Below are 57,671 nucleotides of genomic sequence, written 5' to 3'. Positions count from 1 at the left end.
TTATTATCGATTTCGTCGTAAGTGATGCTAGCCATTATCACGTGCCCTTATTGTTAAGCGCACACGGCTACAGCACCTATCGCGGCTCGTAAGAGCGCAATTGGTTAATAAATACACTAAGTACATTACAAGGATAGCCGCGGCATGGGTGCATATTTACTAGATTGGTTTCAATTATTTTTCAGATGGTTCCACGTCATTGCCGGCGTAGCTTGGATTGGTGCCTCTTTTTACTTTGTTTGGTTGGACTTGAGCTTACAGAAGCCACCCGACTGGAAACAGAAAAAAGGCATTTCAGGCGACCTATGGGCGGTCCACGGGGGTGGTTTTTACGAGATTGCCAAGTATAAGCTCGAGCCTGAAGAGATGCCGACGACGCTGCATTGGTTTAAATGGGAGGCCTATACCACTTGGCTAACCGGTATGGCGATGATGTCTTTCGTCTACTATTTCAATGCCAGTGCTTACTTGATTGATCCTAGCAAGGTAGCCTTTAGCTCTAGCACGGTAGCGGTCGCCACCAGCTTATTATTCCTGTTCGGCAACTACTTTATCTACGAAGCTATTGTGCGTAGCCGTCTGGGTAAAAACGCTTTTATTTTTAGCGTATTAATCTTTATCTTAATGGTAGTAGACACTTGGCTGGCATACCAGTTATTCAGTGATCGTGCCTCGTATATCCATGTCGGTGCTATCCTCGGTACTATCATGGCCGGTAACGTATTCTTCGGTATCATGCCCGCCCAGCGCGCCTTGGTAGACTGTGTGCGTAAAGGAGTCAAGCCGGGCAAAGAAGTGGCTGAATTGGCATTAATGGCCAAAAACCGCTCGCTCATGAACAACTACTTTACCTTGCCATTGATCTTTATCATGATCAGCAACCACTATCCTATGACCTACTCGCATGAGCACGGTTGGTTAGTATTGGTGTTCATCGGTATTATCACGGCGACCGTACGCCACTACTTTAACCTGAAGCATCGCGGCTTTACCAAGCCTCGTTACTTAGTCATTCCAGCTATCTTGACGTTACTATTGATTATTTGGATGCGCCCAGAGCCTATCAAAGAAGCCCCTGTGTCTATGTTGGATACGCCAGTAGCGGCGCAAACCGATACTGCACCAACTACACCACCAGCGGCCACTACTGAAGCTACAGCGACGGATAGTTCAGCGACTTCAGCAGGTGCGGTGGCAACAGCCGGAGCAGCAACTGCAGCCGCTACCCCTGTTAGCGCCTCAGGTGATGATGAAGTTATGGAAGTCGTGCATACCCGTTGCTCAGTTTGCCATGCTGAAAAACCGACCCAAGCTGGCTTTAACGCACCGCCTTTAGGCATTATCTTGAACTCTCCTGCAGATTTGGCCACCCATAAAGCTAAGGTGCTCACGGCAGTACAAAGCAAATATATGCCGCTCGGTAACTTGACCAACATCACTGAAGAAGAGCGCTCGCAACTGCTATCTTACGTTTCTGGTTTATAGACTGACACAGTAAGCCTGTTCACAATAAGATGCACAGTAGACTTGTAGAAAACTTAGCTTAAGCATTTGATAGCGTTATCGTATAAGTCGCAATACCACTAGAAAATAGTCAAGGTTGCGGCTTATTTTATGAGCTAGTATTTAGTATTGCCCTTTATTAATGGTCAAGTTTGAGACAGGATTATTGATAAATGCTATGAGCTCGTAGCGCCTTAACTGAACGCCCGCAATACTTTACCTGTTGTTGCTTTACCCCTTTAGCGTTACATGGTTTTATAGGATGATTGCTATTACCTTAAGACCCTCTTAATAAATTTAGACCCATTATAAGGACCGCCATAATGCCCGATCAAAAATTTAAACATATCAACAGCACCTTTGATCCTGCTAGCTATCCGCGTGACCTTAAAGGCTACGGCGGCAACCCACCTAAGGCTAAATGGCCCGGTGGCGCTAAGATTGCGGTACAGTTTGTTTTGAATATTGAAGAAGGCGCTGAAAATAGTGTCATCCATGGCGATGGTCATTCTGAGCGTTTTTTATCTGATATTTTAGGCACGCCCGAGTTTAATAATCGTCACCAATCGATCGAGTCTGCCTTTGAGTATGGCAGTCGTGTGGGCGTTTGGCGTGTGCTGGATGTGTTTAAAGAATATGGTCTACCGCTTACGACTTTTACTTGTGCTGCTGCCGCGGAAAGAACGCCGCATATCATCGATCGCGTGCTAGAAGACGGCCACGAAATTGCCAGTCATGGTCTACGTTGGATTACTTATCAAGACATGTACCGTGAGACGGAGCGTGAGCATATTCGCCGTGCTACTGAAATTTTTGAGGCGATGTTAGGCAAACAACCTAAAGGCTGGTATACCGGTCGCGATAGCCCGAATACCCGTGAGTTGGTCGTCGAGCAAGGTGGCTATACTTATGACTCAGACTCTTATGGCGATGAGCTACCGTACTGGTTGAACGTAAAGACTTTTCAGTCAGACAGTAACGGCGAGCAAATTGTGCGTAAGCCGCATTTGGTCATTCCTTATTCTTTAGAAACTAATGACATGCGCTTTGCCTCTAGCCCTGGCTTTACCCATGCTGAGCCTTTTTATCAGTATCTTAAAGACAGCTTTGACACCCTTTACGAAGAAGGGGCCACTACCCCAAAAATGCTATCTATCGGCTTGCATTGCCGCATGATTGGTCGCGCTGGTCGTATCAAAGCCTTGAAGCAATTCTTACAATATATCAGTGAAAAGCCTGATGTCTGGGTATGTCGTCGTGATGAGATTGCTCGTCATTGGTACGAGAACCACCCTGCTACCGAAAACAATACGGCCAACTGGCTATAAGACTGCAAAACCGTTAACTTTTTGCGCCGTATTCTGTAAACCGCTTTAGCCCCTCTCAACCGACGTTGATATTAATAGGCAAACCTTGTCACTTTACGTGGCTTGGGAGGGGTCTGTACGTCCAATAGTGCCCGTGATGCTACGCGCTCTCGGTCTATTGCAACCCCCTACTGGATGAGACATTGAGGTCTTTTTCAGTACTTTTCTCCATAATACTAACTTAACAAATAAGGAAATTGTATGAGCCATTCAGCTGGACAACCAGGTCAAGTCATTCTACCGGACAACCTTCCTGAGACTCTGCCAGAATTTGTGAAAAAAACTAACGTTGCCGATAGCCGTCTTGGTGCCAAAGCGCTATTTTCTACTGATGACTTCTTTGCGCCAAAAGATCGCCTATTAAAGCCTGAACTGCCCGTCTTCATCGTTGCTGAATTCGACGACAATGGTAAATGGATGGACGGTTGGGAAACGCGTCGTAAGCGTCATCTAGGCTATGACTATACTGTCATTCAATTGGCACGCCCTACCAAAATTAAAGGTATCGATATTGATACCAGTCACTTTACGGGCAACTACCCGCCCTCTGCTAGCATCGATGCCCTATATGCGCCAGAGCTGATGCAAAAGAGTGATGCTGAACTGGGTAGCGTGAGCCAGGAAGAGTGGGATAAGCAAGCTTGGCAGCCATTAGTAGGCATGACGCCACTACAAGGTAACTCACACGAATTTGTGGAAACTGATGGCGAGCAAACCGTGACTCACGTGCGCCTAAACATCTATCCAGATGGTGGTGTCGCTCGTTTACGCGTCTATGGTGATATCCAATTAGACAGCAGCAATGCTGGTGATGAGACTATCGACTTAGTCGGTGCCCTAAACGGTGGCCGTGCTATCGCTTCAAACGACGCGCATTTCGGTGGCGTAGAAAACTTATTGCTACCAACCAAAGCGCCAAATATGGGTGAAGGTTGGGAGACTCGTCGTCGCCGTGAGCCTGGTAACGACTGGTGTATTATTGCACTAGGTCAGCCTGGTATCGTTGAGTCTATCGAAATTGATACAGCTTACTTTAAAGGTAACTTCCCAGACCAAGTGTCTATCCAAGCTGTCTATGCACCAGAGACGCCTGAAGCGACGCTAATCACGCAAAGTATGTTCTGGGATACTATGCTAGAGCCACAAGCGGTCACAGCGCATAACGTGCATACTTTTGACAATCTAGTGAGCGACAAACCAATTACCCACATTCGCGTCAATATCTTCCCAGATGGTGGTATTAGCCGTGTGCGTGTCTATGGTAAAGTAGCTAAATAAGCTTTAGTTTAACGACTTTAGCGAATCGCTATATCAATACAGCTAGATAAAGAGCGACTCCACCAGTCGCTCTTTCCAGATTTATACCGTACCTTTTTTAGCCTTCTAAAATAGATAGCTATAGACCCCTTATGTAATGACTGAGGGAGATTGAAGGTAAGGTTCCTATTAAGGATAAACAATGAGTATTATTCTAAAGCCGCAGCCATTAACCAAAGAGAATTTTGCTCCTTTTGGTACGGTGATTGAGCCCTATGATGAGGCCCAACAGACCGATAAAAATTGCTACGTGATTAATAATGGCTATGCTACGCGCCATCATGCTATTGCCACGGCTGCCCTTGACGGTGGTGAAGTCGGTATGAGCATCTTTATGGCCAAGCCGCGTACCTTCCCTATCTCTTTATGCATTATGGAATACCATCCGCTAGGCGCACAGGCCTTCTTTTCGATGGCCGGTGAAGACTACATCATCGTGGTCGCGCCCAAAGGTGAAGCGCCTAAATCTGCCGATGATTTAACCGTGTTTTATGCCAAGTCTACCCAAGGTATTCAGTATGACGCCGGCGTTTGGCATCACCCTTTAATGGCGCTGAATTCTGAAAGCCCGTTTTTAGTAGTTGACCGTGTCAATGGCGAAGGCAATAACTGTATCGAGCTAGATATCACCGATTGGCAAGTATTGATCGAACTGGATTCGTAATAGCCTTGACCCTGTTAGCCTAAATCATCTACCCTATAGACCTTATTGTTATTTGATTTTATGACTTAAAAGACCGCGGTTTTATTCCTTGTGAATGAAGCCGCGTTTTAACGTTTGCTAGAGCCTATTGCCTTAAATGAGATATGACCGATGACGCAACCCACTGCTACCAATGCTGCAATGACCGCTAACCCGAAAAGCTGGATCGGTACTGTACAGATTATTACCGCGGCCGTCTGTTGGGGCACCCTGGGTATCTTCTCGACTTTTTTATACGAGTCTGGCTTTAATGGGCTGCAGATTGCCATCTTACGTATTGTGACCGCGGCTGTATTAATACTGGTCATGTTGCCTAAGTTATGGCCGCAACTGGTTAAGCTCCCCGCTGGGCAATGGCTAGGCCTCGGTCTGCAGTCTTTGATTGGCGTGCTCGGCATGACGGTGTGCTATGTCTTTGCGGTGATTTACGTGGGCGCTGGCACTGCGGTGGCATTACTCTATACTGCACCTGTATTTAGCCTCGTATTTTCTCATTTTTTACTCAAAGAACATATTACTAAGCAGTCTGCCCTACTGGCTTTATTGGCCGTCATTGGGGTGGGACTCACGACAGCAGGCTCTAGCAACTCCGCTAATTTTGGTATTGTATTAGGTCTGCTCTCTGGGGTTTGTTATTCGCTCTATGGGGTATTGGGCAAGCGCGCCATGCACTATTCTCATGCGGCGCCACTGGTCTTTTTTACTTCTATCATCTCTAGTGCCGTGGTACTACTATTCGTGCCAGCAACTTATGAAACTTATGCCAAACTAATTCAGCTGCCGACCATTACTTGGTGGTATGCGTTGGGATTATCCTTAGTCGGGACGGTCGCGCCCTTCTTACTTTATATGAAAGCTTTAGAAAAGCTGCCGGCCACTCGCGCATCAGTCTTTACTATTTTTGAACCTTTAACCGCCCTATTCTTAGCTATGCTATTGCTGCAGCAAGCTTTAGCCCCTATCCAGTATCTTGGCGTTGTGTTAATCCTCCTAGCCGCTCTACTCAATGCCTTATTAAATTCAACGACCACTCGCGTACCCAGATGGCTGTCGCGACGTCGCCGTGCCTAATGGGTCATCTCTATTATTAAGCAAAGTACTTAGCCTCTGCTTACATTATTAAGCATCGCTAACCTTACAGATTTCCTACTGGAATTTATGGACGCTAGAGTGTTTATTTTCTAATTAATAACATTCATTTAAAATGAATCTTATGATATTATTTGCCTGTAATATTGTTTCTCTTGCCCTGCTTGGAGAATAGTGCGGCACTGGTTGGGCGTTACTCTTCATGAAGCGTCCACTAGCGCCCTATTGCATCGCTACCTAAAGCGCTCTTTTTTTCATCCTGATACACCGTATTGGTGTTCATTAAAAATAAAAGGCAGCATTAGGTTTTTAAACATTCATTTTAAATGTATCTTTTAGATACTCCCCTTTCTAGCTATAGGAGCAGAATATGGGTGACTATAAAAAACATTGGTTCGGCCTAGCCGCCGTCCTTATTATCACCTTTATATTTTTGGGGTGGGGCGGGGTCGAAATATATCGTACCGCTCCCCCAATCCCCGACCAGTATGTGGACAGCAGTGGTCAGGTTATCCTAACCAAAGACGATATTTTAGATGGCCAATCTGCTTGGCAAACTACCGGTGGCCAGCAGCTCGGCTCAGTACTCGGTCATGGCGCTTATCAAGCCCCGGATTGGACGGCCGATTGGCTGCATCGTGAGCTGGTCGCTTGGCTTAATATCAGCGCGCAAAACACGTATGGTGCAGACTTCGACTCTCTAGACGTGGGTCAGCAAGCCTCGCTACAAGCGCAGCTCAAAGATGAGTATCGCAAAAGTGCGGTGGATGAAAATGGCACCGTAGTGCTGTCAGATACCCGTATCGCAGCGATGAATGAGATCGCCCCCTACTACATCAATTTATATGGCAATGATCCCTCATTACAGAAATCGCGTGAAAGCTTTGCGATGAAAAATAATACTTTGCCTGATATCACCGCCAGAGAAAAGTTAACGAATTTCTTTTTCTGGACCACCTGGATGGCCTCTGCTGAACGCCCAGGTACTACGGCTACTTATACCAATAACTGGCCGCACGAACCCTTAATCGATAACGTCCCCACTACTGAAAATATCATTTGGTCTATCGCTAGCGTGGTGTTCTTAATCGCGGGAGTGGGCTTTTTAGTTTGGGGTTGGGCTTTCCTACGCCGTGAAGAGGATATTAAAACCATCACTCCCGATGCTGATCCACTAACGAGAATAGCCTTAACCCCTTCACAAAAAGCGCTCGCCAAGTATGGCTTCTTAGTGATGTCACTATTTGTAGTGCAGGTCTTTTTAGGGGGCTTTGTCGCTCACTACACGGTTGAAGGCCAAAACTTCTATGGCATCCCTGTCGCAGATTACTTCCCTTATGCGCTGGTGCGGACTTGGCATATTCAAGCGGCATTGTTTTGGATTGCCACAGCCTTTTTGATGGCAGGGCTATTCTTAACCCCTATTATCAATGGTGGCAAAGATCCTAAGTATCAAAAGCTTGGCGTCGACATTCTTTGGGTCGCCTTAATTATCGTGGTCATCGGCTCTTTCGCCGGTCAATACTTTGCGCTAGCCCACATCATGCCTGCAGAATTTAACTTCTGGTTTGGTCATCAAGGCTATGAATTCGTAGACTTAGGCCGTTTTTGGCAGATTCTAAAATGGGTCGGTATCTTATTCTGGTTGGTGTTAATGGCCCGCGGTTGGGTCAATGGCTTTAAAGCGCATGGCGATAAAAACCTACTAGCCATCTTTGTTGCTTCAGTGATTTGTGTGGGTTTATTCTACGGTACTGGTCTGTTTTATGGCGAGCGTACCCACCTCACTATTATGGAATACTGGCGCTGGTGGGTCGTACACTTATGGGTAGAAGGCTTCTTTGAAGTATTCGCAACCGTTTCTTTAGCCTTCATCTTCTTTAACTTAGGCTTGGTCAGTAAACGTATTGCAACGGCGTCTTCTATCGCCTCAGCGGCGCTCTTCCTACTCGGCGGCGTTCCTGGTACTTTTCACCACTTATATTTCTCAGGCACCACCACGCCAATTATGGCTATCGGGGCGTCATTCAGCGCCTTAGAAGTTGTACCACTTGTGGTCTTAGGCTACGAAGGCTACGAGCACTGGGCAATGCAGCGTCAAGCTACCTGGATGGAAAAACTCAAGTGGCCCATCATGTGTTTTGTCGCTGTAGCTTTTTGGAACATGCTCGGCGCCGGGGTGTTTGGCTTTATGATTAACCCTCCGGTTTCACTATTTTATTTGCAAGGGCTCAACACTACGGCGGTTCACGCTCATGCTGCCCTGTTTGGGGTATATGGCTTCCTAGCGATTGGCTTCGTCATGCTGGTGCTGCGCTATATCCGTCCCGATTACGTGTTTAATGACAAGCTTATGAAAACTGGTTTTTGGGCATTAAACTTAGGGTTGGTATTAATGATTGCCACCAGTTTACTGCCTATCGGTATTTATCAGGCCCACGCCTCAATTACCGAAGGGCTATGGTTAGCGCGTAGCGAAGACTTTATGCAGCAGGACTTTTTGCAAACGCTACGTTGGGTCCGTACCATTGGTGACGTCGTGCTTATCATTGGGGCTATCTGTATGGCACTACAGATGTTGAAATTGGTATTTGCTAAACCGTCTCATGCCAATTATCAACCTAGCAAAAAATAGGCTAGCCCCTCTTTAGGACAACAAACGTCTTTAGAAAAACAAAGGACTTTAGCGCAATGAAAGCTCTGCTCCGGCAGGGCTTTTTTATTTAGGCTTGGTTTATTGTTGAGCGCTTCATCCTCTTTTTCTAACCCTACTTTAATAAAATCCTTGTAGATTTGGTACTAGTGTACTAGAATACTGAAACAAATTACTCCAACTCATTTTTTTTAGCCACACTCGCATTTACTAAGCCTCCTCTATGACTACTGATACTTACCAAAGCTTAATTACGCATCTGGCGCAATGTAACGACGTTACTGCAATAGAAGCCTTATTAACCGCCTTATTAACGGATAAAGAGCAACAGGATATTGCCAATCGTATTCGCATCTTTGACCTGTTAGAAAAGGGCGTCACGCAACGTGAGATTGCCGAGCAACTTGGTGTGGGTATTGCCACCGTCTCTCGAGGGGCGAAAGCTAGACAACAACACGATGTTAGCGCCTTGTTAGCCACCCATCGTCGCGGCCGTTAATACCGCCCGACATTGACCAACCGCCTTATTCTCTGACGCTTACATTGATAAATTTTAATAAAATTTTGGACCCTGTTATGACTGCTATTTCTCAGCAAACGCCCCTCACTACTAAACCGAATCCTATTGCTATTCCGAGTAAACCACAGCGCATCAAGCTGACGCAAGATATCGATTTTTTTGCCCTATTTAAACGTATCGAAGCCGCCTTTGATACTTGTTACATGCTCGAATCATTAGGCGAAGAAAGCCATATCTCCCGCCACCATGCGATTGGTTTTGCACCAGTTATGACCATTACCGCGATCAATCGTAATACCTTAGCGATTACGCAAAATAATGCCGATGGGACAGCCGGTGAGACAAAGCAATACGGTACGGACAACCCTTATCAATTGCTGCGTGATATTACTCCACAGCACGTCATTGCGCGCAATCAAACTGGTGGCCTTGTTGGCTATCTAGGCTATGACAGTGTCAATTTCTTTGAGCCAAGCTTAGAGGCCAAAGCTAGCGAAGACTTCGAACCGTTTAAATTTGGCGTGTATTTAGATGGGTTAACCTTAGATAAAATGACCGGCGAAATCTTCTATTTCTACTACCCTACCGAGACTCAAGGTAACCGTGTTGAGGAAATTAAAGCTCTGCTCAATGCGCCAATCCCGACTTACGAAGCGCCGTATGTAGAATTTTTGGGTGATGGCATGAGTCGTGAAGACCATGAAGCGGCAGTTATGCAGGTAAAAGAAGACATTATCGCTGGGCGTATCTTTCAGTGTGAAGTCGGCTTTAAGTCACGCTATTGCATCAAAGGCGACCACATGCCAATTTATGAGAAACTGCGCGAGGTCAACCCTTCCCCGCATATGTACTTTATGAAGTTTGGTCAGCAGCGCATTATCGGCGCGTCTCCTGAGCTATTATTCCGCCTTCGCCAAGGCGAAATGGAGACTTATCCATTAGCGGGTACCGCCAGACGTGGAGTGGATGAGACTGAGGACCGCAAACTAGCGCGTGCCCTACTTAATGATGCTAAGGAAATTGCTGAGCATAATATGCTGGTCGACTTACATCGTAATGATATCGGCCGCGTCGCGCGTTTTGGTACGGTCAAAGTGCGTAGCCTGATGGACATTAAGCGTTATTCTCACGTGCAGCATATCTCCTCGGAAATCGTTGGTATCCTGCATCCTGACCACGATATGTTTAGTGCGCTTGCCAGTAACTTTCCCGCCGGCACGCTCTCCGGCGCGCCTAAAATCGAAGCAATTAAGATTATCAATGAATTAGAGCCGGATGGTCGCGGCGCTTATGGTGGGGCGCTAGGCTCATTTAACTTTAATGGCGACTGTATCTTTGCTATCCCGATTCGTACCCTATTTATCAATGGTGAATCCGCTTATGCACAAACTTGTGGCGGCAATGTCTATGACTCTAATCCTGCCGATGAGTACTTAGAGATTCAACGCAAACTGTCGGCTATGAAAGTGGTACTGGATAGCTTTATGACGGACTGAATGACGGACGCTTAGACTTACTTATGCTCTTAGGCAAGTGCTTTAGCCTATCAATAACCTATATTTTAATAACAAATAAGCCAATATTTAGAAGGCAAGACCATGAAAGTATTAATTATCGACAACTATGACTCATTTACCTTTAATCTCTACCAATATGTAGGCGAGATTTTACAGACAATAAGTGGCTCTGAGAGTGCCGATGTGATCGTCAAACGCAATGACGAAATTAGCTTGGCTGATGTGCAGGCCATGAATCTAGACCGCATTATCATCTCTCCCGGCCCCGGTTCCCCTGATGATCCCGCTTATTTTGGCGTCTGTGCGGAAGTGATTGAGACTATGGGCAAGACCGTTCCCTTACTAGGCGTCTGTCTAGGGATGCAAGGAATTGCGCATGTGTTTGGCGGCAAAGTTATCCGTGCTGGTGTGCCCATGCATGGCAAGACTTCGCCGATTCGTCATGATAATCAAGGGGTCTATCATGGCTTGCCGCAAGATGTCGACATTATGCGCTACCACTCATTGATGGTTCAGGCGGACGATTTACCCGATTGCCTAACGGTGACAGCTGCAGTGACCAGTGAAGATCAAGCTGAGCTTGGTTTGAACGAATTGATGGCTAAGGGCGAGGAAATTATGGGACTGCGCCATAAAGACTACCCTATCCAAGGGGTGCAATTTCACCCTGAGTCTTTTGCTACTGAAGGGGCTAAGCGTTTACTGAGTAACTTTCTATTGCAAGCCTAGCCCTTAGCTAGCTCATACTCTAAGAGTTCTATTTATGATTAAAACGCTTAAAATCATGCGAAATTTTAGGCATATATCTAAAGAACAAAAAATCTGGCTAATCCTTTTTTGGCTATTCACCCTACCTATAATCAGTTTGCCACTATTAGAGTGGCAAGGCTCTGATATTCCTTCGAAGTCTGATTTACAATATAGCGTAGGTATGTTGGACTACTCTAAGACTCGAGAGGGCGATGTCACGCTAGCGTTAAGGACTCTTGATAGGTTGAGTGAAATCACTTACTACGGTTGCAGCCACTCAACAGGTGCAGAGTCTAGCTGCATAAGAATGGAGAAAATTGAGCCTTATATCGGCAAGACCGCCAAAATTGGCTGGTATTCGTTACAGGATGGTTGGGTCTATAAAAACAATGCTAGGCAGGCCTTATCTTTAGAAGTCGAGGACCAACAGCTTCTGACTTATGAGGAAGAAAAGCATCAAGCCACTAAACAAAATAAGGTAGGAGTAATATTCTTTATTGTGTCTCTATTGTTCTTTACTTTTATGTTTGAAAAACTGATTTATCCTCCTGACTGATACTTTTTAATTGAATAAGCAGCCCTATCACTAATTAAGGTAAGCACAGCCTTTCTCATGGCCGTTATCACAGGCTTTAGCGTACCACTCTAAAGCCTTAGCCTTATCTTCGCGCACCCCTTTGCCGTGTTCATACATTACGCCAAGATTATATTGCGCTTGTACATAGTCTTGTTCGGCAGCTTTTCGATACCACTTAATAGCTTTATTCATGTCTTTGGCTACCCCTGTGCCATGCTCAAACATAAAGCCCAAGTCATTTTGCGCATCCGCCAATCCCTGCTCGGCAGCCTTGGTATACCATAGCACCGCCATAGCATCATTTTCGGCGATACCCTCACCGTTGTCATACATTAATGCCAGATTATATTGCGCTTCGGGTTGGCCTTGTTTGGCAGCTTTTAAATACCAAGCCATCGCTTTGCTGTAACTTTGGCGCACGCCAGTACCTGAATAATAGAGCCATCCTAAGCGAAATTGGCTGATAGCGTTGCCTTGAACAGCGGCTCGCTGATACCATTCGGCCGCTTGCACTGCATCTTGCTGAACTCCCAAAATGCCATGCTCATAAAGGTGACCCAGTTTATTTTGTGCAGCAGAGCTACCTTTGGCAGCGGCTTTTCGATACCACTCAACCGCTTTATCTAAATCTTGCTCAATCTCATTACCTTGATCATACATCACATCCAGTTCATATTGCGCCGCTGCATTCCCTTGCCTTGCCAATTGTTTGGTAGTCGCTATATCCGTCGCTAATGCTGATACTGAGCCACCGAGCAATAAGGATAAAGTAAGGACTTTAAGAAGAGGGAGTCGCAATATTTGAAATATCATCTTGTTTTCCATAACAATAGCAGGTCTTTCTTAACAGCTTTCTCGCTTAGTTTAGAATACTTTAGACCATTCCACTAGCCTAGTCAGTGTAAGAATATAAACGATGACTGCTGAATAAGTTGAATCTCAGGCAATTAATTAAAGATTAGTAAAATACCTTAGCGACGCAGCATACCCTTGTCTTCAATAAATTCAATGACATCGTCAAGACCATCACCCGATTTCATATTACTAAAGACAAACGGCTTATCGCCACGCATCATCTTGGCATCGCGATCCATCACCTCAAGCGATGCGCCTACCAGTGGCGCCAGGTCGGTCTTATTAATAATGAGCAAATCAGATTTAGTGATACCAGGGCCACCTTTACGTGGGATTTTATCCCCTGCTGAGACGTCAATGACGTACAAGGTTAAATCAGACAGCTCAGGGCTAAAAGTCGCTGCTAAGTTATCACCGCCGGACTCAATAATTATCAGTTCTAATCCTGAAAATTTGGCGTTCAGTTCATCGATAGCGGTCAGGTTAATTGAGGCATCTTCACGAATGGCGGTATGTGGGCAACCGCCCGTCTCCACCCCAACGATACGTTCAGCTGGCATAGCGTCGTTACGCGTTAAGAACTCTGAATCCTCACGGGTATAGATATCATTGGTGACGACTGCCATGTTATAAGTATCTCGCAAACGCTGACACAGCTTGAGCGTCAAGGCAGTCTTACCCGAGCCGACAGGACCACCGATACCCAATCGTAATGGGGATAATGCAGGTGTTGCGGAATGATCGGCAGTATTGGGTTTAGCTGTAAATTGGCTCATTGAGTTTCCTTTTTTAAATTATTGGTACTAAATCAAACTAAACTTTATTGGTTTTAATAGCGTTTACAAGACTCTCTTCTTACGAAGTAGTGCTTCGCACCTACTTTAAAAGAGCGTTCCCTCCCTTTTATAAAGGGAGGGTTAGGGAGGGATTTTATCTCCAAAACTATCATTTAATAGCGTTTGCATCGTCAGAATAGTTCCAACAACTGTTATCGAAACTAGCCATTACGACCGAAACAATCGGCTATATTGCTGCTCGTGCCTGCAAGACAGTATCGCGAGATTGGGTAGATTGCCCGCGCTAGTTAACCTAGCTATCAATATTGAGATTTCTAGCTTTTGAACTGGGTTTTCTAGTTCATTCTGTGACATAGTTTGGGATTCGTTCAGCCATGACCCCACTGTTTGCTTCACTTCAGCAATAAGCGCAGGTAGCTCACGCTGAAGCTTAGCTTGCAGTTGCCACAGGATACGCTGACCTGCCATTTGTCCAAGCGGAACGGTTTTGACAGCGGCGAGTACCATGTTTTCCAACTGACCAAAGCCGTAGGCCATGGCAATAGCATCATGGCTCATTTTATTGTGCTGACAGATATGCGCGAACAACGGCAAGAACCCTTGCTGACGGATGGACTCCGGCACGGTCAAATCTAATACCGCCTCGACCCAAGCACCCAGTGCGTGCGCCAATTGGCTAGCCTCCAACACAAATTCATGGCTCTCGCGGCTTGCCATATAATACGCGGCAACCTCGTTGGCAAGCTCAGTCTCAGCCCGCGCTAATAGCTCAGCTAACGCTACAATCAATGGCACCTCAAACCCCATTAATGCTAATGCTTGATAGTCCTGCATCCACGCCAGCATTGAGACCTCGTCAAAAATTAGTCCTGCTTCAATAGCCGCTTCTACCCCTTGCGAATAGGTATAGCTGCCAATGGGCAAATTACTTGAGGCAAACATGAGTAGCGCACCAAGCTGATTGCTATTGTTCTCAATGCTTGAAAGTTCAACTGCTTGTGAACTGCTAGAAGGTTGGCTCATTAAATAGGGTCTTTTTATTTGGGTTGTGGTAAATAATCTATAAATAATTTAGATTAAGTCTGTATCTTGTAGGGTGCGTTCCACGCACCATTTAATATCGCTCGCTATGTATCGGTGCGTATAACGCACCCTACGGTTACTTAATGGCTATGTGAATGGTCGTCATGGCTGTGCGAATGACTGTGACTATTTGAATGACTGTGACTGTGGCCGCCATGCGACTGACCGCCTTGCGCATGAGCCGATTGATAAGCTCCGGTCTCCGGCTCAAATGGTGCATCAACGTCTTCTACCGTAACACCCAAACGAACTAACATATCGCTTAGGACATGGTCCGGCTCAAAGAAGAGCGCCGACGGCGTAATCATTAATGGCACATGACGGTTGCCCAAATGGTAGGCGGCTTTCATTAGTAGGAACCCATCGCCTGAGGTCGTTACTTGGGTCAAGGTTTGGTCAGCAGCGAAGACTTGCACAAGGTTGCTATTGGCGTCCGCAAGCACGCAGCCGCTCTTTAAGGTTTCGGTACGGGGTAAGTCCACGCCGACGGTAGTGCCTGATTGGGTATCGGCTTTAAAACGGGAGCGCTGACGGGTGTCAAAGTCGAGGCTGAGGTAGTTGCCTGCTTCCTTTTGAACTTTAAGTTGCTGGCGCTGCTGATCGTTTAATTGCTCGGCGTCTAGGCGCTGGGTAAAGACTGGCATGATGGCATCTTGGGTCATTGGGATATTCCGTTGTTTGCTGTACTGCTATTGGTATGGTGATGTTAAGTTAATTTATCCGTGGGTTTCACTTCGTTGCACCCACGCTACGGTTCTCGAATTATCACCTCAAACACTTCATTTAAAAACGTAATTCAAAAAAATAATCAAAGCTTAACTTACATAGTGTCGTTTAGCCGTGATGGCAGCGCTATCCTGACGGGCTGGGCGGTGCTGCTGACTTAGGTCAGGCGAGGTGTCGAGGCAACAGCAAATCGACTGACCTATAGGAAGCACAACGCCCAGACTGGCAGATATAAGCGGACAGCGCGATTGGCTCCCCTCTATCTATATCCATATCTAAAAATATTTCATGCGTTTGCTTGTACTTGGCGTTTCACTAATATTAGAACGCTTATAGATAACATACTGTTTTAGAATGCGTTCTATCGCGAAAGACGAGTGCAAGTACTACAATCCGTAGACTAAGCGAGTCTGACAATGATAGAGCGCATTGTAAATGGTATTAAAATAAAAAGTAGCGCTGCGCCATCGGCAACACACTCGCAGGCTCACAAGTCAGCAACTGACCATCGGCGCGAACCTCATAAGTCTCAGGATTGATGTCCATGTCAGGGCAATAGCTATTTAGGCGCATGTCACTTTTACGGATTTGACGAATGCTATGCACGGGTTTGACGATTTTATTTAGACCTAGCTCATTTGCTATCCCATTCTCATGGGCAACCTTCGAGACAAAGGTGATGCAGGTCTCATGCACGGGCTTGGCAAAGCTACCAAACATGGGGCGATAGTGCACGGGCTGCGGCGTGGGGATGGAGGCGTTGATGTCGCCCATCGGTGCAGCAGCAATGAGGCCGCCTTTGATAATGCAGTCGGGTTTGACACCGAAAAACGCCGGTGACCACAATACCAAATCAGCCCATTTGCCCACCTCGACCGAGCCGACTAGGTCGCTGATGCCATGAGTGAGTGCAGGGTTGATGGTGTATTTGGCGATATAGCGCTTGATGCGGAAGTTGTCGTTGTCCGTCTCGTAGTCCGCGTCTGAAAACTGAATATGTCCTGCATTAGCTTCGCTATCTGCGGCGGCGTCTGGGGCAAGTTGACCGCGTTGAGCTTTCATTTTGTCGGCAGTCTGCCATGTTCGAATGATCACTTCACCGACGCGACCCATAGCTTGCGAGTCGCTGCTCATCATCGAGATAGCACCAAGGTCATGCAGGATGTCTTCGGCGGCGATGGTCTCTTGGCGGATGCGGCTTTCGGCAAAGGCGACATCTTCGGCTATAGCAGGGCTTAGGTGATGACAGACCATCAGCATGTCGAGATGTTCGTCGATGGTGTTGATGGTAAAGGGGCGAGTTGGGTTAGTCGATGAGGGTAAGACGTGCGGCACACCGATGGCCTTGAGGATATCAGGGGCATGACCACCGCCCGCGCCTTCGGTATGAAAGGTGTGAATGCAGCGCTCTTTGAAAGCGCCAAGCGTACTCTCAAGGTAGCCACTCTCGTTTAAGGTGTCGGTATGGATAGCGACTTGCACATCGTACTCGTCAGCGACAGTCAGGCAATTATCAATCGCTTGCGGTGTGGTGCCCCAGTCTTCGTGCAATTTCAGACCCACTGCGCCCGCTTTGATTTGCGCGGCAACAGGGTCTGGTAGGCTAACGTTGCCTTTGCCAAGTAGACCAATATTCATCGGTACATCGTCTAAGGCTTTGAGCATCATTTGGATGTGGTACGCGCCCGGCGTACAAGTGGTAGCGAGCGTACCTTGGGCAGGTCCCGTACCGCCACCAAACATGGTGGTGACCCCAGACATGAGCGCCGTCTCACACTGCTGCGGCGCAATAAAGTGAATGTGGCTGTCGATACCGCCTGCTGTCAGGATTTTGCCCTCGCCTGCGATAATTTCAGTGCCTGCACCAATATGAATGCTGACGTCCGGCTGAATGTCCGCGTTGCCCGCTTTGCCGATGGCGCTAATGCGGCCGTCTTTGATAGCGACGTCAGCTTTAATGATACCGGTGTAATCGACAATGAGTGCGTTGGTAATCACTGTATCGGCAACTTTGGCATCTGGCTCTTGACCTTGACCCATGCCGTCACGGATAACCTTACCACCACCAAATTTAACCTCTTCACCATAAGTAGTAAGGTCTTTTTCGACCTTAAGCCAAAGGTTGGTATCCGCTAAGCGAACCTTATCACCTGTCGTTGGTCCAAAATGCTCAGCGTAGATGCGGCGAGATATTTTTTTAGTTGAGGGCTGAGTTGCTTGCTGGATATTGTCGCTAGCGGCCTTGTCCTCCGCGCTACCTAACGCGCCCATGATATCACCACGGAAGCCATAAACTTCGCGCTTGCCCGCCAATGCGACTAGCTCAATATCACGCGATTGACCCGGTTCAAAACGAATGGCCGTGCCCGAGATGATATTTAAGCGGTAACCTGTGGCCAATTCACGGTCGAATTCTAGCGCTGCATTGACCTCAGCAAAGTGATAATGTGAGCCAATCTGAATGGGACGATCGCCAGTATTGATGACGGTAAGCCCAATCGTCGGTCGGCCTGCGTTAATAACAATGTCGCCGTCTGCAATATCGTAGCCACCGATGGCTGCTGGTGATTCAAAGTGCGGCTCGGGTTGATTGCTACTGGCTAATGGTTGCTTAGAGCTATTAAAATCAGGGCTATTAGTATTAGGATCTTGGCTCAAGGTGGCGTCCTTTTTATGAGTACTTATAATTAGTTTTAACTTTAAACAATAGGATCGTGAACCGTCACCAGTTTTGTTCCATCTGGAAAAGTCGCCTCCACCTGAACATCATGAATCATCTCAGCAATACCATCCATGACGTCAGCGCGGCTCAGATAAGTATTACCCTCACTCATCAGCTCGGCCACGGTCTTGCCATCACGCGCGCCTTCAAGCAGCATCATGCTGATATAAGCAATCGCTTCAGGATAGTTCAACTTTACCCCGCGATTTTTACGGCGCTCTGCGACCATGCCTGCGGTAAAGAGGAGCAGTTTGTCTTTTTCAGTAGGGGTCAGCTGCATGGTTTGTCCTTTAAATTTTATTCTTGAATAAGTTCTAATGAATGAAGTCGAAAAATATCGCTTTAAGCGATTAAGTGTCCCAGATTCGCGGTCTATGCTCAGTAAGCTGCCACCACTGTTGGCGCAGCACGTGCCGAAGTGTAGAGAATGCTGAAAAACACGCCTGAACATCATCGCCGAGGTAACGAATACAAATCGCCTGCTCGGTTTGAGTGCAGACTACGGGCAACTTTTGATTAGCAATCTGCTCCCGTAAAATGACAATAGTTTGAGTCAATTTGGTTTTGCGGTCAGAAGCCAAGGTATCTCTCGCCGGAACCGCCCAAAAGGTCCCAACCACATGCTGACCTGCCATGGCCAACGGTGAAGTAAACCAACGCGAACCCGCCGCATGATCGCTATTTTCAAAGATAATGAGTTTACCGTTACGACGAATGGTTAGTTCGTTACGGTACTGGCCTGCTGCAAAGGTCTCATGGTAGGACTGCCGACCAAAGACCACGATATCCCAAGTGAGCAAACTGCTGCTATTCGCTAAATCAAACTGCGCCCGTGCCTGCATATTGGCATGGTTAAAGACAATGCTTTCTTGTGGCAACCATTCTAGACAAGCGCCCTCTTCCACGGCTGCTCTAATATCCTGACTGGCAAAATTAGCATCTGTTGCACAATACTGGTTTTTCACTTCATTATCATAGTCCTGCGAATGGCTCTTATCCTGCTCCTTGCCATACCACTTCCCTGCTCCCGGCGTCGTCAATACTGCATGGCTACCATTGGCCAATTCGATATCAATCTTAAGCTTGTCCCCGGCAGCAATACCCGCGGGGGGATAGAGAATAATCGTATGGCAAATGCCCGATTGGTTGGGTGCCATTTGAGAGTCAGCCTCAGGATACAGCGCCCGCTGAACTTGTAGTGCGCCGCAGTGCCGACGTTTGACCAGTCGGGTTTTGTAGTGCCAGTCAGCGAAGCCCAAGTTTAGGCTAGAGTGCCAACCAGATAGCACACTCAATGGTTGGGTAAAAGCAGTAGCTAAGTCTGATGCCATAAAGGCTATTTACCCTCGCTAATTCATTTATAACTATTCAATACTGACGATTAAAATGCAGTATTTACCTGCATTCTTGAAAACCTGCCAAATTTTTTTAGCTGTCTATATACTTAAAGTTGCTACAAATTTTATGCCACTAAAATGAGCATTTATGACGCCAAAATAGAGCTTAGGCGCTAGGATATGCACCGATATAAGTCACTTAGCACCAATATAATGAGTTAAGCGCCACTATGAAGCATGAGGGTTCTTGTAAGGTCTACTGTAGAAATGACCACTGCTAGCATCGCCCGCTAGATTATTAATATTTTCTTAATTACTTATGCTATAGTTTCTTTAAAACTAAAATAAAACCATACGAAAACTTTGGATAAGAGCAGCATTTAACAGAGTTTTTCCTATTACTCGTAGCAAATTTGCTCTATCATTCCCCGCTTTTACGTTTTATACCCTGGATATGTTATGCCCACTTTGGTGTCCAACCTCAGTCGTTTTGCCCGCCCATTTAACCCATTTATTGTAGCCATAGCTTTGCTTACAGCGGCTGCTAGCAGTAGCGCCGTTGCTCCAATAAAATCTAATTTAATTATGGGAATGGACATTCAAGGTCAGCGATTGAATCTGTACTATGGCTGTGAAGAAGGCTATGTCAGTTGTGATGATATGGCGCTAGTGGCCACTGATTTGGCAGGTTGGGGATTTACAGCAGATAAGGATAAACAATCACCAGTAACGCCTTTTACCGTCAAGATTTATCCAGCGAAAACCAAGCACAGTTTATGTAAAGATGGCGTGACGCCTTGTGGCTTCCAAGGGTATGTTTTTAGTGATGATCGAATCAGCGGCTTTATTGATTTAGGGGATAATACCGTTTCTCTCAGTGATGCCAAGCTCAAAAGAATGAGCGAACTCAACTTTCAAGAGTATACTGACTACCTGCCTTTAACAGGCAATGCGGGATTAATTGATCGTAAATACACTGAATCCGATAAGCTATTAAATGATACCTATAACGCTATTAAGAGTGAAGTGGCGCAGTGGCATGGGTATGACACGGTCGCTGAGCTGAAGACGGATCAAACCCAATGGCTTATCAGACGCACAAAAAATTGCGGCGCAGACAGCCATCATCGACCGCGCACGCAAGCAGAAAAGGTATGTTTTATTGGACAGAATGAGGCGCGAATGAACGAGTACTTTCTTTGGATTGATTAGACAGTACTTTTGCTTGCTTAGATCATATTTTTACTTAATTAGACAATAGCTTAGATTGACTATAGCGACAGGCTATTAAGTCGTAATACGTTGTAAAAACGCCTGCGTACGAGGATGAGTCGATAGCTCAAATAATTGTTCAGGAGTACCCGATTCGACGACATAGCCGCCTTCCATGAGTACTACTTTATCAGCGACTTCCCGAGCAAAATTAATCTCATGCGTGACTACAACCATCGTCCAACCTTCTGACGCTAGCTGTTTCATAGTCTCAAGGACATCTTGCACTAACTCGGGATCTAATGCGGAAGTAGGCTCATCAAATAGCAGTAAATCCGGCTGAATAGCTAGGGCACGCGCAATACCGACCCGCTGTTGCTGACCGCCAGACAGTTGAAAAGGATAGAGATCTGCTTTATCCGACAAACCGACCTTCTCTAGCAGCGCTAGCGCCTCAGTACGCACGGCGTCTTTACTCTTACCCTGAGCGATAACCGGGCCTAACATGAGGTTTTCTAAAGCGGTCTTATGCGGAAATAAATTATAAGATTGAAACACCATGCCCGATTTATGCTGCAAAGCGGCCAGCTCTCGCTTACTGGGCTTAGCGCCAAAATCGACTCGCAAGCTGCCATCATCAAAGCTAATGACGCCCTGCTCCGGGGTCTCTAAGGTATTGAGACAACGCAAAAAGGTGGTTTTCCCCGAGCCAGAAGGCCCCAGAATCACCACCACGCTGCCCTTCGCAATGTTCAAATCAATGCCTTTTAACACTTCATTATCGCCAAAGGCTTTATGGATATTACTGACTTGAATCATAGCTTTCCTTGGTTTACTTGAGTCTGATTGGCTAAAACTGTAGGTAAAACGAACGGTCGATAAAGTGAGAGGTGTATCTAGTAGCTGCAAGGTTCGCAGCAAAGTGGTCCTTTATTTAGCGACATAGCGGTCTAAACGCTGCTCTAAACGACCTTGCAAACTGCTCAATAACAGACAAATGGTCCAATAAATCAGAGCCGCCTCGGTATAAACCAACATAAACTCATAGTTGCGAGCGGTAATGATTTGCGCCTGCTTAAACAGCTCTGTGACCAAAATCAGAGACGCTAACGATGTGTCTTTCACCAGACTAATAAAAGTATTAGATAAGGGCGGTACAGAAACTCGTAAAGCCTGCGGCAAGATGATATGACGGAAGGTTTTGAGATAACTTAAACCAACCGTAGCGCCCGCCTCCCATTGCCCTTTCGGAATCGAAAGAATAGAGGCTCGAACCGTTTCTGACGCATACGCCCCAATGTTCAGCGAGAACGCAATCACCGCAGAAGGTAATGGCTCTAACTTTATCCCAATGCTGGGCAACCCATAAAAGATAATGAACAGTTGCACCAACATGGGGGTGCCACGAATCGCTGAAACATAAATTCGCGCTAAGCGATAGGCAATTTTATGCCAAAGGGCGGCGCGCGGCACAATGCGAATAAGCGCGACGACTAACGCAATACCCATCCCAATAGCGAAGGATATCAACGCTAAGGGGATAGAATAGAGCAAGGCGCCTTTGAGCATAGGCCAAAAGGAGGTTATGACGATATGCGCGCGGTCTTCCGTCATAAACGGCAGCATTGCTAAAAATTGCGTTAACCAACTCATTACGGTGGCGACTCCTGAAGCCAAGATCATGGTTGGCTAATATCTTCACCAAAGAATTCTTCACTCAAACGCGTCAAAGTACCGTCTGCTTTTAGGGCTTGCATGGCTTCGTTTAGCTTGGCTACTACAGCATCATCACCTTTACGAAGCACTAAGCCTGAACCCGTTTTTTCTTCAGCAGGAGCGGTTAATTTAATCTCAAGATCGCTGTCGGGGAATTTTTTGAGATAGTCGAGTACCGCCAAGTTATCGTTCATCGTAAAGTCAGCACGGCCCTGCTTAACCAATTCTATCGCTTGCGCCATACCATCTACTGGTACGACTTCCGCTTGATATTTTTCAGCCAATTCACCGTAGTTACTGCTCAAAGATTGCGCAGACTTTAGGCCTTTTACCGATTCCCAAGCATTAAAACGGCTGTCTGATTTCTTGGCCAATACCACCGCTCCTGACCAACTATAAGCATCCGCTTTATCATACTTAGCCTTACGCTCAGGAGTGGTCAAGCTCACCTGATTGGCCACCATATCAAAGCGTTTTGAGTCAAGTCCTGCTAGCATGGCATCCCACTGAGTTTCTTTAAACTCAACTTTCACGCCTAATTTATCGGCTATAGCGCGAGTGACTTCAACATCATAGCCGGTTAAATCGCCTTTTTCATTATGGTAAGTAAACGGCGGATACGTCCCTTCCGTACCTACGTTAATAGTACCGCCACTGCTGATACGGTTCATTAAATCTGAGCCTGTCTCTGCCGTAGCATTGGCATCCGTATTCTCATTAGTGGGCGTTTTGTTGCAGGCGGCAAGTAGCAAAACGCTAGTAGCGACGACGGCAACTTTAGATAAGCTAGATAGGCTGCGATGGGTCATAAGAATTCCTTTCATAAGGGGTATTATTTACAATTGATAAGCTTAATTTCAAGACTTTACTTAGGTTAAATAATTTAAGTATTTTTAGCCAGATAAAATTAAATAAGTGGTACTGACCTATTGAAATAACACTTGGGTCTGCAATAAGATAAATCAAAGAATACGGTTAAATACGTAATGTTGAAGGCAGGTAATATCCTATAAATATAGGGTCGACTACGGCTGCACAAAGTAGCGACTGGCAAAATAATAGAGCTATCCGCTTCAATACAAGCTAGAGATGCGCTATGTTTAATAATCTTACTCAGCAGAATTCTGACCTAGGATATGGGTAATCACTAAATATTACTAAGGCGCTAGAAACAAATATAAACTCGTAAATAAATCATAGTACAAATCAGAAGGTAAACCCGACTATAAAACCAAGTTATTTTAAGCTATTTAATGTCTCGCACCAATAAAAATTGGGGCGTCAGTGTACCGTGTCAGCGCTGTCATTCTAAATATCAATTACGACTATACTAATTACTTATAAGGATAAAAACAGTACAAACTTAGTGACTGCCTGTCGAAAACTTGTCGCTACATAAAAGCATAAACCCCTAGCTAGGCTAAGGGTTCAAGGTGATGACTATTTAATAAAGGAGAGCTACATTAGCCTAGAACCGCACTGCTTAGCACGTCATCTAACATAGCATGTTCAATCGTTACGCTATCTGCGCGGCTAATGTTAATGACGACATTATCACCTTTTTGCGAGCTATGCGCCGCTAAGTCGTTGGCATCTCTAAATAAACCTGCCTCAAAGCTAATAATATCTTTATAACCCACATCATTATTGAAATCTAGAATGACATCGTGACCTGATTTGCTGCCAAAGACGAAGGTATCATTGCCCATACCGCCAAACAGTTGGTCGTTACCTTGACCACCATCTAATCTGTCGTGACCCTCACCACCGAATAGACGGTCGTTACCCGCCCAACCTTGCAAGCTGTCATCACCGCTGCCACCATGCAAAACGTCCCCTTTTGAGGTGCCGTTAATGGTGTCATTACCACCGCGACCGAAGACAATATTGCCCGATAGGGTATCGTTAGCATCGCTGCCTTCCGTGGCTTTACCAAAGCTCACGTCGCGGTTAAAGAACCAGTTAAGGCCGGGCTGATTATCAATTAAACCGTTTTCAGTGATAGTGTAATTATTCGTATGGCTGATTAACTCACTCTGGAAGCTTACCGACTCGACGTTATCGGCCTCCACGAGGTTATTGCCTGTTTTATCGACGAAGAATAAGGTGCCGTCATCCATGTGATAGGCATTCCAATCGGTGCTACGACCTTCTAAACGCAGTTGGTCTTGACCGGCTCCGCCATCAACATGGTCCACTCCTTTACCGGCACGAATGGTGTCATTGCCTGCACCCGCATCGATATAATCCGAGTTGCTACCGCCTTGAATTAAGTCATTAAATTGGGTACCGATGATAAAAGCTGAGTCGCCAAAATGGTCTGAGGTATGGGTGGCTTTATCCTTGACCCAAGTCGTGTTGCGACTAATAGCCGACAACTCACTAACGATAACCACGCTGTCCTTATCGGTGTATTCGTAAAAGGTGGAGTCTTTGATACGGGTAATCGCGTCGGTGGTCACACCATTGATATGGGCGTTCCAACCTACCGGGATGTTTAATAAGGAAAAAAGGCTTAAATCCCAAACTGGCGAAGCATAGATATCATTAAATAAGACGACGTTATCTGTTGAGCTATCAAACTCACGGTCAGGGTTGACTAAACCGGGCTTACCTTGGCCTAGAGCTTCTAGGAAGGTAGTAGCATCACCAGCGACCCGGTGCACCACATCATTCTCATAACCGAAGTTTAAGACGACATCAGAATTGTCATAAATTTTAGGGACTTCAAAGGCCATGTAATCGGAATCAGTAAAGAAGCCGTCGGACAATATTGCTCGGTCTTCCGCCATCACGTTGGTCAAGCCAGCACCTAAGCTATAGCCGCTAACCAAGACGTCGCTGCCTTTTAAGTCATTAGCGATAGTAAAGTCTTTGACGATATCTAGGATAGGCTCTAGCAGCTCCACCCCTTCACGAGTATTGAGATTCAGATAGTCAATGATATCGGCGATCCCATTAGTACCGCTGAAGTTGAGGTTGACCTTAGTGACATTGCCTTCGTCATCATACTGGGCAAAGATTTTGGCTTGTGGGCCTTCAACAGCCTTGCCCGTATAAAAGCTTTCGATTTGGAAATAGCCAGATCTATCTACTAGGTCTTCGCTAACGCCTAAGTCACTAGGCTTAAGCTCGCGCCAGCCGTCTGGGATACCTACATTGGGGGAGCTCGGCAACAAATCACCGCTGATATCCCCTACAAAATTAAGGAGCGTATCACCCGGTAAACCGTAAAAATTGGAAGCATTGGTATAAGCAGAGAGGCGATGCGCTTCGTCAACTAATTGAGCAGCTGCATCGGTAGAATAGTTTTTATAATCAAACATGGCCATAGAATACGCATCCTTACGTTGTCGACAATTAATCTCCTAAGTGGCCTTATTTAACACTACTGTAATAATAACTTCAATTAGCAAACTTGGTTTTTTGAGTCAGAAAACACTTGTATATCCAATTGATAAACACAAGTAAATTATTATAATTTTTCTTTTCCTAATTTATTAGGGGCTAAAATCCTATTTTTTATCATGATAAGTAGTTCTAATCTCATGCCATATCTAAGAGTATAAAAATACTATATTTAATAAGATTTTACTCAGAAAACCTTCAGTACATAGGATCTACTATAGAAACTCTTCTTACATTTAGGGCCCTAATTATGTAAATTCTTATATATAACCACCATGATAATCTAGAGCATATTTTGCAAAGATATCATCTCTATTTATGTGATTGATATTATTAAAAATAAGTCTTAATAATTAACTTTTGTTTATAATTAAGATGTAAAATAAAGCGTTTCTTAATATTTCATACCCTATACTCATTATATAATCTTGACCTAATTCCTATTCTATGTATTAAACCTTAATAATAATCTGTGTTTATCATAGCAATAGCCGTCGATAATAAGCCGTCATATGTCGGGATATTTAGTCTAAAGTATTAATTTATAGCGATATTTTTTATTACTACTTCTTAAATTATTCTAAACATTACAGTCTATTTCTAAGGGTATAACGCTTATTAACCGTTATTTTGAAAGCAAAAAACCCCAGTTATGAACTGAGGTCTAATGAATTTCAACTGTTGGTTGTGCCTATTACTTTTGGATAACAGTGATTGCTATTAACTAAAAGGTTGGCTATTAACTAAGGGTGTGGCTATTAATTAAGATTTTGGCTACTAACTAAAAAGCAGACTAGCCTAAAACCGCATTGTTCAGCACATCAATCACTAGGGCATTTTCAATAACCACACTATCCCAACGTCCCATAGTCACCACGACGTCATGCCCTTTTTGCGTGGTACTAGCCGCTAAGTCACTATTGTCTACAAACAAATTGCCGTGAAAACTAATGATATCTTGGTAACCCACATCATTATTGAAATCGACAATGACATCATGTCCAGCTCGCTCGCCAATGCTAAAGGTATCGTTACCAAGGCCGCCAATTAACTGGTCATTGCCCCGACCGCCAGCTAAGAAGTCGTTGCCTTCAGCCCCGAATAACCGATCGTTACCCGCCAAACCTTGTAAGCGATCCTCACCGCTACCGCCATGTAATACATCTTGTTGGGTGGTACCACAAAGGATGTCATTGCCTGCTCGACCAAAGACCACTTGCCCCATTAGCGCTTCATTACCGGCGCTACCTTCCACATGCTCAGCAAAGTCCTTATCCCCATTATTTAACCAGTTCATAACAGGTCGTTGGTCGACTAACCCTATATCCGTAATCAAATAATTATGCTGATGACTCAGTAACTCGTCTTGGAAACTCACCGATTCTATATTATCCGCTTCCACCAGATTGTTGCCGTCCTTATCAATGAAGAATAGCGTATCATCTTGCATCTGATAGACCTGCCAATCCTTACCACGGCCTGCCACGCAAATCTCATCGCGACCCTCATTACCATCCACGTGATCGACGCCTTTACCTACTTTGATGGTGTCGTTGCCATGGCCTGAGTCAATATGGTCAGAGTTATTGCCCCCTGCAATTAAGTCGTTGTATTTTGTACCAATTAAGAATGCGGAGGTGTTGTAATGGTCGGAAGTGTGGGTCGGCTTATCCCTTACCCAAGTCGTATCACGACTAAAGGCAGACAACTCTGATACGATTACCGTGCTGTCTTTTTGCGTATACTCGTAAAAGGTTGAATCAATAATGCGCGGGATAGCCGTGGTCGTAATGGCATTGAAATGGCTGTACCAGCCTACAGGGATATTCAAGATAGAAAACGGACTCACCTCCCAAATAGGAGAAGCATAGACATCATTGAATAAGACCAAATTATCCATACTGCTGGTAAAGTCTCGGTCAGGGTTAATAAGGCCGGGGTCCATATCTATTAATGCCCCCACAAAGCTATCAGCATTACCGGTAATACGATAGACGGCGTCATTTTCAAACCCAAAGTTTAATACTACATCGGCATCGTTATAAATAGTTGGCGGCTCGATACCTATATAGTCCGACTCAATAAAGAAACCGTCAGCTAAGTCATGGCGTTCTTCTGCCATCATATTGGTCAGACCGCCACCTAGACTAAAACCACTGACTAAGACATCACTGCCCTGTAAGCCATTAGCTAGGGTAAAGTCTTTGATGACTTCGAGTAGCGGCTCATAAAGCTCAGCACCCCTGCCCCTATTAAGATCCAAATAATCGACGGTATCGATTAAATTATTGGTACCGCAGAAGTTTAGATTTACTTTACTGACATTGCCTGCCTCGTCATATTGGGCGAAGACTTTGGCTTGCGGCCCTCCTAACGCCAAATCGCCGGTATACAAACTGGGAAACGTATAATACCCCGTAATATCCATGGCATCCGGACTGAGCTTTAAGTCTGCAGGGCCGAGCTCTTGCCAGCCCTCAGGAATACTAACATTGGTCTCATTAGCGAATAAATTCCCCGTAATATCCCCGAGTAAATTCAATAACGTAGCGCCTGGTAGTCCAGAGAAGTTATGCGCATTGGTAAAAGCAGAGAGTCTATGCGCGTCAGCCACCAGTTGCGCTGCCTCTGGCTCTGCATAATTTTTATAAGCAAACATTCCCATTATCATACCTCCTTGTAGTGATAGTTTTTTTCTAGCCGTAGCATCCTTGCTAACTCAATGGCTTAAGGTTTAATGCTTTGTCACTTGTCCTTACCATTTACTATGCGTATTACCTAAACCCTCCTATTATGACCGGTTGATTTAACCAAAATTAATAATAGTCACTCCCTATCAGCTCCATTAAGACACCATCTCGCATCGGCAAACCTATATTGCTAGCATATGAATATAGCTTAATTAATATATTAAATATACTTAAAATTTAATTAATAAAATTTAACTCTACTTATCAAAGGTTTGATATATTAAAAGTGATAGTGTCTGAGGCTTTCAGCTATAAATAAGAGCAAGTCTTGATTTATTATGGGTTTACTACGGCTCTCTCTGCCTTATAAATAAACGTCTAAAAATGGCTAAATCATTGCGTTATGAACACAAAAAAGCCCTGCCAAAATAATTTGGTAGGGCTTAATAGCAATGCAGCTTAGACGCTTAGTTCGGTTGAATAATTATCTTATTACATTCATGACACTCTCTAAACCTTTAAGCTAAAGCCAAGGCATCCGCATGGTGCTCACTGGCGGGCCATTGAGTCGCTAGCTCCAGATAACTGGGCTTATTGCTAGTAGCGGCGAGGTTATATGGGGCAAGCTCGCTATGTAGCGTCACGACTTCACCCATAATAAGCAAAGCAGGAGTGGGGAGTTGCGCCGTTGCTTGTTGAGCAGCAATATCTGCTAGCGTCCCTATCAAAATCTGCTGGGTCGGTAGACTGGCGTGGCTAATAATCGCAAAAGGCGTGTCCGCTGCACGGCCCGCCTCGATGAGACCTTGGGTCATATCTTTGAGACGATTTAAGCCCATATAAAAGACCACAGTTTGGGTGGGATTGAGCAGTTCACTATAGTCATCGTTGGGCGCACCGGCCTTTTTGCAGGCCGTCACGAATTTGACCGCTTGCGCATGGTCACGGTGGGTCAGCGGAATTCCGGTACTGCTAGCAGCCGCACTGGCGGCGGTAATGCCAGGGATAGACTCAAAGTGGATGCCATGACGTACCACTTCTTGCAGCTCCTCCCCACCACGGCCAAAAATAAACGGATCACCACCTTTGAGGCGCACTACGCACTTACCGGCTAGCGCATGCTTCACCAATAGCTCATTGATACCTTCTTGCGGGACCGCATGATTGGCTCGGCGCTTACCGACGAATATCTTCTCTGCGGAGCGTGCGCACATGTCTAAAATATCTTCTGAAACCAAGCTGTCATAAAGCACCACATCTGCACGCTGCATAACTCGCAATGCCTTTAGGGTAAGTAGTTCGGGATCGCCTGAACCAGCACCGACTAGGTGTACCGTACCGATGGGACGTTCAACCCTGTTGGCATCCGTTAGTATGGTGGCAGTAGAATCAGCGAGAATATTTGAGATTGTCATGGCAGTTGGCTCCGTAATAATGAGGCAATCTTGCTAAGCCTAGGTGGGACGCTTAACAGGTTGCTAATGTACTACAAGGTGCAAGCAACATGCCATGACCCGCCCATGGCCTATTTTGACTAAGCATATTCCGCGACTAAATCGTTAATCTGACCGACACAAGAGCCGCAGTTGGTCCCTGCTCGGCACTGCTCCCCTACGGTCTTGGCACTATGACACCCCTGCTCCGTGATAGCATTGATGATGATGTTCTCCCCGACCGACATACAGGCGCAGACCAAAGGACCGGGATCGATATAGCCACTGGCAGGCCGTCCGGCTAGCAGCCATTTTGGAGAGGGGACTTGGCTCATATCATGGAAACAGCTGTCGAGCCAATGTGAGCTTGGTAGCTGCTCGTGAATCGGCGCTATATACACCGCCAGCACTAACTGCTCGGTAGCGTGATGACCGTCCAACTCACTATTATTAAGAGCATTATTTACCATCTGTACTTCATTAGCAGACATAACGCTGGGTGGCTTACGTAGGGCAATAAATCGCAGCTGGCTATGTTGGTTGGGCTGACCGTAGGTCGTAAATGCGGTCTCAATAGCGCTATCTTGATCTAGCTTAATGAGGCTGTCTTGCGCAATATCATGCAGACTGACTTGCTCTGGACCTAACGGCTGACTAAATAGTCTGTCACTGAGTTGCTGCCAAAACGCGGGCTCAAGCCACTGGCTATTATCAGCCCTTTCAGGGCTAGCGATATTAAATAAAATGCTGTCTTGCTGCCGAGTTAAGCTCCAAGTGAATGGCGGTAGTCGCGTTTGACCGTTTTCTAGGGTCTCAGCATTCTCCACACTAAACTTGGCTAATAAGGTGCGCAACTGCACCACCATGGCATCTTGCCAATCTGGGTGCACCAGTATCTTACCTACCGACTGCATAGGCACTGGACTCACCCGAATAGCAGAGTTTTTGAGTTCGGGTTGATTAGAGTGCGGATCAACCACCGTAGGAATTAGCGACCCTACTCGTGCTAGGTTGGCAAAGGCATCACTCCAATGCATGGGCATAAAAGCATCGCCCACCCGCATACTGTCGCTAATGGCCACTTGCGCCATGACGCTGGTACGGGCCGTACTGGCCGGTAACTCGTCGTTTGCTAGCTTTAAATATCTTGGAGCTATCTGAACGAAGTCTTGCTCATGGACGCCCAATTGCTGCGCGTCTTTGGGGTGTAAAGTCAAGGTCGGCACCGACTGCTGTTGATTGAGCTGCGGCGCTAAGCCCGTACGGGTCATGGTATGCCACTGATCCCGCAACCTACCTGTGATCAGACGTAGATTGGCGACTGGGTCAGTGCTAGCAGCCGGCTTAACGGCTAGCGAGGACGCTTCGCGACTATGGGCTGCGCGTTGGTTGGCTTCATTGGGGTGAAAATTGGGTGCACTACCTTCTGTGGGCGGCGTAATGGGCACTAACTGGGCGCGGGTCATATTGCAACTGGCATCGACCATATTGATGCGTGCCCCGCCCCATTGAAATGGTGGCATAGCATCGTAATCATGTTGGCTCACGCCACTAAACCCATTCAGCTCTCTATCGGTTATAGCTATCGGCAGATCCTGAGCTAAGTTTAAATAGCGCGGAATGCCATCGTTAGAGTTAGCGACGGCCTCATTGCGCCAAGCGGTTAAGGCTATATGCTCATTAAAGATGTCGCTAGGGTGATTATAATTAAAGCCGTTTAGGCCCATGCGTTGCGCCACTTGCGAGAGTATCCACCAGTCGGGCTTAGCCTCGCCTACCACTGGTAGCAGCGCTCGTTGCCGTGAGATGAGACGCTCTGAATTGGTGACCGTGCCGGACTTTTCGCCCCAACCTTGGGCAGGGAGCACGATATCAGCGCAAGCCACCGTATCGCTGTCTTTTGAGCAGTCGGAGACGATGACTAACTCGCACTCGTTTAATGCGCGGCGGAATTTATCGGCTTCGGGCAAGCTAACGACTGGGTTAGTTGCCATAATCCAAATCGCTTTAATGCGACCGTCTAGTATCGCGTCGGCAGCATCGCAGGCTTTGACGCCATGTTCGCTATTAATAGCTTGTGGTGCTTGCCAAAAATCAGCTACTGCTTGGCGATGATCCACATTAGCTAGGTCTAGATGGGCGGCCAATAAATTGGCCAAGGCACCAACTTCGCGGCCGCCCATAGCATTGGGCTGACCCGTTAGGGAGAATGGGCTGGCCCCTACCTTGCCGACCCGGCCAGTGAGCAGATGCGTATTAATAATCGCATTCACTTTGTCTGTGCCGCTGCTCGATTGGTTGACGCCCATACTAAAGGCTGTCACGGTCTTTGGCGTGGCAGCAACCAAGTCGTAAAACTGGCGAATACTTTCGGCGTCTACGTCGCAAGCTCTAGCAACGGCCGCGATAGACCAGTCTTGGGCAGCCTCTACAGCGCGCTCTAATCCTTCACACTGCTCGGCATAAGCCATATCGCGGCAGCCTTGCTGCTCAAGATAATTCAGCAAACCATTGTATAAATGCGTGTCTGTGCCCGCTGCGATCGGCAGATGTAGGTCAGCAAATTCACAAGAGTCCGTGCGACGAGGGTCAATGACGACCAGCTTGATATTCGGATTAGCCTGCTTGGCCTTTAAAAAACGACCGAATAATATCGGGTGGCACCAAGCCATATTCGACCCGACCAGTACCAGCAGCTCACAAGCTTCTAAATCTTCGTAATTACCAGGCACCAAGTCGGCCCCAAAGGCGCGTTTATGCCCCGCTACCGCTGATGACATGCACAGCCGCGAGTTGGAATCGATATTGTTATTGCCTATAAAGCCTTTGATGAGTTTGTTAGCGACATAATAGTCTTCAGTGAGCAGCTGACCTGACACATAGAACATTACGCTGTCACGACCATGCTCAGCAATGGTATCGTTTAATCGAGTGGCGATGTCATCAAGTACACCATCCCAATTTGCAGGTGTAGGTGTTGATATAGATGTTGATACAATTGAAGGAATTTGGGAGTGCGTGATGGGTTGTGGTCTAGATTCGCTTGCAAAGTTACCGTCTAGGTTAATCTCTGCCTCTATGGCTGACGGCTTATTCCGAGAGCTTTTATGACTGTCGTTTTTTAGACTGTTGTTTTTTAGAGAGTAGCTAGGATTATAATAAGGTTGGGTAATTCGGCGCTCGGCTCCTAAAGTCTCTGCTAGGGCACTGCCCTTAGAGCACAATTTGCCAAAGTTGGCCGGATGATCGGGGTCGCCTGTGACGCTAACTTTGCCGGAATGCTGATCGATAGTAGCCAGCACACCACAACCCACGCCGCAATAGGGACAAGTGGTGCGGATGGATTTAGTATCCGTGGTTGGCAACGCGATTTCTTTATTAGCAGATGACTCCGTAAAAGAAAAACTATCAGTATTAGGAAAAGCATCAGTATCAGAAAGGGTAACCGTGGCAATACTCTGGGTGTGACTCTTGGGGGTTTCTGGTTCAATAACGCGGTTCATAGTTATACTACCTCCTTTAGTGGCTCAGAGCTCGCCTCAAGTGCTGAGTCTGTCGCTGCCAAGGTACTTTCAGTTTTTGTTAGTGCTGCAGTCTCTGTTGTTGATGCAGTCTCTGCCGCAGTGGGTACAGGGTTCTCCAAATCACAATAAGCTTCCCCATAAATAATGTCCTCTTTGATGGGCGTAATGTCGGTCTGCTCAGTGATTAATTGACTATAAAAGCTGCCTTCCGTGACGTCACCGTAGAGTACCGCACCGACCAGAGTATCGTCTTTGATATAAAGGCACTGGTAGTGATCATCACCCGGTTGTCGATAGACGATGGTTTCGACCGCCTCTTGCTCCTCTTCTGCAAACTCAATTTGACCCGAAGAAAATGCCGAGACGCCTGAGACTTTCAACTTTAGAGATAGGGGCTTGCTGACATAAGGCTGCCAGTGCTTCTTAGTTTGGCTCAACACCGTGACCAAAGTATCGACCTGTTGATTCACCGGCGCTACCATCCCAAAGAGCTCTTCGTTGAGTTCAATACACTCCCCAATAGCATAGACATTGGGGGCGCTAGTATGCATACAATCATCGACGATAATGCCGCGATTGACCTCAATGCCGCTGTCCTTGGCCAATACCGTGTTGGGTATCACGCCGACAGCCATTACGATGAAATCTGTGGGGATTCGGCGACCGCCTTTCATAATGAGCCCCGTGACTTCACCGGCGTCATTCACCTCTATTCGCTCTGACATGGCGGAGACTTCTAAGCCAACGTGACGTCTGGCCAATTCGGCTTGGAGTAGCTCAGCGGCAGGCCAGTCTAATTGTTGATTAAGCACATACCCATCCACATGAATCACCGTCATGTTGGCGCCTTGCTTGGCCAAAGCGCAAGCGGCCTCTAACCCCAATACGCCCCCGCCAATCACTAGACCGGTTTTGCCTTGCTTAGCATAATCACTTAATGCCGTCACGTCAGCGAGGTCGCGAAACACATGCACGTCCTTGGCATCATGATTGGGGAATGGAATTACCCGAGCAGTAGACCCGGTCGCTAGCACTAGCTTGGCGTAATCAAGCGATTGACCGTTATCTAGCGTTAAGCGCTGTGAGTCCGTATCAACGGTAGCGACGGCGACGCCAGCAATGACGGTAATACCAAGCGCCTTATAGTCTGCTTGATCATAGAGATAGGTGTCCGCAAAGTCTTTCTCACCTGCCAGTACTGGGGAGAGCATGATGCGGTTATAGCCGACTTGCGGCTCTTTACTGATTAAGGTAATAGAGGGGACATTGTCATTGTCATTGTCATTGCTCTTATCCTGCCAAGCCCGCGCTAATTCTATGGCTAAGCGACTGCCGGCCATTCCCGCACCGACAATGACTATACCCGTCTCTAATGGAGTATTGACCAAGTCAGTGCTAGGAGAGTAAGGCTCGTTGGTCGCATTCGTTTTGGTAGCGGACGGGGTTGCAGAGACTGTTATCGAAAGATCGGTTGTTGAAGAATCGGCTGTTAAAGAATCAGAGATTTCGGTGGTCTTTGGCGTAGCGGCTGCTTGCGACATAAAGAACCTTAGCCGCGTATAGCAGCATTAAGAGAGAGGCAATAGTTTTATCAATAAAATAATGATAATGATGCCTTGAATGCAGCAAATGCCATGCCAGACCAATAAAGGGTTGCGCTTAATCAACGGCTCGCGAACGAGCAGCGCGGCAGAATTGTCCGGATTAAAGTCTTGTAAAAACTCACCAATAGCGGGATAACGAGCGTTTGGGTTACTGTGCAACGCTCGCAGCAGGGCTTGCTGACTGGCGGCTGGGACTTGCTGTTGCCGTAGCAAGTGCGCGGGCACGACCAGCTTTTGCCTAGGGGTCATTAACGTCTGCGCTCGAAAGGGACGCTCCCCGGTCAGCAGCTCAAAACCAATCACGGCAATGGAGAATAAATCCGAGTGCACCCCTTTTGGTGCGTCGCTGTAATACTCTGGTGCAGCATAATGCAAGTCCCCGCCCGGTGGTCGAGTGCTGTCTTTTAAAATAGCGGAGCTGGCCGAACCAAAGTCTATCAACTTAACGGCGCCCGACTTGGTCAATAGAATATTTTCGGGCTTGATATCTTGGTGTAAGAGATAATTGCGGTGCATGACCCTCACCGCCATACCAATCTTGGTCAATAGGTCATGCGTTTGCCAGACGTCGCAAGGGGCATGACGATCAATAAATACCCGCAAGCTTTCGCCATCGATATATTCGGTAAGGTGATACAAATAAGGAGAACTGGCGGGTACAGGGTAATAGCGCAGCAGTCCCGACTCACTCAGCCCTGAGCCAATACCCTGCTGCGCCCGCACATGTGCTTTAGTGAGTCCGGGCTGTGAGCTGTCCGCACGATTGGGGTCGGCTTGATTGTAGGCCGCTTCTTCAGACCGGCGGTGTTTAGAGAGACTAAGGCCAATCTTGCGCTCTTTCAAAAAGTCCCTAAGATAATTGCCATCATCCACTGAACTGACGCTAGGGGACTTAAGGACAAACTCACGTTTATGCGCATCGTGCACCAAATAAACTTCGCTACGAGCGGTGCGGGCAATAATGTCGACGACCGTAAAACCATCGATATAATCACCGGCCTTAAGCCCTGTGGGAAGTTGATAACGACTGAATTTGGCTACCTTTTTCGGCGAGTTTGTGCTTGGATTTTTTAGCGCATGATCATTAGATTTTGCCGTTTCATCACCAGGCTCTAATAGATAATCATCGCGGTTTAATGGTGCAGCACTGTTCTCATTGCCCTGAAATGGCTCAAAAGCGGTCATGCCTAAGATCACCATGCTTAAATTATCATTGCTACCCTCTTTATAGGCATAATCACAAAGCTGATGGCTGATTTGCTGAGCTATTTGAGTCTCATGAATTAGAGGATTAGCCGCTTGTTTACTTAAATCGCTTTCTGACAGCGTGGTCTCTGTAAAAGTACTGTATGTCAGCCCTTTTTGCTTGCCCCACTTTTCTATCAGGCTTTTTTCTACAAGGCTGTTTTCAATAAGATTGGGCCTAATAACTGGCGGGTTAAATATACGAGTCGCGGCGCTACACAACTCAAACTGCATCTCAGCCGCGTCGATATGCTCATAAACCCCATCGGTCATTAGCGCCAAGCATTCATTTTGGTGCAGCGTGAATATAGACTGCTGTAGATCCACTTGTGTATCAGCACCCAAGGCAGCGGACAACGCGCCCTTATCTTGACCATGATGGATGCGATGATCGTGGCTCAATACCGTCAAACTGTCCGCGCCCACCCGATAGATGCGCGAATCTCCCGTATGAAATAGATGGATACGATCGCCAATACACAGTAGTCCAGATAGCGTCGTGAGTAGCGGTGGTACACGTTGATAAGCTTGGGAAAAGTAGAGCGCATCATTGGCGCTACTGACCGCAAGCTTGATAAGACTCGCCACTTCCTCTTCATCAAATAAGGCGGCGCTCTGTGAGAATTGACTGGGCTTCTGCTTAACAGTTTCTGGCTCATCTAAACCGCTCTCTAAATCGCACTCCAAGCTGGTCGCTTTTAACATAGTAGCGAGACCTTGAGTGATTTCTTGCGAGACCGTATCAACTGCTAATTGGCTAGCCTGTTTGGGAAACTGGCAAGCACTGACCCCATCTGCCAACAGTACTAACAAAGGTAATTGCTGAGCAGGCAATTGCTGACGAGAAAGCGACGGTTGGCTCTGCGTTTTTTCGGCATCATCCTCCGCTGGTTCTGGCTCATCTAACAGACAAGTCGTGACTAAAACACTGTCTTGATTCTCCGCTTTACGCCCGCTAGCACTAAACATGCCTAACCACCACCGAGCAGGGAGCGCTGGGTGGTGGTCAGTGACTTTTATAGACTGCTGCGCGGTGATGGGCACAGGGTCTGTTGGCAGAATGGATGGCGTAGATATTGAAGTGGTCAAAAGTGATCCCTTTATAGCAGGTATGCAAAGCCGTTAGGTCTTTAGAGAACCTATTAGCTCACTTGGATTTCGGCAAAACTGCCGTCTGGCATTTCTTCTAAGATCACACCTTCTGGCTCTTTTAGGAAGAATAGCGCGACGAATCCTACGACCGCGGTCACAGCGATAACCATAAAGAAGGCCTGGTAAGACACTAAGCTAAGAATGGTTAAGTACACCACAGAACCAACATTACCATAAGCGCCTGTCATGCCTGCGAACTGGCCTGTCATGCTGCGTTTGATAAGGGGAATGACGGCGAAGACTGCGCCTTCACCGGCTTGCACAAAGAATGAGCAGAACATGGTAATTAATAAAGCGAGCGCTAGCGGCCAAGTGGAGTCGACGATACCCATTAAGAAGTAGCCTAATGCCAAACCTGCCGTGAGAATAAGTAAGGTAATCTTACGGCCAAACTTATCACTGAGCCAGCCGCCGCCAGGTCGAGACATCAAGTTCATAAAGGCATACGATGAAGCTAACAATCCGGCCATCACCACAGAGACTTCAAAAGTCTCGAGGAAGAATAACGGCAGCATGGATACTACAGCTAACTCTGAACCAAAGGTCGCAAAATACAAGATATTTAAAATACCAACTTGTTTAAAGTCATAGCGATGCGCTTCTGGCACCTCATTAACAAAGACGTCCTGATTGAAGCGATAGCTGCTGATGAACTCATAGATATAGAGTACGCCAAGCCCGATATAGACCATATTAACCGCAGACTGGGTTAACAAGCTCACGCCAGCAGGAGACAGCTTCCAAGCTAGTAGAGCTAGCGCCAAGTACATGGGCAACTTAAAGACCATCATGAGCCAAAAGTCACCTTTTGAAGTCACGGTCATCGCGCCAGACTTTTTCGGTTTAAAATAAGTTGCACCTTTAGGTGTGTTGCGAACGAATTTATAAAACAGCACACTGTAGAGCATCATTACCACACCAGAAGTAGCACAAGCATAGCGCCAGCCATTGTCGCCACCAAAGTAAGCGGCAAAACCAATCGCCATCGTCGGTAGCAACATGGCTGCAGCGGCTGAACCAAAGTTACCCCAACCGCCATAAATACCTTCAGCAGCACCAAGCTCACTGGCTGGGAACCAATCACTCATCAAACGAATACCGACCACGAAACCGGCCCCTACGAAGCCTAGTAAGAAGCGTGATAGGGCTAAGGTGTTGTAATCCTGAGCAAAGGCGAAGGTGAAACAGGGAATCGCACCAATGGCGAGAATAGCGGTGTAGACAATGCGCGGCCCGAAGCGATCGGTCAGCATACCGATGATGACGCGAGCGGGAATAGTTAAGGCGACGTTGAGGATCAGTAAGGTCTTCACCTGATCTTTAGTGAGGTTCATGCTCTCGCCAATCGCTGAGAGAAACGGTGCATGGTTAAACCAGACAAAGAAGGTAAGGAAAAAAGCCATCCAGCCTAAATGGAGGATTTTATTTTTGCCCGCAAAGGATAAAACGTTGAGCTTATCTTTGACTGGTGTGGGACTGGAGGTAGGTGTCGACATGAATGGCTTCCTTTTTATGACCGTTTGCGCTTGGCCGTAATAGATTGAGTGGCTATGAGGTAGCAGTATCTACATTAAAATTTCTATTACCCCTACCCCTGCAATGGCTATGCCAGTCATGTCATATTGCTAGCTATTCTCCCCTGCTAAGCGACCTACTTAAGCAAAATTAAGGCCAAAAAAAATTAGCGAAATCGCTAATAGTGTCTGACCCAGTTTCAAAACCTTGCTCCTTTTAAACCTCGTAAACTGAAAAACTTCTCACTCAATTAGATTCCGTCAAACTCTTGAAACGGTCTACCTTCGTTGCTGATATGACCTCTCCTATTTAGTCAGTTAAGTTTGTACAAGCTTCTTCATTTAGGAAGCTCGTTTATTGGTTGCCATTACCCTAGTCTCGCTAAAAATAATCCGTAAGACAATATTAATTAGCAGCGCGTATTAATCTACTTTCTCGCATTTAGTCCTGATTATGAGTAAATTACCTACTTTGGCGCGTAATCAGAGCTATCGGCTTGAATAGTGCACCAATCACTCTCTCAACTGACCTAAAATACGGCATTTGTTGGTTATGCCAATAGAATAATCGTAGGCGTCATGGCAGCAAATTATATGAGGGTGAAAAGTGATGTTAATCTGTTAGGAGCAGATTGAATTTGCTCAGGCTTGTATTACTGGCACGATGATGTGAGTGTTGGTGGGATAGTTGGGTGCGGCTTATTTTTGTGATTGGCTACGGACATTCCATTTTCTGTTGTGCTGTTAAATACTATTGAATCATTAACGCCTCCCTTATGTGTTAGGTGTGTTAGCTTTCATCTGCCTATAAAAACTAACCGATACCTAACTCACTATGTGAGCCTAGTCGAACCAACTCTAAAGCGTCATCCGTTTTTCGATACAGCAGCACCAAGTCCGGCTTGATATGACAATCCCTAAAATCCTTTAAATTGCCTGTCAATTGATGGTCTTTATATCTGGTTGGTACAGGTAAATCATTGCAAAGACAATAGATGACTTCTGTCCAAGAGGGCGTAATTAAAGTCAAATAATGCTTTTTTGCGTCTCGTTTAAATTGATTGGTGACATCAATGGCTATCATGATGTGGCGTCGTTTGAAATATCGCTGCTTACAATGTCATTATTTATAGCGTCATTGCTCATGGCGTCATTGCTTATAGCTTCAATATCATTCAGCAATTCATTGGGCGTGTTATAACGACTAGTTTTGCCATTGCGCGCATCAAAGACGGCTTGCATAGTGAGAGGATTTTGCTCGTAGGCAATGGGTTTGACAGCATAATCAAAAGACAATGGTACTATACCCGTACGTGCCACTTGGTTTAAAAAAAGACGAATCGCTTGTGATGGCTGTAAACCATAGCTCTCTAATACAGCAAATGCGTCGTCCCTTAACTCTTTATCAATGCGGACATTATAGTTAACGGCGGTCATATTTGTACCCTTATCTAACGTTAGTTATACGTTCATTGTAGGTAATATGAGTTATACAATCAATGTCATAATGTTTTATCTGATATAGTTTCTTAATCTTAATGGAACCATCATTAACTTACAGTGAGTTGCCGTATATGTTAACTAAATAGCTTAACTAAGGACGAAGCAGTAGCTTACAATATCTGACTCGGTAATATAGTTTCATCCAATAATTGATTGAAGCTCTTTTCATCAATCTTTACGGCCTGACTTGTACCAGTCCTTTGCTTCTTCCATAATTCAATAAAACATCGATTATCAATTTCATACCCTCACAGTCTCTCATTTCTGCGAACCCTCCCCCCTTTATTACCCGACAAAGAATAAGCCGTTAGTCGCCCATAAAAGGTGCTTGGCACGATTATTGAATGCTTAAAGATAGGCAACTGTGAATTGTTATGTCGCTCAATGAAGTGACCGAGACAAGCACAGCCAACCCCTTCTATATAATGGCAAGGACAATCGTATGAATAGCCCAACAGCAAACCCGGTAGCGCCCTCTTTAAATGACAAACCCAATCTGGTCGTGATCGGCAATGGGATGGTCGGTCATCATTTTATTGAAAAGGCCATCGAGCAAGGACTGCATGAGCAATATGATATCCATGTGTTTGCTGAAGAAGACCGCCCCGCTTATGACCGTGTGTATTTGTCCAGCTATTTTGAGCATAAAGATGCTAGCAAGCTTAATTTGGTCGATCTAGGCTCCTATGAGACCGCTAAGATTAATCTGCACTTAAATCAAGAAATTATCGATATTGATGCGGTCAATAAATGCATCACGACTAAGGCTGGTGAACAGATTGACTACGCTGAACTGGTACTGGCTACGGGGTCGTATCCTTTTGTACCGCCAATCGAAGGTAAAGACCATCCGCATTGTCATGTGTACCGAACCATCGCTGATTTGGACGAAATCCTGGCCATCGCTGAGCTGCCTAAAGTGAAAAAGGGCGTGGTCGTCGGTGGCGGTCTATTGGGACTTGAAGCCGCTAAAGCCTTGGTGACTTTAGGACTTGAGACTTATGTCGTCGAGTTTGCGCCGCAGCTGATGGGCGTTCAGCTAGACCCTGCCGGTGGTGAAATACTTAAACAGAAAATCGAAGCGCTAGGCGTGACGGTACTGACGGGTAAAAACACCAAAGAGATTGTGCACCATACTAGCGTGCAGAGTGAGGAAGATAATTATCTCACGATGCAATTCACCGATGACACGTCGCTAGATACCGATATGATTGTATTTAGTGCCGGTATTCGACCGCAAGACGGCATCATCAAAAACAACCCTGAGTGCGGCGTAGAGCTGGGCGGCCGTGGCGGGATTTTAATCGATGAAAAGTGCCGCACCAATGCTGAGCACGTCTATGCTATCGGCGAGTGTGCAGTGTGGGACAACAAGGTGTTTGGTCTGGTCGCGCCGGGCTATAGCATGGCGAGTATTTGTGCCGCCCAAATCGCGGGCGACGCTGAGCAAACCTTTGCTGGTGCGGATATGAGCACCAAGCTCAAATTGATGGGTGTGGAGGTCGGTAGTATTGGCGATGCTCACGGCAAGACGCCGGGCAGCTTAACCTATCTCTATCAGAATCCGAAGGAAGGCGTGTATAAAAGACTGGTCACTACCGACGATAATAAGAAACTGCTCGGTGCCGTACTGGTCGGTGATACTGAAGACTATAACAATCTATTGCAGTTGTTCCTCAACGATATTGATCTCCCCGCTCATCCTGAAAGCCTGATCCTGCCCAACGTCGAAAAACCAACGATGGGTATCGAAAACCTACCTGATACCGCGACCATTTGCTCATGCTATAACGTCACCAAAGGCGATATCTGCGCGGCGGTCGAGGGCGGCGCGTATTCCATAGCCGACCTTAAGTCTTGCACCAGCGCCGGTACGGGTTGTGGCGGTTGTGCGCCGATGGTCAAAGACACCTTAGGCTATCAGCTAGAGACCTTAGGCTTTGAGGTCAATAATGACTTGTGTGAGCATTTTGCTTACTCGCGCCAAGACCTTTATAACTTGGTGCGCGTGCATGGTATCCGCACCTTTGATGAGCTATTGACTGAGCATGGGAGCGGCCGAGGCTGTGAGATCTGTAAGCCTGCGGTCGCCTCTATCTTGTCATCATGCTGGAATGATTACGTACTCAAGCCAGAGTTGGCACCGCTGCAAGAAACCAATGACTACTACCTCGGTAACATCCAAAAAGATGGTACTTATTCGGTCGTACCGCGCGTGCCTGGTGGCGAAATCACTGCGGATAAACTCATCGTCTTGGGTCAAGTCGCCAAAGATTATAATCTGTATACCAAGATTACCGGGGGTCAGCGAGTCGATTTATTTGGTGCACGTCTTGAGCAATTACCGGACATTTGGGAGGTATTGGTGCAAGCTGGCTTCGAGACGGGGCACGCTTATGGCAAGTCACTGCGAACCGTCAAGTCTTGTGTCGGTAATAACTGGTGTCGCTACGGCGTCGATGACAGCGTCGGCCTAGCCCTTAGATTAGAAGACCGCTATAAAGGCGTGCGCTCACCACACAAAATTAAGATGGGCGTCTCAGGCTGTACCCGTGAATGTGCCGAAGCGCAAAGTAAAGACTTTGGCGTCATCGCTACCGAAAATGGCTGGAATCTCTTCGTCTGTGGTAACGGCGGTATCACCCCGCGCCATGGCGAACTGTTCGCCACCGACCTCGATACCGAGACTCTGATCCGATATATCGACCGCATCATTATGTTCTATATCAAAACGGCGGATAAATTGCAGCGAACGTCTAAATGGCGCGAGAGCTTGGAAGGCGGTCTTGAGTACCTACAAGCGGTCATCATCGACGATAGCTTAGGCCTATGTGACGAGCTTGAAGCGCAAATGCAGCTGCTCATCGATAATTATGTCTGCGAGTGGAAAGAGACCATCAACGATGCTGAGAAACTCAAACGTTTCCGTCATTTCGTCAATAGCGAAAAAGGCGATGACAATGTGGTGTTCGTCGAGGAGCGTGAGCAGATTCGCCCTGCGAAGCCTGAGGAAAAGGCGGCTATTCAGGTGGTTGAACTGGCCTAAATCCCTCCCTAGCCCTCTCATTAGAAAAGGGAGGGCGCAACTTCTCTTTTTTAAGAAGAAGAACACCAAATTTGAAAGGACAATCTTATGACGATGCAAAAAATATGTACCCTCGACGACATTATCCCTGAAGCGGGCGTTTGCGCTCTGGTCAGTACGGAAGCTGGTGACAAGCAAGTTGCCATCTTTCGCACTAAAGAAGATGAGCTGTTCGCCATCGATAACTTTGACCCGTTTAGCAATGCCAATGTGCTGTCTCGTGGGTTAATCGGTGGCACGGTCGTGACGAACGAAGATGGCGTTGAAACAGACGTCTTGTATGTCGCCTCCCCTATTTATAAGCAGCGCTTTAACTTAGCCAGCGGTCAATGCTTGGATGATGAGACCGTTAAGCTTGGGTCTTATGAGGTGATTTTGGATGGAGATACGGTAATGGTTGGGGTGGCTCTCACTGAAGAATCTGCCGAAATTAATACTGAAGAAACTGTTGATGAAGCTGTGAGCTAGTATTTATCTGTCACTTAAATCCAAAGGTCATTTAACTTAGCGTTAGGTGGCTTTTTTTCAATATGAATAGTTAATATCCTCATAATATGCGGTGAATAGAGCTAATAAACCCCGCAAATTGATAACCCTTTAACCTTTATCAGCTATTAACCTCTTACCTAGACTCACGACGTCGTCTGGTAGATAACCTAGCTTTCTGTAGAATTTTAAGACTTTATAATTAGTCGAGCGCACCACGATATTAAGCTTAGGACAGCCTAGCTTAATAAGCTTATTCTCTATTTCACTCATCAGCTGCTTGCCGATACCCCTTGCTTGGTACTCTGGTGACACCGCTAAGTAATAGACGGAGCCACGATGGCCATCGTATCCTGCCATAGCGGAGGCAATAACTTGTCCTGCATCTTCCGCAACAAGAAATAACTCAGGTTGATACGCCACCTTCCTTGAAATGTCTTTATCAGGGTCATTCCATGGTCGTGTTAAGTCGCAGTCTTGCCAGAGTTGAATGACGGCTTGTCTGTCGGGCTCGTAGAAGGGTCTTATTTTCATAGCGTGGTTTTAATAACCTTATTTTATAAATTTAGTTTAATTATTTATTATTTTCTAACACTAATAGGATTAAGTTTATATATTTTATAAGGTCGATATCAAACCAACTATTAATACAACACACTCATCATCTGTCCCAAGCGCATCGCCGCCGCGAGATTGGCCGCTGTCGTCTCAATATTGTCGTAGGCATTATCTAATATCTGCTCGATAGGTTCTATCTTTTGAATACTGGGCATAACCACCTCAAACTGGGAGGTTTGCGCCCGATTTAACCCATCGACACTACCGCAAATCGCCATGACCGGCACGCCATGCTCACGGGCTATTTGACTAATCCCGCCAGCAACTTTGCCCATAGCCGTCTGTGCGTCGAGCTTACCCTCTCCCGTTATCACTAAATCAGCCTCAGCAATATGCTCGGATAAGTTAAGCGTATCAGCTACGGTAGTAAAGCCGGATTGCAGTTGAGCACTACAAAAGCTCATTAGCGCAAAACCTAACCCGCCTGCTGCGCCCGCCCCTGCTACATTCTGGCAATCGTCAAAGGCCTGCTGCTGACATACCTGCGCGAAATTAAACAGTGCTTTATCAAGCTGCGCTACCTGCTCAAGACTCGCGCCCTTTTGTGGACCAAAAACAGCGCTAGCGCCCAGCTCACCGCATAACGGATTGGTCACATCACACGCAACTTCAAAGACCGTATTGGCGACGTTTGAGTTCAAGTCTGAAAGGTCTATTCGCTGTAGTTTAGTCAGCTCTGCACCACCTTGGCTTAGTAGTTCACCTTGTTCATCATAAAACTTCACGCCTAAAGCACTCAGCATACCAAGACCAGCATCGTTGGTAGCACTACCGCCCAGACCGATGATAATACGCGTGGCCCCTTCCGCGAGGGCATCGGCAATTAATTCGCCTACCCCATAGCTGCTAGTTGCCAAGGGGTTTCTTTCTGCAGGCGTTAATAAATGCAGCCCGCTAGCTCGTGCCATCTCAATGACCGCAGTGCCTTCTGATAGCAACAAATACTTAGCACTAATTAGGCGCATCAGCGGGTCGTGAACGGTAATTTCTTTCCAATGGCCATCCAAAGCATAAGACAACACATCAGAAGTCCCTTCTCCGCCATCCGCCATCGGTAGCAAGGTATAGTCAGCATCAGGGAACACTTGGCGAAAGCCTGACTGGATAGCTTGGCAAACCTCAATGGCCTCCAAGCTTTCTTTAAAGGAGTCAGGGGCTATTAATATTTTCATAAAGTACTCTTGTGGTCTAAGGCTATTGAGGTCATGGCAAGGTTAAATAAATACCAACGTGAGCAGCCAGATAAAGATAATACTGGTCACACCCTGAATCCCTGTCGCCACCGAATGTGCCTTATAAGCTTGCGACACACTCATCCGGCTGAACTGGCTGACAATCCAGAAGAAGCTGTCATTGGCATGTGAAATCGTCATCGCTCCAGCGCCGATAGCCATTACACAAAATACGCGACCCAACTCGCTATCGAGACCAATCTGACCCAACAAAGGCGCGACCATCGCTGAGGTCGTCACCAAAGCCACGGTAGTAGAGCCCTGCGCTGTTTTTAGCGCCGCAGATACAATAAAGGGCATAAAGATACCTAGCCCTAAAGCTGATAAAGTCGTGCCTAAATAATCACCTATAGGGGTCACTTTGAGCATGGCACCAAAAGCACCGCCTGCCCCTGTAATCAATAGAATTGGTGCAGCCACAACTAACCCTTGTGAGATAGCATCGCTAATCTGTTGGGTCTTATCTTTGCTGCCTCTATCAATCAAAAGAAACGATAAAAATAGACCAATAAGTAAGGCTGTCAGCGGGTTACCGATAAAGACGACTATATCGACTAGCGTGCCGGCACCAAAAGGGGTGCTGGGCAGGTTGGCTACCGAGGATAGACAGATCAATAATATAGGCACCACAATAGGCAAAAAAGCCATCGTCGCTGAGGGTAGTTTGGCGTAATCCTCGCGGCTTTTCATATTCTCCGGTACGCCGGCGGCTAGCTCATCGGTATCCTTTATATTGTCAGGCTCGATATTAAGAAAGCGATTAGACCAAAGCCACCCTGCTGCTACCGCCACAACGGTCACGACCAGACCAACCATAATGACCAAGCCTAGATTGGACTCCAAGCCTAAATTACCTGCAGCGGCAATGGGACCTGGCGTCGGTGGCACAAAGGTATGCGTGGCATAAAGTCCAGTCGCCAAAGCAATACTCATCGCTACGCTAGAGACCTGCAGCCGCTTGGCCATAGACTCTTTTAACGAGTTGAGGATGATAAAGCCCGAATCACAGAACACCGGAATGGACACCACCATCCCTACGACCGACATCGTCAAGGTAGGAAAGCGCTTGCCCAATACCTTAATCACAGTTTCTGCCATTACAATAGCAGCACCGGTTTTCTCTAGTATCAAACCAATGATAGTCCCGAATACGATGACCAGACCGATGTATCCTAAGATACCCCCGAAGCCGTCTGAGATAGTTTTGGCGACGGTGTCCAGTGGCACTTGATAGAACAGCGCTAGCAAAAAGGCCGAAAGTATTAACACTAAAAACGGATGCCACTTGAGTTTTGCCGTAGCAAAAATAATAAACAGAATGGTTAATACCAGCCAAAATACAATCATCAATACCTCTGTATATAGTATATATCTACTAACTTTGGCACAAAATAATGTGACCATTGCTATTAGTCTGAATTAGAACGCTATCGTAACCGTAACAATAGGATGAACACGGCTGTCAGCTTAATTAGGATATTTAGTCTGCCAAGTTTATAGCAAATATTGCCGTTTAAACTTAATATCTGGCCAATAGTCGTTAATTTTGTAGCTTAAAGCTTAAAAGCAATCTGGATATTTATAATAGCCTGTGCAATAGCCTACCTAAGGTTATCTATAGGAACAGTTGACGGATAAATATCCAGTATTTATAAGTGGTTAGCAGGACAAAAATTTAAAGACGCCAGCTGCTGGAGTATGGTGACCTGAGTCTAAAACCTTAACTCATCCGTAGTAGTGACCTGAAGATTCTCATCAAAGGTAACCGTCAGCTCAACTTGCGATTTCTGCAAGGTCTCTAGCAGACTGCTGTCCTTATATTTCTGCATAATACGCTGCGGATAGAGGGTATAGGTTTGCCAGTTTATAAAGCTGGCAGCAGTCAATTGAGGTTTTGGTAAACTTTCCTCAGCGGCAGGCCCTAATGCACTATGGATAGAGGGCACGGCTCGATAATGAAAGACAATTTTATTAGGCAGCGATTGATCGTTAGCGATTATACAGGATGTCACTGCCTGATGACTGACGGTACGATCATTGAGTGGCATGTTAGCGCTATGGCTGAGGTTGGCAACAGAGCTATTGGCAACAGGGTTAGTACTACAATTGAGCGGAGCGCTCGTGGTGACGATAATTTGCGGGGCTTGCTCGATGGTGATACTCAGACTTGGGCCATTCAGCAATTGATGCATGCGGGTATCGATACCCGGTTGGCCAGTAGGTTGTAAATTTGACTCACTGCACGCTATAAGTCCTAGACTTAAGCTAATACCGACAACCCATCTTTCAGTCACTACTCTCTCAGGAACTATTCGCATAGCACACCTTCCTTAGTCTGCATTATGTCGCGGGCTTCTTCAGCTTACCACTATCATTTACCTTCAGCTATCAAAAGATATGCTACGATTGCTAAGTCTATAGTTATGAGATGAGGGATTATGTCATTGTATCAGCTTAAATCTCAGTTTCAGGACCAGCTGCGCCCAATCAGTAATGCTTTGGTTCGGCAAGGATTTACCGCCAATCAAGTAACCGTTAGTGCCGTTATATTAAGTGTAGGGACGGCTTATATTATCTATGCTCAAGCGGCTATTGATTTACAAAAAAAAGCATCGATACCAACCAACGTTGTTGGTCAATCCACAGCTATAGCGTTATCTAATTCAGAAAATAAGTTAGCGACATCTAATCTAGTATGGTTAGTCCTGCCCACTGCCCTATTTGCCCGCATGGCACTCAATGCTATCGATGGCATGATGGCGCGCGAGCACAACCAAGCGTCCAAGCTCGGGGCACTATTAAATGAAGCAGGGGATATCGTTGCCGACACTTTGTTGATAGCGAGCTTGCAGCCCCATCTTGCTAATACCACTCCTCAAAAAAATACTCACCAGCTAACCATAGTAAATGGACTAAGCTCGCTGACCGAATTAATTGCCATTAGCGCGGATAAACTCACAGGCCAACGTGCCAATCATGGCCCTTTAGGCAAAAGTGATAGAGCCTTAGAATTGGGCATCATCGGCACATTGGTCAGTTTGGGCGTCCCCGTTTATAGAGTAACCCAACCGTTATTGCTGCTGAACCAGTTGCTGTTGCTCAAGACCAGTCTGAACCGCCTACGCTTTATCGCGCAAAAGTACTTTGAGCTTTATCATCCTGCTCCAATAGCCAGGACTTTAAACGTAACGCCACCTCTATTAGAGGCAGCAAAAACATTAGTAGCAAAGACAAGCGCGCCTAGCAATACTGCCCTCTCCTCTACCTTAACTACTTTGCCTATCTCATTAAATAACACCCTTACATCAAATGATAGCACCGCGTCAAAACTACTTAAGCAGCCTGCGAGCCTGCCTCATCTTCAAGGAAGACTGACTATGAATAATAATAATAAAGCGCAAGACAACACACAGGCTATGCCAGCGAAGACGACACCAGAAACCATAATTGCGGAGCAAAGCTGCTTTAATGCCTATGATGGGACGGCGCTCTACTATCGCTATTGGCTGACTATGCCGCTTGCTGATATCGCCGAACATAGTGAGCAAAAACAAGTCATCCTGTTACACCGAGGTCATGAGCATTCAGGACGGCTAAGCGAGTTGGGCGAAAGCTTTGCCCAAGCCGGCTACCAAGTCTTTGCTTGGGATGCGCGTGGCAATGGCCGCTCCGGTGGCATCAAAGACCACGCCGATAGCGTCACGGAATTGGAGCGCGACCTCAATGACTTCGTCAATTTAGTGATGGCGCAGACGGGAATCGCTATCGAAGACACCCTGATCGTTGCCAGTAGCATTGGCGCCGTGTTGGCCGCCGCTTGGGTACACGATTATGCCCCTACTATTCGTGGCATGATCTTGGGTACGCCAGCGATTAGCATTCGTTTGTACATTCCCCTAGCGATACCGGCACTAAAATTCGCTCGCAAGCTAGGATTAATGTCGCGGGTCTCTAGCTATGTCAAAGCGCAAGTACTGACCCATGATAAAGACGCGCAGGCTGCTTATAATGCGGACCCTCTAATCTCAGGCTCGATCTCTAGCGACTTACTAATCGATACCCATGCCACGGGGCAACGCTTATTGGATGACGCTGCTGCCATTACCGCACCGACCTTTGTGTTATGCGCAGGCAAAGACTACGTGGTGGATAAACAAGCTGAGCGCGACTTCTATGAGCAAATCAGTGCCCCGAATAAACGCTGGCAGCTCTATCCCGATAGCTTCCATGCGATATTTCATGAGACCAACAAAGTTGACATCTTTGCCGATTGTATTGACTTCGCCAATAGCTTATTTGCCGTACCCGTCGCAACCGTAGATTTGACAGAAGCGCACAAGCATAGCGCCAGTAAAGATAAAGTCGACCGTCTGGCGATTAAACCTTTTAACCCCAGCTTTGCCATTACCCGCCTTGCCATGCAGAAATTTGGTCACGTCAGCGACGCCATTGCCACCGGTCTTGAGCATGGCTTTGACTCGGGTAGCTCGCTTGATAAGGTCTATAGTAACGAGCCAAAAGGTAAAAATGTCTTTGGCAAGGCGGTCGATAAATTTTACTTGAGTAATATTGGTTGGCAAGGCATCCGCATTCGCCGTGAGCATTTATTGGAGCTAGCGCGGATGGCTATTGCAGCGCGTCAACAGGCGCACTCTTCAGCTCTATCAAGCACTGAAATTGGTAATAAACAAAAACTTCGGGTGCTCGATATCGCCAGTGGCAATGGCTACTATGTCTTTGACTTACTGACTGAATTTGCGAATTTAAACGCTGAGCTAAGGGACTATGATGCGCATAATATCCAAGTGTTAAGCGATAAAGCGGCTAAGCTTGAGATGAGCGCGCGTGTGCAGGCTATCGAAAAGGATGCCTTTGACCCTAATAGCTACGTGTCTAATTCTACAGGTGAAAATGCTAATGCCTTTGATTTGGCCATAGCTTCCGGAGTGTTTGAGCTGTTCTCTGATAACGCTTTGGTCAGTACTGCGGTCTCCGGTATTTACGACAGCTTGGTCGAGGGTGGCTACTTTATTTATACCAACCAGCCTTGGCACCCTGAGCAGGAGTTTATTAGCAAAACTTTGAACAACCATCGCGGCAGCAGTTGGGTGATGCGTTGTCGCTCGCAGTTAGAGATGGATCAACTGGTCATGCAAGCTGGCTTTACCAAGGTCGATATGCGCATTGACCGCTTTGGTATTTTTACCGTGTCCTTAGCGATTAAAACCACCAGTGCTGCAGCGGCTAATCCTGGGAGTGATAAGCTTGTTTCCCCTGCATCCCCTAAGGGGAAATAATGGAGACGCCTTATAATAGTGTGCAACTCTTCTCGGGGGGTGGCACTCGCTTTGGCTATTATCTCGGCAGTTACGCCGCCCTCTGTGAGCAAGGCCATAGACCTGAGCTGATACTGGCCACTTGTGGTGGCAGTCTGGCGGCCTTATTGGTAGACCTTGCTCCTGAGCCGCAGCAACTCAAGGCTTTGATGCAGAGCCGTGAGTTTTATGAGGTCATTCGTGCCAGTCAACCACGCCGACCTGTAAAGAGTACGGCTAAAACTTTAGGGCTAACTACGCAGTACCCAGACTACTTTTATAACGCTCTAAAGCGTTGGCGCCTGAGCCGGCAGCCACATAAACTGAGCCAGCGGCAGATTAAAGAGAGCCATGATGAATTGCTCGCTGAGCTACAGCATTTGGCGATGTTTGCAATGGGGGAAAATGATGAGTGGTTTTTGGCGCTAGACCAGCTAAAAGCCTGTACCAATGCTAGCTTAGCCACTCACACTCAGAGTGCTCAGCAGCACCGCAGCGATATCGCTATGATTGCCAGTCGTTTACTGCCTGCAGTAACGAGACCCCACCAAGACACAAACGCTGTTCCATTAATAGTACCCAACTCGGTACAGTTGCAAGAAATCTTATTCGCACCGAATAAACTGACTCATTATCCTAAGCTAAGTGCTGAGATTACCTGCCCTACCCACCCTTATGCCCCGCATAGAATTACCCGTGAGGTACATACGAGTTATGACTGGGATATCCGTCAGGCGGTGCGCGCCTCGATGGCCGACATGTACTATTTACAGCCGACTTATATTACCGATTTGGGGTGGTGTTTGGGCGGCGTCATTAACCTGACCCCGATTGAGTTGGCTTGCCAGTTGGGGCAGACCGTATTTGCCGAAACTAAATCGCCGTATGATAAACATTTGGCCGCACCAGCTATTCAGCGAGTGTTTGGTTTTGACCCGAATCAAAGGTTAAATCAAGTTCATAGCCATACTCATAGCGGTGTTAGTAGTTGTATTGTTGATATTGATAGTCATAGTAATCGAAGCGAAGCCCAAAACACAGCTCGGTCGTCTGGTATTCATTGGCTGCCCTTTGCCGATAATGCCAAGGCACTGGCTGGTCAACACGTGCGCAAACGCATTAATTTAAAGGCAGGGTTGATAGACCTAATCCATGCCGATTACGCCAACTTTGTGAAGCAAATGCAGGCACAGTGGGATTATGGCCACGCGCGCACCACCGCTTATCTAGAGCAAACCAAGGGGCAACTATGACGGTCAACCCGCCCTATCTGGGCCCGAACCCTGATAACTCCTTACCTTGCGTCATCATCATTGGCGGCACCAGTGGTATTGGCTTAGCTCTAGCGTTGGCGCATCTCAAGCTGCGTTGGCAAGTGATTGTGGTCGGTAGCAACCCCAATAAAATCTCGCAGCTAAATCAGCAGCAGCCTGAGCTGACTACTATTCAGTGTGATATCACCCAAGTAGAGCAGCGTAACGCCTTATTTACACGGCTAGCCCAGCAACCGTTTAAGCGGCTAATCTATAGTGCCGGTTGGTATCTGAACGAGCGCGTATTCACCTTGGACAAAGAATCTAGCGCGCGTATGCTCGGTGTCAACTTGCAGGCCTTTCATGCCGTGTTTGACTGGGCTAGTGAGCAGCTTATTGCTAATAAAGCCCAAGGCCGCACTAACACCTACAATGACAATAAGCACAATGAGGCCAAGCGCTATGACAATGATCCCGCCTTAGTGTGTCTATCTTCTATCGCTGGCGTCTTGGATTACCCCTATGCTAGCCTTTATGGCAAATGCAAACGCGCTATGATGGTTAGCGCTGACGCTTACCGCTTGGCCCTCGCCCCTTTTAACATCCAAGTGACCTGTATCGCTTCGGGCTACATCGATACCCAAGCATTGCGAGATCTCAATGACGGTGATGCCAGCCATAAGCCCTTTATCGTGGCAGAAGAGGTGGCTGTCAGACGTATATTCAAGGCCATTGAGGAAAATGAGGCGCTGGCCATCTTCCCGGCTTCGATGCGCTATCTCACTTATGGCTTAAACAAACTGCCTACCCCGCTGCTCAATTTTTTAATGCAGCGACAGTTGGATAAAAAAAGGGTTAGGTAAAAAGAGTTAGCTTGTGAATAACGGGCTTGAGGACTAAATAATTAGCCAATACAGCAACGTAAATAGTGGAAAGCCAATTAATAAACTGTCAATCCGATCCAAAACCCCGCCATGCCCTGCCAGCAGCGTACCGGTGTCTTTGACGCCATGCCGACGTTTAAATGCCGATTCGAATAAGTCTCCTATCACCCCACTGACCGCCAATAAATAAGCGCAACCAAAACAAACGAGCGCGCTAAATGGGGTGAGCCAGAGCCCTAATGCTGTCGCCAATAAGGCCGAGACTAAAGTACCAAATAGCGCCCCTTCAATAGTTTTATTGGGGCTGATCGTTGGCGCGAGCTTACGCTGAAAAAATCGCCCACCAAAGGCGCGACCACACAGATATTGAGCAATATCATTAAACTGGCTAGCAAATAACACAAACAGCAAAATACCAGACGCCTCGCGTGCCCAAGTCAGATGGTGCAAAAAGATAAGACTGATAATCAACGTGAACAGGCTAACCACCATTAGCGCATCAAGAGGACTGCGTATCACTAGCGTCATTGCAGACTCTTTCGTTTCAGGCGTGATATTGCTGAACATAGGTTCCGTAGCCTTTTTTTCGCTTAACCGTTCTAAAGCGGAGACTTGTGTGGCGAGCTTATGCAGCAATTTGCTCTTGCTCGCTAACCGACCCAATCGCGATATCTCATAGAGACCACGCAACCCAATCATTACAAACAGCCCATCTAATGCCCACCAATACGGGTAGTGCCCTGCTCTACTTTGAATAGACGACACGAGATAACAGCCAAACAGCAGGGCGAGCATCCACCACCACGAACGAGCAATCCAATATATTTTCGGCAATTTGCGGCGATATTTAGGTAATGACAGCACCGTCAATACCAGTGTGTTCGCGGTCATAATGAGGATAATGAAAAGATAATCAGGCGTTAGCATCAGGTCTTAACCTCATTATAAAAGGCCGCTGTCATCATAAAGGTCACCAAGAATGCTACTATAACGACAAACATAGCGACTATCATAATGACCATTAGGCTACTTATTGACAGCGGCAATAGCAGCTATTAACGCAGCAGGTAGATAGGACTCTGGTAGCCGAGCACGCGGATAGTGCTGCGCTAGCCAAGCTCGATAACTGTCTACTGTCAGCTTACCACAATAAGCTAGGTATAAAACGGTGATACCGACACTGCGAGAAAATCCCATAACACATTGAAAATTGATGATTATTAATTCGTTAAGCGTTTGTCCATTTTGCTGCGAGCGATCCTGAGTCGTCTTATTAATCCCTGCCAATGCATCGATTTGACGAAACAAGGCTAGACAATCGCTCACTGCTATATCGCTTAAGGGCATTAAATCTAATAATGGGAAATAAAGGTACTGGCTTTGGAAGGGTCGCAAGCGCGAAAGCTGCTGTTCACAATGCTGTGGCGTTTTGCTACGCTTTGAATCTATTGGGATAATCGGCAGTACATTGGGTAGTGCCGCATAATGACTGGTTAATTCTGCCGCTAGATCGATCACGATAATTTGGTGTAACTGCTGTTTTATAGCACTTAGAGGGGCAGCATGAGGGCTACGTTGCCAATGCTGTAATTGGACAGCTAAGTTGATTGCTGATAATCGCGCTGAGGCAATGGTGACTACCGTTGTCTTAAAGGGCTGTACAGAGGTTAAGAAAGGCTCAACCTTATTAGCGGCTTGGCACTCATTACGCTGAGCATGCCATTGCCCTAACGCTGACATCAGTTTATAAGCCATTAATAAAGGCGCGAATCTTAGCCAAGTGCCCAAGGTTAATTGGCCTAGCGAGTCTTTGCTAAACCAACGTTGATTGCGAGATAAGTTTGGGTATTGATAGCCCCATGCTACTGCTAAAAAACTGATCAACCAATAGAGTGCGAAGGCAATAGCTATGTATTGCAACGCCGCCATGCCTAAATTCACAGCTAGGAAAAACCCGCCAATCGCTAGCATAATAAAGCCAGCGATAGCCACGCTAAGATACTTCAGCACCAGCCCATTGCGGAGTCTATTACCAACCCACAACACCACTCCCGCCAGCCCGAATCCCCCCACTATATCGAGCAAATGATGCTGATAAGTAAAGAGTGTCGAGAGGACAATTAGCGCACAAACTACCGAAAGTACTAGCCGATAGAGTAGCTGTAACGTGGCCTTTTGCGGAGATACTACTTCCCATAGCGAAACGCCCAGCAGCAAGGCATAGCTCACATGCAGGGAGGGAAATTGGTTAAACGGTTTATCAGTCACCGCTAAAAACTGATAGCCAAACTGCGTCCAGTCGCGAGTTACTGGCCGGATAAAAGAGAAGCGTGCAGGATAGAGATAAAAAATAAGGGTAGCGAATAAAGTAGCGAGAATTAAGCGGCGAGTTAATGAGGTCAGCTGTTGCGAGGTGCGCACCATAAAAAAGCTGGCGCAAAATAACAGTAGCGACCAGCTGTATGGGACGATCATTGCGGGGATAAACGGAATATTACGGTCTAGCGGTAAAGCTAAGTTCTGGATATGACTAGGATTCAGTTGGTATAGCGCTGCACCATATAGATTGGTCAGCGTATAGAGCAGATAAAATACTAATAGCGACAATGCTAACTGCTGAAGCCGTGCCCCTTTAGTTACCATCGCTGCACGCCCCATAGCCTTAGCTCCCTAACCCCAACCTTAACCTTAGCACAGCTGAATCCTTATGGGTCTGTAGGTCAATTAGGTCAATGATATGTTTTCAGTAGATATTTTGAGTGTGTCTCCTACAATAGGAAATAAACTAGCAGCTGTAACCATTGCTAAATAAAGATGTCAGTAACTCTCTGCTGAAATATACCACATTATGACTAGGTGACTAGCAGTGATTTTTCTGTTTGACTCCTATACTAGAACACAAACTTTCGGCTATATCCCAAGTGTTTTAGGGCTTACTTATTATTTGTTTTTCTCAATACCAAAAATCGCTTTTTGTTTTGCCTGATTGCTGTCTTTTTGGCATAACCTCAGCTTGAGGGTGTGAACTTCTTAACCTTTACTTTTGGGTAGTGGATTAGATACCCAAAATTTGTGGTTATTCCTGATCGGTGCGCTGTAGAGACATCGAACATTAGGCTATATCCCAAGTGTTTTAGAATTCTGTAGTTATTAATTGGTCGCTATTAACAAAAAAATGTACAACATTATTAGAGTCATTTCAAATAGTTAGGATAAAAAACCCGTCTTAGTTGACGGGCTTTTTTATATTCAATCAATAATTAGATTTTTAACTAAGGTGAACAATATCCGCCTTTATGATGAGAACCTGTACCGCCATGTGGGTGTTCACCCTTTGGACATGCATTAGCGGAGATAGAAACTACGCTCATTACTGATAGAACTGTTATTACTACAAATTTCTTCATAAGAATATCTCCAAGTTAGTTTATTGCAATAATATACAAATTTCACTTATTTACAATAATTTTTATCAAAATTCCAAGTGCTTTGCTTAGCTAATTAAGGTCAAAAAATTGTGATTGAGGGTATGCCCTAGCAGAACCATCCATAACAGGTTTTTGAATTATGGGACTGGTTGCTGTACCTTTTTCCTGTCATTGACCTATAGTCTTATAAGATATAGCTTATAAGGCAATGACTTCAGACTACCACCACTCAGGCTCGTCAGGCTGGCGATTCAACAAAGTATCGCGCGACTTGCGGGGGCTCTCATAGATCGTCAGCGTCTTTTCGGGCACTTCCGCGATAAAGCGCGAGACCTTATCAAAGTAGCCTGAAAAACTTGCCAGATAGTCGGGGGCGGTCATGTATAGCCGAGTTTTTGCGCGGCTACAGGCCACATAAAACAGTTTGCGCTCCTCCTCTACCGCCTCAAAGTCATCAATGGAACGATGGTGCGGGGTCATACCATCAAGCAGGCAATTCACAAAAACGATAGGCCATTCTAGTCCCTTAGAACTATGAATGGTTGAGATAGTTACCGCATCATTGTTTTCATCTTTGGGCTTGTCCACCGTGGCGACCGAATCATTCGGCGGGTCCAAAGCTAGGTTTTCTAGGAAACGCTCGATACTGTCGTATTCTTTAGCGAGGTTTTTTAACACGCGAAAGTCTTCCGTTCGCTCACGCCAGTTTTCTTCCAGTAGCTTCATGACAGGCACATAAAACTCTAGCAGCTTATCCAGCACCGCTTCCACATTGCTCGCCTTACTGGCTGCCTCAAGAGCATCATGAAGCGGGGTTAACTGCTCACTTTTTTTGCCCATCTTAGGGTCTTTG

The 57,671-nt window shown here is 46.4% G+C and carries 43 protein-coding genes (2 of these 43 cut by a window edge); 17 read left to right on the top strand and 26 right to left on the bottom strand.

Annotation, left to right across the window (positions count from 1 at the left end; all coding sequences use genetic code 11):
• From uraH to ACZ2XM_RS14255, 11 genes are all read left to right on the top strand, one after another.
• Positions 1-92: the 3' end of a hydroxyisourate hydrolase gene (uraH, locus tag ACZ2XM_RS14305; RefSeq protein WP_490588785.1), read on the top strand. The gene continues 277 nt to the left of window position 1, outside the view; 92 of the gene's 369 nt are visible here — the last part of the coding sequence; its start codon lies off the left edge, out of view; its stop codon occupies positions 90-92.
• A 52-nt stretch (positions 93-144) separates the two neighbouring features.
• Positions 145-1,485 carry a urate hydroxylase PuuD gene (locus ACZ2XM_RS14300; RefSeq protein WP_490588784.1) on the top strand — a complete coding sequence of 447 codons (1,341 nt, stop codon included), beginning with the start codon at positions 145-147 and terminating at the stop codon, positions 1,483-1,485.
• 341 nt (positions 1,486-1,826) lie between these two features.
• Positions 1,827-2,831 (top strand): allantoinase PuuE, encoded by a 1,005-nt coding sequence (gene puuE, locus ACZ2XM_RS14295; RefSeq protein ID WP_490588783.1) that lies wholly within the window; start codon positions 1,827-1,829, stop codon positions 2,829-2,831.
• Positions 2,832-3,071: 240 nt separating this feature from the next.
• Positions 3,072-4,148: an allantoicase gene (alc, locus tag ACZ2XM_RS14290; protein ID WP_490588782.1), complete on the top strand. Its 1,077-nt coding sequence runs from the start codon at positions 3,072-3,074 to the stop codon at positions 4,146-4,148.
• A 181-nt stretch (positions 4,149-4,329) separates the two neighbouring features.
• A complete protein-coding gene (locus ACZ2XM_RS14285; protein WP_490588781.1) occupies positions 4,330-4,851 on the top strand; it encodes an ureidoglycolate lyase in 522 nt (173 codons plus the stop codon).
• 150 nt (positions 4,852-5,001) lie between these two features.
• Positions 5,002-5,961, top strand: coding sequence for a DMT family transporter (locus ACZ2XM_RS14280; RefSeq protein WP_490588780.1), 960 nt, complete (start codon positions 5,002-5,004; stop codon positions 5,959-5,961).
• 388 nt (positions 5,962-6,349) lie between these two features.
• Positions 6,350-8,614, top strand: coding sequence for a nitric-oxide reductase large subunit (locus ACZ2XM_RS14275; RefSeq protein ID WP_490588779.1), 2,265 nt, complete (start codon positions 6,350-6,352; stop codon positions 8,612-8,614).
• Positions 8,615-8,855: 241 nt separating this feature from the next.
• Positions 8,856-9,131: a Trp family transcriptional regulator gene (locus ACZ2XM_RS14270; RefSeq protein WP_490588778.1), complete on the top strand. Its 276-nt coding sequence runs from the start codon at positions 8,856-8,858 to the stop codon at positions 9,129-9,131.
• A 77-nt stretch (positions 9,132-9,208) separates the two neighbouring features.
• Complete coding sequence (locus tag ACZ2XM_RS14265) at positions 9,209-10,648, top strand: anthranilate synthase component I family protein (protein WP_490588777.1); 1,440 nt, start codon at positions 9,209-9,211, stop codon at positions 10,646-10,648.
• Positions 10,649-10,750: 102 nt separating this feature from the next.
• The gene (locus tag ACZ2XM_RS14260; protein WP_490588776.1) at positions 10,751-11,398 is read left to right on the top strand and encodes an anthranilate synthase component II; all 648 of its coding nucleotides are present in this window, start codon (positions 10,751-10,753) and stop codon (positions 11,396-11,398) included.
• 34 nt (positions 11,399-11,432) lie between these two features.
• On the top strand, positions 11,433-11,975 hold the full coding sequence (locus ACZ2XM_RS14255; RefSeq protein WP_490588775.1) for a hypothetical protein: 543 nt from the start codon (positions 11,433-11,435) through the stop codon (positions 11,973-11,975).
• 30 nt (positions 11,976-12,005) lie between these two features.
• On the opposite strand, the gene ACZ2XM_RS14250 is transcribed toward ACZ2XM_RS14255, so the two are convergent.
• The 7 genes from ACZ2XM_RS14250 to ACZ2XM_RS14220 all read right to left on the bottom strand — a co-directional run bounded on the left by ACZ2XM_RS14250 (position 12,006) and on the right by ACZ2XM_RS14220 (position 19,510).
• Positions 12,006-12,809, bottom strand: coding sequence for a tetratricopeptide repeat protein (locus ACZ2XM_RS14250; protein WP_490588774.1), 804 nt, complete (start codon positions 12,807-12,809; stop codon positions 12,006-12,008).
• Positions 12,810-12,967: 158 nt separating this feature from the next.
• Positions 12,968-13,627, bottom strand: a complete 660-nt coding sequence (gene ureG, locus ACZ2XM_RS14245) for an urease accessory protein UreG (protein WP_490588773.1) — start codon at positions 13,625-13,627, stop codon at positions 12,968-12,970.
• Between the two features lie 228 nt (positions 13,628-13,855).
• Positions 13,856-14,671 carry an urease accessory protein UreF gene (locus tag ACZ2XM_RS14240; RefSeq protein ID WP_490588772.1) on the bottom strand — a complete coding sequence of 272 codons (816 nt, stop codon included), beginning with the start codon at positions 14,669-14,671 and terminating at the stop codon, positions 13,856-13,858.
• Positions 14,672-14,811: 140 nt separating this feature from the next.
• The gene (gene ureE, locus ACZ2XM_RS14235; RefSeq protein WP_490588811.1) at positions 14,812-15,375 is read right to left on the bottom strand and encodes an urease accessory protein UreE; all 564 of its coding nucleotides are present in this window, start codon (positions 15,373-15,375) and stop codon (positions 14,812-14,814) included.
• 523 nt (positions 15,376-15,898) lie between these two features.
• The gene (gene ureC / locus ACZ2XM_RS14230; RefSeq protein ID WP_490588810.1) at positions 15,899-18,013 is read right to left on the bottom strand and encodes an urease subunit alpha; all 2,115 of its coding nucleotides are present in this window, start codon (positions 18,011-18,013) and stop codon (positions 15,899-15,901) included.
• Between the two features lie 143 nt (positions 18,014-18,156).
• The gene (gene ureA, locus ACZ2XM_RS14225) at positions 18,157-18,459 is read right to left on the bottom strand and encodes an urease subunit gamma (RefSeq protein ID WP_490588771.1); all 303 of its coding nucleotides are present in this window, start codon (positions 18,457-18,459) and stop codon (positions 18,157-18,159) included.
• Between the two features lie 70 nt (positions 18,460-18,529).
• The gene (locus ACZ2XM_RS14220) at positions 18,530-19,510 is read right to left on the bottom strand and encodes an urease accessory protein UreD (RefSeq protein WP_490588770.1); all 981 of its coding nucleotides are present in this window, start codon (positions 19,508-19,510) and stop codon (positions 18,530-18,532) included.
• A 465-nt stretch (positions 19,511-19,975) separates the two neighbouring features.
• Between ACZ2XM_RS14220 and ACZ2XM_RS14215 the strand changes: the two genes are divergently transcribed.
• Positions 19,976-20,728: a lysozyme inhibitor LprI family protein gene (locus tag ACZ2XM_RS14215; protein ID WP_490588769.1), complete on the top strand. Its 753-nt coding sequence runs from the start codon at positions 19,976-19,978 to the stop codon at positions 20,726-20,728.
• A 75-nt stretch (positions 20,729-20,803) separates the two neighbouring features.
• On the opposite strand, the gene ACZ2XM_RS14210 is transcribed toward ACZ2XM_RS14215, so the two are convergent.
• The 12 genes from ACZ2XM_RS14210 to ACZ2XM_RS14155 all read right to left on the bottom strand — a co-directional run bounded on the left by ACZ2XM_RS14210 (position 20,804) and on the right by ACZ2XM_RS14155 (position 40,451).
• Positions 20,804-21,547: an amino acid ABC transporter ATP-binding protein gene (locus ACZ2XM_RS14210; protein WP_490588768.1), complete on the bottom strand. Its 744-nt coding sequence runs from the start codon at positions 21,545-21,547 to the stop codon at positions 20,804-20,806.
• Between the two features lie 111 nt (positions 21,548-21,658).
• Positions 21,659-22,381: an amino acid ABC transporter permease gene (locus tag ACZ2XM_RS14205; RefSeq protein WP_490588767.1), complete on the bottom strand. Its 723-nt coding sequence runs from the start codon at positions 22,379-22,381 to the stop codon at positions 21,659-21,661.
• A 26-nt stretch (positions 22,382-22,407) separates the two neighbouring features.
• Positions 22,408-23,253, bottom strand: coding sequence for an amino acid ABC transporter substrate-binding protein (locus tag ACZ2XM_RS14200; RefSeq protein WP_490588766.1), 846 nt, complete (start codon positions 23,251-23,253; stop codon positions 22,408-22,410).
• Positions 23,254-23,907: 654 nt separating this feature from the next.
• Complete coding sequence (locus ACZ2XM_RS14195; protein ID WP_490588765.1) at positions 23,908-25,776, bottom strand: calcium-binding protein; 1,869 nt, start codon at positions 25,774-25,776, stop codon at positions 23,908-23,910.
• An 869-nt stretch (positions 25,777-26,645) separates the two neighbouring features.
• Positions 26,646-28,517, bottom strand: coding sequence for a calcium-binding protein (locus ACZ2XM_RS14190; protein WP_490588764.1), 1,872 nt, complete (start codon positions 28,515-28,517; stop codon positions 26,646-26,648).
• A 543-nt stretch (positions 28,518-29,060) separates the two neighbouring features.
• Entirely contained in the window at positions 29,061-29,957 is an 897-nt protein-coding gene (gene cobA, locus ACZ2XM_RS14185) for a uroporphyrinogen-III C-methyltransferase (protein ID WP_490588763.1), read from the bottom strand.
• A 119-nt stretch (positions 29,958-30,076) separates the two neighbouring features.
• On the bottom strand, positions 30,077-33,478 hold the full coding sequence (locus tag ACZ2XM_RS14180; RefSeq protein ID WP_490588762.1) for a molybdopterin-dependent oxidoreductase: 3,402 nt from the start codon (positions 33,476-33,478) through the stop codon (positions 30,077-30,079).
• Between the two features lie 2 nt (positions 33,479-33,480).
• A complete protein-coding gene (locus ACZ2XM_RS14175) occupies positions 33,481-35,040 on the bottom strand; it encodes an NAD(P)/FAD-dependent oxidoreductase (RefSeq protein ID WP_490588761.1) in 1,560 nt (519 codons plus the stop codon).
• A gap of 27 nt (positions 35,041-35,067) precedes the next feature.
• Positions 35,068-37,317, bottom strand: coding sequence for a bifunctional protein-serine/threonine kinase/phosphatase (locus tag ACZ2XM_RS14170; protein ID WP_490588809.1), 2,250 nt, complete (start codon positions 37,315-37,317; stop codon positions 35,068-35,070).
• A gap of 173 nt (positions 37,318-37,490) precedes the next feature.
• Positions 37,491-38,996 carry a NarK family nitrate/nitrite MFS transporter gene (locus ACZ2XM_RS14165; protein ID WP_490588760.1) on the bottom strand — a complete coding sequence of 502 codons (1,506 nt, stop codon included), beginning with the start codon at positions 38,994-38,996 and terminating at the stop codon, positions 37,491-37,493.
• An 832-nt stretch (positions 38,997-39,828) separates the two neighbouring features.
• A complete protein-coding gene (locus tag ACZ2XM_RS14160; RefSeq protein ID WP_490588759.1) occupies positions 39,829-40,098 on the bottom strand; it encodes a type II toxin-antitoxin system RelE/ParE family toxin in 270 nt (89 codons plus the stop codon).
• Positions 40,095-40,451 (bottom strand): type II toxin-antitoxin system RelB/DinJ family antitoxin, encoded by a 357-nt coding sequence (locus tag ACZ2XM_RS14155; RefSeq protein ID WP_490588758.1) that lies wholly within the window; start codon positions 40,449-40,451, stop codon positions 40,095-40,097. Before ACZ2XM_RS14155 ends, ACZ2XM_RS14160 begins: the two co-directional genes overlap by 4 nt.
• A gap of 508 nt (positions 40,452-40,959) precedes the next feature.
• On the opposite strand from ACZ2XM_RS14155, the gene nirB reads away from it, so the two are divergent.
• Together nirB and nirD are read left to right on the top strand one after the other, a co-directional pair.
• Positions 40,960-43,563, top strand: a complete 2,604-nt coding sequence (nirB, locus tag ACZ2XM_RS14150) for a nitrite reductase large subunit NirB (RefSeq protein WP_490588757.1) — start codon at positions 40,960-40,962, stop codon at positions 43,561-43,563.
• A gap of 87 nt (positions 43,564-43,650) precedes the next feature.
• Positions 43,651-44,070, top strand: a complete 420-nt coding sequence (gene nirD, locus ACZ2XM_RS14145; protein ID WP_490588756.1) for a nitrite reductase small subunit NirD — start codon at positions 43,651-43,653, stop codon at positions 44,068-44,070.
• 129 nt (positions 44,071-44,199) lie between these two features.
• Here the strand turns inward: nirD and ACZ2XM_RS14140 are convergent, their stop codons facing one another.
• The 4 genes from ACZ2XM_RS14140 to ACZ2XM_RS14125 form a co-directional block, all read right to left on the bottom strand.
• Entirely contained in the window at positions 44,200-44,622 is a 423-nt protein-coding gene (locus ACZ2XM_RS14140; protein ID WP_490588755.1) for a GNAT family acetyltransferase, read from the bottom strand.
• Between the two features lie 110 nt (positions 44,623-44,732).
• Entirely contained in the window at positions 44,733-45,878 is a 1,146-nt protein-coding gene (locus tag ACZ2XM_RS14135) for a glycerate kinase (protein WP_490588754.1), read from the bottom strand.
• A gap of 42 nt (positions 45,879-45,920) precedes the next feature.
• A complete protein-coding gene (locus ACZ2XM_RS14130) occupies positions 45,921-47,285 on the bottom strand; it encodes a GntP family permease (RefSeq protein WP_490588753.1) in 1,365 nt (454 codons plus the stop codon).
• A 365-nt stretch (positions 47,286-47,650) separates the two neighbouring features.
• Entirely contained in the window at positions 47,651-48,256 is a 606-nt protein-coding gene (locus tag ACZ2XM_RS14125; protein WP_490588752.1) for a hypothetical protein, read from the bottom strand.
• 120 nt (positions 48,257-48,376) lie between these two features.
• Between ACZ2XM_RS14125 and ACZ2XM_RS14120 the strand changes: the two genes are divergently transcribed.
• The 3 genes from ACZ2XM_RS14120 to ACZ2XM_RS14110 are packed head-to-tail and all read left to right on the top strand — an operon-like array spanning position 48,377 to position 53,369.
• A complete protein-coding gene (locus ACZ2XM_RS14120; RefSeq protein ID WP_490588751.1) occupies positions 48,377-51,235 on the top strand; it encodes an alpha/beta fold hydrolase in 2,859 nt (952 codons plus the stop codon).
• Positions 51,235-52,506 (top strand): patatin-like phospholipase family protein, encoded by a 1,272-nt coding sequence (locus ACZ2XM_RS14115; protein WP_490588750.1) that lies wholly within the window; start codon positions 51,235-51,237, stop codon positions 52,504-52,506. The genes ACZ2XM_RS14120 and ACZ2XM_RS14115 overlap by 1 nt, the downstream gene beginning before the upstream one ends.
• The gene (locus ACZ2XM_RS14110; protein WP_490588749.1) at positions 52,503-53,369 is read left to right on the top strand and encodes an SDR family NAD(P)-dependent oxidoreductase; all 867 of its coding nucleotides are present in this window, start codon (positions 52,503-52,505) and stop codon (positions 53,367-53,369) included. Before ACZ2XM_RS14115 ends, ACZ2XM_RS14110 begins: the two co-directional genes overlap by 4 nt.
• A 33-nt stretch (positions 53,370-53,402) precedes the next feature.
• Here the strand turns inward: ACZ2XM_RS14110 and ACZ2XM_RS14105 are convergent, their stop codons facing one another.
• The 3 genes from ACZ2XM_RS14105 to ACZ2XM_RS14095 all read right to left on the bottom strand — a co-directional run.
• Positions 53,403-54,317, bottom strand: a complete 915-nt coding sequence (locus tag ACZ2XM_RS14105; RefSeq protein ID WP_490588748.1) for a phosphatidate cytidylyltransferase — start codon at positions 54,315-54,317, stop codon at positions 53,403-53,405.
• Between the two features lie 99 nt (positions 54,318-54,416).
• Positions 54,417-56,048, bottom strand: coding sequence for a phosphatase PAP2/dual specificity phosphatase family protein (locus ACZ2XM_RS14100; RefSeq protein WP_490588747.1), 1,632 nt, complete (start codon positions 56,046-56,048; stop codon positions 54,417-54,419).
• Between the two features lie 989 nt (positions 56,049-57,037).
• Positions 57,038-57,671: the final stretch of an ATP-dependent helicase gene (locus tag ACZ2XM_RS14095; RefSeq protein WP_490588746.1), read on the bottom strand. 1,535 nt of this gene lie beyond the right edge of the window; 634 of the gene's 2,169 nt are visible here — the last part of the coding sequence; its start codon lies beyond the right edge, outside the window; its stop codon occupies positions 57,038-57,040.

Source organism: Psychrobacter sp. CoH-33_TS_01 (assembly GCF_058189395.1).
Note: the sequence above shows the minus strand (reverse complement) of the source record. Positions and strands in the feature narration are given on the sequence as shown.

Excerpts from the sequence above, each read along its gene's own strand:
- ACZ2XM_RS14300 (WP_490588784.1), top strand. The coding sequence starts at position 145 with ATGGGTGCATATTTACTAGATTGGTTTCAATTATTTTTCAGATGGTTC.
- puuE (WP_490588783.1), top strand. The coding sequence starts at position 1,827 with ATGCCCGATCAAAAATTTAAACATATCAACAGCACCTTTGATCCTGCT.
- alc (WP_490588782.1), top strand. The coding sequence starts at position 3,072 with ATGAGCCATTCAGCTGGACAACCAGGTCAAGTCATTCTACCGGACAAC.
- ACZ2XM_RS14285 (WP_490588781.1), top strand. The coding sequence starts at position 4,330 with ATGAGTATTATTCTAAAGCCGCAGCCATTAACCAAAGAGAATTTTGCT.
- ACZ2XM_RS14280 (WP_490588780.1), top strand. The coding sequence starts at position 5,002 with ATGACGCAACCCACTGCTACCAATGCTGCAATGACCGCTAACCCGAAA.
- ACZ2XM_RS14275 (WP_490588779.1), top strand. The coding sequence starts at position 6,350 with ATGGGTGACTATAAAAAACATTGGTTCGGCCTAGCCGCCGTCCTTATT.
- ACZ2XM_RS14270 (WP_490588778.1), top strand. The coding sequence starts at position 8,856 with ATGACTACTGATACTTACCAAAGCTTAATTACGCATCTGGCGCAATGT.
- ACZ2XM_RS14265 (WP_490588777.1), top strand. The coding sequence starts at position 9,209 with ATGACTGCTATTTCTCAGCAAACGCCCCTCACTACTAAACCGAATCCT.
- ACZ2XM_RS14260 (WP_490588776.1), top strand. The coding sequence starts at position 10,751 with ATGAAAGTATTAATTATCGACAACTATGACTCATTTACCTTTAATCTC.
- ACZ2XM_RS14255 (WP_490588775.1), top strand. The coding sequence starts at position 11,433 with ATGATTAAAACGCTTAAAATCATGCGAAATTTTAGGCATATATCTAAA.
- ACZ2XM_RS14250 (WP_490588774.1), bottom strand. The coding sequence starts at position 12,809 with ATGATATTTCAAATATTGCGACTCCCTCTTCTTAAAGTCCTTACTTTA.
- ureG (WP_490588773.1), bottom strand. The coding sequence starts at position 13,627 with ATGAGCCAATTTACAGCTAAACCCAATACTGCCGATCATTCCGCAACA.
- ACZ2XM_RS14240 (WP_490588772.1), bottom strand. The coding sequence starts at position 14,671 with ATGAGCCAACCTTCTAGCAGTTCACAAGCAGTTGAACTTTCAAGCATT.
- ureE (WP_490588811.1), bottom strand. The coding sequence starts at position 15,375 with ATGCCAGTCTTTACCCAGCGCCTAGACGCCGAGCAATTAAACGATCAG.
- ureA (WP_490588771.1), bottom strand. The coding sequence starts at position 18,459 with ATGCAGCTGACCCCTACTGAAAAAGACAAACTGCTCCTCTTTACCGCA.
- ACZ2XM_RS14220 (WP_490588770.1), bottom strand. The coding sequence starts at position 19,510 with ATGGCATCAGACTTAGCTACTGCTTTTACCCAACCATTGAGTGTGCTA.
- ACZ2XM_RS14215 (WP_490588769.1), top strand. The coding sequence starts at position 19,976 with ATGCCCACTTTGGTGTCCAACCTCAGTCGTTTTGCCCGCCCATTTAAC.
- ACZ2XM_RS14210 (WP_490588768.1), bottom strand. The coding sequence starts at position 21,547 with ATGATTCAAGTCAGTAATATCCATAAAGCCTTTGGCGATAATGAAGTG.
- ACZ2XM_RS14205 (WP_490588767.1), bottom strand. The coding sequence starts at position 22,381 with ATGAGTTGGTTAACGCAATTTTTAGCAATGCTGCCGTTTATGACGGAA.
- ACZ2XM_RS14200 (WP_490588766.1), bottom strand. The coding sequence starts at position 23,253 with ATGACCCATCGCAGCCTATCTAGCTTATCTAAAGTTGCCGTCGTCGCT.
- ACZ2XM_RS14195 (WP_490588765.1), bottom strand. The coding sequence starts at position 25,776 with ATGGCCATGTTTGATTATAAAAACTATTCTACCGATGCAGCTGCTCAA.
- ACZ2XM_RS14190 (WP_490588764.1), bottom strand. The coding sequence starts at position 28,517 with ATGGGAATGTTTGCTTATAAAAATTATGCAGAGCCAGAGGCAGCGCAA.
- cobA (WP_490588763.1), bottom strand. The coding sequence starts at position 29,957 with ATGACAATCTCAAATATTCTCGCTGATTCTACTGCCACCATACTAACG.
- ACZ2XM_RS14180 (WP_490588762.1), bottom strand. The coding sequence starts at position 33,478 with ATGAACCGCGTTATTGAACCAGAAACCCCCAAGAGTCACACCCAGAGT.
- ACZ2XM_RS14175 (WP_490588761.1), bottom strand. The coding sequence starts at position 35,040 with ATGTCGCAAGCAGCCGCTACGCCAAAGACCACCGAAATCTCTGATTCT.
- ACZ2XM_RS14170 (WP_490588809.1), bottom strand. The coding sequence starts at position 37,317 with ATGTTTAGTGCTAGCGGGCGTAAAGCGGAGAATCAAGACAGTGTTTTA.
- ACZ2XM_RS14165 (WP_490588760.1), bottom strand. The coding sequence starts at position 38,996 with ATGTCGACACCTACCTCCAGTCCCACACCAGTCAAAGATAAGCTCAAC.
- ACZ2XM_RS14160 (WP_490588759.1), bottom strand. The coding sequence starts at position 40,098 with ATGATAGCCATTGATGTCACCAATCAATTTAAACGAGACGCAAAAAAG.
- ACZ2XM_RS14155 (WP_490588758.1), bottom strand. The coding sequence starts at position 40,451 with ATGACCGCCGTTAACTATAATGTCCGCATTGATAAAGAGTTAAGGGAC.
- nirB (WP_490588757.1), top strand. The coding sequence starts at position 40,960 with ATGAATAGCCCAACAGCAAACCCGGTAGCGCCCTCTTTAAATGACAAA.
- nirD (WP_490588756.1), top strand. The coding sequence starts at position 43,651 with ATGACGATGCAAAAAATATGTACCCTCGACGACATTATCCCTGAAGCG.
- ACZ2XM_RS14140 (WP_490588755.1), bottom strand. The coding sequence starts at position 44,622 with ATGAAAATAAGACCCTTCTACGAGCCCGACAGACAAGCCGTCATTCAA.
- ACZ2XM_RS14135 (WP_490588754.1), bottom strand. The coding sequence starts at position 45,878 with ATGAAAATATTAATAGCCCCTGACTCCTTTAAAGAAAGCTTGGAGGCC.
- ACZ2XM_RS14130 (WP_490588753.1), bottom strand. The coding sequence starts at position 47,285 with ATGATTGTATTTTGGCTGGTATTAACCATTCTGTTTATTATTTTTGCT.
- ACZ2XM_RS14125 (WP_490588752.1), bottom strand. The coding sequence starts at position 48,256 with ATGCGAATAGTTCCTGAGAGAGTAGTGACTGAAAGATGGGTTGTCGGT.
- ACZ2XM_RS14120 (WP_490588751.1), top strand. The coding sequence starts at position 48,377 with ATGTCATTGTATCAGCTTAAATCTCAGTTTCAGGACCAGCTGCGCCCA.
- ACZ2XM_RS14115 (WP_490588750.1), top strand. The coding sequence starts at position 51,235 with ATGGAGACGCCTTATAATAGTGTGCAACTCTTCTCGGGGGGTGGCACT.
- ACZ2XM_RS14110 (WP_490588749.1), top strand. The coding sequence starts at position 52,503 with ATGACGGTCAACCCGCCCTATCTGGGCCCGAACCCTGATAACTCCTTA.
- ACZ2XM_RS14105 (WP_490588748.1), bottom strand. The coding sequence starts at position 54,317 with ATGCTAACGCCTGATTATCTTTTCATTATCCTCATTATGACCGCGAAC.
- ACZ2XM_RS14100 (WP_490588747.1), bottom strand. The coding sequence starts at position 56,048 with ATGGGGCGTGCAGCGATGGTAACTAAAGGGGCACGGCTTCAGCAGTTA.